Origin of the sequence: Ensifer sp. CCNWLY38 (genome assembly GCF_037120565.1) — a bacterium.
GTDB classification, from domain to species: domain Bacteria; phylum Pseudomonadota; class Alphaproteobacteria; order Rhizobiales; family Rhizobiaceae; genus Ensifer; species Ensifer adhaerens_H.
In genome coordinates this window covers 559,988-616,719 of the sequence record NZ_JBBBBO010000001.1, presented here as the reverse complement: position 1 = coordinate 616,719, position 56,732 = coordinate 559,988, and the positions used below count along the sequence as shown (strand labels likewise).

The 56,732-nt window shown below is 62.5% G+C and carries 51 protein-coding genes and 2 tRNA genes (2 of these 53 running past the window's edge); 29 read left to right on the top strand and 24 right to left on the bottom strand.

Annotation, left to right across the window (positions count from 1 at the left end):
- On the top strand, positions 1 to 622 hold the 3' portion of the coding sequence (locus V7S54_RS03060; RefSeq protein ID WP_065372341.1) for a pyridoxal phosphate-dependent aminotransferase. The gene continues 545 nt to the left of window position 1, outside the view; 622 of the gene's 1,167 nt are visible here — the last part of the coding sequence; the start codon falls outside the window, past its left edge; it ends in the stop codon at positions 620 to 622.
- Positions 623 to 650: 28 nt separating this feature from the next.
- On the opposite strand, the gene V7S54_RS03055 is transcribed toward V7S54_RS03060, so the two are convergent.
- The 8 genes from V7S54_RS03055 to V7S54_RS03020 form a co-directional block, all read right to left on the bottom strand.
- Entirely contained in the window at positions 651 to 959 is a 309-nt protein-coding gene (locus V7S54_RS03055) for a chorismate mutase family protein (RefSeq protein WP_065372342.1), read from the bottom strand.
- Between the two features lie 466 nt (positions 960 to 1,425).
- Entirely contained in the window at positions 1,426 to 2,430 is a 1,005-nt protein-coding gene (cydB, locus tag V7S54_RS03050; protein ID WP_065372343.1) for a cytochrome d ubiquinol oxidase subunit II, read from the bottom strand.
- Positions 2,420 to 3,847 carry a cytochrome ubiquinol oxidase subunit I gene (locus V7S54_RS03045; protein WP_141679259.1) on the bottom strand — a complete coding sequence of 476 codons (1,428 nt, stop codon included), beginning with the start codon at positions 3,845 to 3,847 and terminating at the stop codon, positions 2,420 to 2,422. The genes cydB and V7S54_RS03045 overlap by 11 nt, the downstream gene beginning before the upstream one ends.
- Positions 3,848 to 4,166: 319 nt before the next feature.
- Complete coding sequence (locus V7S54_RS03040) at positions 4,167 to 5,336, bottom strand: M20 aminoacylase family protein (RefSeq protein ID WP_065372345.1); 1,170 nt, start codon at positions 5,334 to 5,336, stop codon at positions 4,167 to 4,169.
- A gap of 1 nt (position 5,337) precedes the next feature.
- Positions 5,338 to 6,162, bottom strand: a complete 825-nt coding sequence (locus V7S54_RS03035; protein ID WP_336408042.1) for an ABC transporter permease — start codon at positions 6,160 to 6,162, stop codon at positions 5,338 to 5,340.
- The gene (locus tag V7S54_RS03030; protein WP_065372347.1) at positions 6,159 to 6,884 is read right to left on the bottom strand and encodes an ABC transporter permease; all 726 of its coding nucleotides are present in this window, start codon (positions 6,882 to 6,884) and stop codon (positions 6,159 to 6,161) included. The genes V7S54_RS03035 and V7S54_RS03030 overlap by 4 nt, the downstream gene beginning before the upstream one ends.
- Before the next feature lie 98 nt (positions 6,885 to 6,982).
- A complete protein-coding gene (locus V7S54_RS03025) occupies positions 6,983 to 7,765 on the bottom strand; it encodes a transporter substrate-binding domain-containing protein (RefSeq protein WP_065372348.1) in 783 nt (260 codons plus the stop codon).
- Between the two features lie 36 nt (positions 7,766 to 7,801).
- Positions 7,802 to 8,575, bottom strand: coding sequence for an ABC transporter ATP-binding protein (locus V7S54_RS03020; protein WP_065372349.1), 774 nt, complete (start codon positions 8,573 to 8,575; stop codon positions 7,802 to 7,804).
- Positions 8,576 to 8,848: 273 nt separating this feature from the next.
- Between V7S54_RS03020 and V7S54_RS03015 the strand changes: the two genes are divergently transcribed.
- From V7S54_RS03015 to V7S54_RS02980, 8 genes are all read left to right on the top strand, one after another.
- On the top strand, positions 8,849 to 9,472 hold the full coding sequence (locus tag V7S54_RS03015) for a TetR/AcrR family transcriptional regulator (RefSeq protein ID WP_065372350.1): 624 nt from the start codon (positions 8,849 to 8,851) through the stop codon (positions 9,470 to 9,472).
- 17 nt (positions 9,473 to 9,489) lie between these two features.
- Positions 9,490 to 10,680 carry a pyridoxal phosphate-dependent aminotransferase gene (locus V7S54_RS03010; RefSeq protein ID WP_065372351.1) on the top strand — a complete coding sequence of 397 codons (1,191 nt, stop codon included), beginning with the start codon at positions 9,490 to 9,492 and terminating at the stop codon, positions 10,678 to 10,680.
- Positions 10,677 to 12,284, top strand: a complete 1,608-nt coding sequence (locus V7S54_RS03005; protein ID WP_065372352.1) for a 5-guanidino-2-oxopentanoate decarboxylase — start codon at positions 10,677 to 10,679, stop codon at positions 12,282 to 12,284. The genes V7S54_RS03010 and V7S54_RS03005 overlap by 4 nt, the downstream gene beginning before the upstream one ends.
- Positions 12,285 to 12,466: 182 nt before the next feature.
- On the top strand, positions 12,467 to 12,874 hold the full coding sequence (locus V7S54_RS03000) for a hypothetical protein (RefSeq protein ID WP_065372353.1): 408 nt from the start codon (positions 12,467 to 12,469) through the stop codon (positions 12,872 to 12,874).
- A 110-nt stretch (positions 12,875 to 12,984) separates the two neighbouring features.
- Positions 12,985 to 15,522: a protein translocase subunit SecD gene (gene secD / locus V7S54_RS02995; RefSeq protein WP_065372354.1), complete on the top strand. Its 2,538-nt coding sequence runs from the start codon at positions 12,985 to 12,987 to the stop codon at positions 15,520 to 15,522.
- Positions 15,523 to 16,034: 512 nt separating this feature from the next.
- Positions 16,035 to 16,247 carry a hypothetical protein gene (locus V7S54_RS02990; RefSeq protein WP_065372355.1) on the top strand — a complete coding sequence of 71 codons (213 nt, stop codon included), beginning with the start codon at positions 16,035 to 16,037 and terminating at the stop codon, positions 16,245 to 16,247.
- Between the two features lie 212 nt (positions 16,248 to 16,459).
- Positions 16,460 to 16,915 (top strand): RrF2 family transcriptional regulator, encoded by a 456-nt coding sequence (locus V7S54_RS02985; RefSeq protein ID WP_065372356.1) that lies wholly within the window; start codon positions 16,460 to 16,462, stop codon positions 16,913 to 16,915.
- A gap of 145 nt (positions 16,916 to 17,060) precedes the next feature.
- Positions 17,061 to 18,071 (top strand): KpsF/GutQ family sugar-phosphate isomerase, encoded by a 1,011-nt coding sequence (locus V7S54_RS02980; RefSeq protein ID WP_065372357.1) that lies wholly within the window; start codon positions 17,061 to 17,063, stop codon positions 18,069 to 18,071.
- A gap of 39 nt (positions 18,072 to 18,110) precedes the next feature.
- Here the strand turns inward: V7S54_RS02980 and V7S54_RS02975 are convergent, their stop codons facing one another.
- On the bottom strand, positions 18,111 to 18,635 hold the full coding sequence (locus V7S54_RS02975; protein WP_065372358.1) for an Lrp/AsnC family transcriptional regulator: 525 nt from the start codon (positions 18,633 to 18,635) through the stop codon (positions 18,111 to 18,113).
- Positions 18,636 to 18,683: 48 nt separating this feature from the next.
- On the opposite strand from V7S54_RS02975, the gene V7S54_RS02970 reads away from it, so the two are divergent.
- Complete coding sequence (locus V7S54_RS02970) at positions 18,684 to 19,856, top strand: MFS transporter (protein WP_065372359.1); 1,173 nt, start codon at positions 18,684 to 18,686, stop codon at positions 19,854 to 19,856.
- A gap of 36 nt (positions 19,857 to 19,892) precedes the next feature.
- Here the strand turns inward: V7S54_RS02970 and V7S54_RS02965 are convergent, their stop codons facing one another.
- The 5 genes from V7S54_RS02965 to V7S54_RS02945 all read right to left on the bottom strand — a co-directional run bounded on the left by V7S54_RS02965 (position 19,893) and on the right by V7S54_RS02945 (position 32,830).
- Positions 19,893 to 21,203, bottom strand: coding sequence for a capsule biosynthesis protein (locus V7S54_RS02965; protein WP_065372360.1), 1,311 nt, complete (start codon positions 21,201 to 21,203; stop codon positions 19,893 to 19,895).
- A gap of 28 nt (positions 21,204 to 21,231) precedes the next feature.
- The gene (locus tag V7S54_RS02960) at positions 21,232 to 22,824 is read right to left on the bottom strand and encodes an LTA synthase family protein (protein ID WP_065372361.1); all 1,593 of its coding nucleotides are present in this window, start codon (positions 22,822 to 22,824) and stop codon (positions 21,232 to 21,234) included.
- A gap of 97 nt (positions 22,825 to 22,921) precedes the next feature.
- Positions 22,922 to 23,761: an SDR family oxidoreductase gene (locus V7S54_RS02955; RefSeq protein WP_065372362.1), complete on the bottom strand. Its 840-nt coding sequence runs from the start codon at positions 23,759 to 23,761 to the stop codon at positions 22,922 to 22,924.
- 148 nt (positions 23,762 to 23,909) lie between these two features.
- Positions 23,910 to 25,325 (bottom strand): aminotransferase class I/II-fold pyridoxal phosphate-dependent enzyme, encoded by a 1,416-nt coding sequence (locus V7S54_RS02950; protein ID WP_065372363.1) that lies wholly within the window; start codon positions 25,323 to 25,325, stop codon positions 23,910 to 23,912.
- A complete protein-coding gene (locus V7S54_RS02945) occupies positions 25,322 to 32,830 on the bottom strand; it encodes a type I polyketide synthase (protein WP_065372364.1) in 7,509 nt (2,502 codons plus the stop codon). The genes V7S54_RS02950 and V7S54_RS02945 overlap by 4 nt, the downstream gene beginning before the upstream one ends.
- A 407-nt stretch (positions 32,831 to 33,237) precedes the next feature.
- On the opposite strand from V7S54_RS02945, the gene V7S54_RS02940 reads away from it, so the two are divergent.
- The 3 genes from V7S54_RS02940 (at position 33,238) to pncB (ending at position 36,538) form a co-directional block, all read left to right on the top strand.
- Positions 33,238 to 34,419, top strand: coding sequence for a polysaccharide biosynthesis/export family protein (locus V7S54_RS02940; protein WP_065372365.1), 1,182 nt, complete (start codon positions 33,238 to 33,240; stop codon positions 34,417 to 34,419).
- Positions 34,420 to 34,595: 176 nt separating this feature from the next.
- Positions 34,596 to 35,195, top strand: coding sequence for a bifunctional nicotinamidase/pyrazinamidase (gene pncA / locus V7S54_RS02935; RefSeq protein ID WP_065372366.1), 600 nt, complete (start codon positions 34,596 to 34,598; stop codon positions 35,193 to 35,195).
- Positions 35,196 to 35,233: 38 nt separating this feature from the next.
- Positions 35,234 to 36,538: a nicotinate phosphoribosyltransferase gene (gene pncB, locus V7S54_RS02930; protein ID WP_065372367.1), complete on the top strand. Its 1,305-nt coding sequence runs from the start codon at positions 35,234 to 35,236 to the stop codon at positions 36,536 to 36,538.
- A gap of 343 nt (positions 36,539 to 36,881) precedes the next feature.
- On the opposite strand, the gene V7S54_RS02925 is transcribed toward pncB, so the two are convergent.
- Positions 36,882 to 37,595 (bottom strand): DNA helicase, encoded by a 714-nt coding sequence (locus V7S54_RS02925; protein WP_065372368.1) that lies wholly within the window; start codon positions 37,593 to 37,595, stop codon positions 36,882 to 36,884.
- 326 nt (positions 37,596 to 37,921) lie between these two features.
- Positions 37,922 to 37,996, bottom strand: a tRNA-Thr gene (locus V7S54_RS02920).
- Between the two features lie 157 nt (positions 37,997 to 38,153).
- Between V7S54_RS02920 and V7S54_RS02915 the strand changes: the two genes are divergently transcribed.
- The 10 genes from V7S54_RS02915 (at position 38,154) to V7S54_RS02870 (ending at position 44,705) form a co-directional block, all read left to right on the top strand.
- The gene (locus tag V7S54_RS02915) at positions 38,154 to 38,399 is read left to right on the top strand and encodes a hypothetical protein (protein ID WP_065372369.1); all 246 of its coding nucleotides are present in this window, start codon (positions 38,154 to 38,156) and stop codon (positions 38,397 to 38,399) included.
- Between the two features lie 253 nt (positions 38,400 to 38,652).
- Positions 38,653 to 39,945, top strand: a complete 1,293-nt coding sequence (gene murA, locus V7S54_RS02910) for a UDP-N-acetylglucosamine 1-carboxyvinyltransferase (RefSeq protein ID WP_065372370.1) — start codon at positions 38,653 to 38,655, stop codon at positions 39,943 to 39,945.
- A gap of 105 nt (positions 39,946 to 40,050) precedes the next feature.
- Positions 40,051 to 40,491 carry a DUF2948 family protein gene (locus V7S54_RS02905; RefSeq protein ID WP_065372458.1) on the top strand — a complete coding sequence of 147 codons (441 nt, stop codon included), beginning with the start codon at positions 40,051 to 40,053 and terminating at the stop codon, positions 40,489 to 40,491.
- Between the two features lie 42 nt (positions 40,492 to 40,533).
- A complete protein-coding gene (gene hisD / locus V7S54_RS02900) occupies positions 40,534 to 41,838 on the top strand; it encodes a histidinol dehydrogenase (protein WP_065372371.1) in 1,305 nt (434 codons plus the stop codon).
- On the top strand, positions 41,835 to 42,311 hold the full coding sequence (locus V7S54_RS02895) for a UPF0262 family protein (protein WP_058323567.1): 477 nt from the start codon (positions 41,835 to 41,837) through the stop codon (positions 42,309 to 42,311). Before hisD ends, V7S54_RS02895 begins: the two co-directional genes overlap by 4 nt.
- A 14-nt stretch (positions 42,312 to 42,325) precedes the next feature.
- Complete coding sequence (locus V7S54_RS02890) at positions 42,326 to 42,793, top strand: arsenate-mycothiol transferase ArsC (protein WP_057248171.1); 468 nt, start codon at positions 42,326 to 42,328, stop codon at positions 42,791 to 42,793.
- 271 nt (positions 42,794 to 43,064) lie between these two features.
- On the top strand, positions 43,065 to 43,283 hold the full coding sequence (gene infA / locus V7S54_RS02885; RefSeq protein WP_004435948.1) for a translation initiation factor IF-1: 219 nt from the start codon (positions 43,065 to 43,067) through the stop codon (positions 43,281 to 43,283).
- Positions 43,284 to 43,434: 151 nt separating this feature from the next.
- Positions 43,435 to 44,055: a Maf-like protein gene (locus tag V7S54_RS02880; protein WP_065372373.1), complete on the top strand. Its 621-nt coding sequence runs from the start codon at positions 43,435 to 43,437 to the stop codon at positions 44,053 to 44,055.
- A 5-nt stretch (positions 44,056 to 44,060) separates the two neighbouring features.
- Positions 44,061 to 44,285, top strand: a complete 225-nt coding sequence (yacG, locus tag V7S54_RS02875; RefSeq protein WP_065372374.1) for a DNA gyrase inhibitor YacG — start codon at positions 44,061 to 44,063, stop codon at positions 44,283 to 44,285.
- A 344-nt stretch (positions 44,286 to 44,629) separates the two neighbouring features.
- Positions 44,630 to 44,705 (top strand) — tRNA-Phe (locus V7S54_RS02870).
- An 84-nt stretch (positions 44,706 to 44,789) separates the two neighbouring features.
- Here the strand turns inward: V7S54_RS02870 and V7S54_RS02865 are convergent.
- On the bottom strand, positions 44,790 to 44,927 hold the full coding sequence (locus tag V7S54_RS02865) for a hypothetical protein (RefSeq protein WP_176707509.1): 138 nt from the start codon (positions 44,925 to 44,927) through the stop codon (positions 44,790 to 44,792).
- 14 nt (positions 44,928 to 44,941) lie between these two features.
- On the opposite strand from V7S54_RS02865, the gene V7S54_RS02860 reads away from it, so the two are divergent.
- Both V7S54_RS02860 and V7S54_RS02855 read left to right on the top strand, forming a co-directional pair.
- Positions 44,942 to 45,238, top strand: coding sequence for a flagellin (locus V7S54_RS02860; RefSeq protein WP_065372375.1), 297 nt, complete (start codon positions 44,942 to 44,944; stop codon positions 45,236 to 45,238).
- Between the two features lie 254 nt (positions 45,239 to 45,492).
- Positions 45,493 to 45,714, top strand: coding sequence for a hypothetical protein (locus V7S54_RS02855; protein WP_065372376.1), 222 nt, complete (start codon positions 45,493 to 45,495; stop codon positions 45,712 to 45,714).
- A gap of 118 nt (positions 45,715 to 45,832) precedes the next feature.
- Here V7S54_RS02855 and V7S54_RS02850 read toward each other — a convergent pair whose 3' ends face one another.
- The 7 genes from V7S54_RS02850 to V7S54_RS02820 all read right to left on the bottom strand — a co-directional run bounded on the left by V7S54_RS02850 (position 45,833) and on the right by V7S54_RS02820 (position 52,799).
- Positions 45,833 to 47,080: a glycosyltransferase family 2 protein gene (locus V7S54_RS02850; RefSeq protein ID WP_065372377.1), complete on the bottom strand. Its 1,248-nt coding sequence runs from the start codon at positions 47,078 to 47,080 to the stop codon at positions 45,833 to 45,835.
- 509 nt (positions 47,081 to 47,589) lie between these two features.
- A complete protein-coding gene (locus tag V7S54_RS02845) occupies positions 47,590 to 47,976 on the bottom strand; it encodes a DUF930 domain-containing protein (protein ID WP_058323564.1) in 387 nt (128 codons plus the stop codon).
- Between the two features lie 119 nt (positions 47,977 to 48,095).
- Entirely contained in the window at positions 48,096 to 48,557 is a 462-nt protein-coding gene (locus V7S54_RS02840; RefSeq protein ID WP_065372378.1) for a YbaK/EbsC family protein, read from the bottom strand.
- A gap of 89 nt (positions 48,558 to 48,646) precedes the next feature.
- Positions 48,647 to 48,835 (bottom strand): hypothetical protein, encoded by a 189-nt coding sequence (locus V7S54_RS02835; protein WP_057248180.1) that lies wholly within the window; start codon positions 48,833 to 48,835, stop codon positions 48,647 to 48,649.
- A gap of 143 nt (positions 48,836 to 48,978) precedes the next feature.
- The gene (locus V7S54_RS02830) at positions 48,979 to 49,233 is read right to left on the bottom strand and encodes a GlsB/YeaQ/YmgE family stress response membrane protein (RefSeq protein WP_057248181.1); all 255 of its coding nucleotides are present in this window, start codon (positions 49,231 to 49,233) and stop codon (positions 48,979 to 48,981) included.
- Between the two features lie 156 nt (positions 49,234 to 49,389).
- Entirely contained in the window at positions 49,390 to 50,685 is a 1,296-nt protein-coding gene (gene rhaI / locus V7S54_RS02825) for an L-rhamnose catabolism isomerase (RefSeq protein WP_065372379.1), read from the bottom strand.
- 14 nt (positions 50,686 to 50,699) lie between these two features.
- Entirely contained in the window at positions 50,700 to 52,799 is a 2,100-nt protein-coding gene (locus V7S54_RS02820) for a bifunctional rhamnulose-1-phosphate aldolase/short-chain dehydrogenase (RefSeq protein WP_065372380.1), read from the bottom strand.
- 202 nt (positions 52,800 to 53,001) lie between these two features.
- On the opposite strand from V7S54_RS02820, the gene V7S54_RS02815 reads away from it, so the two are divergent.
- The 4 genes from V7S54_RS02815 to V7S54_RS02800 all read left to right on the top strand — a co-directional run.
- Positions 53,002 to 53,814, top strand: a complete 813-nt coding sequence (locus tag V7S54_RS02815) for a DeoR/GlpR family DNA-binding transcription regulator (RefSeq protein WP_065372381.1) — start codon at positions 53,002 to 53,004, stop codon at positions 53,812 to 53,814.
- A gap of 115 nt (positions 53,815 to 53,929) precedes the next feature.
- Entirely contained in the window at positions 53,930 to 54,919 is a 990-nt protein-coding gene (rhaS, locus tag V7S54_RS02810) for a rhamnose ABC transporter substrate-binding protein (RefSeq protein ID WP_057248265.1), read from the top strand.
- A gap of 280 nt (positions 54,920 to 55,199) precedes the next feature.
- Positions 55,200 to 56,696, top strand: coding sequence for a sugar ABC transporter ATP-binding protein (locus V7S54_RS02805; protein ID WP_065372382.1), 1,497 nt, complete (start codon positions 55,200 to 55,202; stop codon positions 56,694 to 56,696).
- Positions 56,693 to 56,732 carry the 5' end (the start) of an ABC transporter permease gene (locus V7S54_RS02800; protein ID WP_065372383.1) on the top strand. Its footprint extends 941 nt past the window's final position, so only the first 40 of its 981 coding nucleotides appear in the window; the start codon lies at positions 56,693 to 56,695; its stop codon lies off the right edge, out of view. Before V7S54_RS02805 ends, V7S54_RS02800 begins: the two co-directional genes overlap by 4 nt.

Sequence of the window (56,732 nt, the reverse complement as noted above, 5' to 3'; positions counted from 1 at the left end):
CAAGGAAGAACTGGCCGCGATCCTGGCGCTGGCGCGCAAGCATGGCCTCTGGATCATCGCTGACGAGATCTACGCGCTCTATTACTATGCCGGCGCCCGCGCACCGTCCTTCCTCGATGTCATGGAAGAGGGCGACCGTATCCTTTTCGTCAACTCCTTCTCGAAGAACTGGTCGATGACCGGGTGGCGGGTGGGCTGGATCGTTGCTCCGCCGGAGATGGGGCAGGTGTTGGAGAACCTGGTGCAATATTCGACGTCAGGCGTCGCCCAGTTCATGCAGCGCGGTGCCGTCGTGGCGCTCGACGAGGGCGATGCCTTCCTGGACGCGAATGTCGCAAAGGCGACCAGCAACCGTGACGTCTTCTGCGACGCGCTGATTGCTACCAACCGGGTGGAAACGCTGAAGCCGGATGGAGCGCTCTATGCGTTCCTGAAAATCGACGGCGTCACGGATTCGCGCGCGGCCGCGATCGACATCGTCGACAAGACGGGCGTCGGCCTGGCGCCCGGTACTGCCTTCGGTGACGGCGGTTCGCTTTTCATGCGCGCCTGTTTCCTGCGTGATCCGGCCCAGGTGAAGGAAGCCGCGGATCGCTTGCAGCGCTATATCCTTGGGCGCTGACGCCGGGATCGGGTGATCGAGGAGGCGACTACTCGTCGTCGGTCTCGCCCAGAACCTTCTGCTCGTGGGCAATTGCGTGGCCAATCAGCCGCGCCCAGATGTCCTCGTAGAAGTCAGGGTCGAGGTTGAAGTTCGCGGCGTTCTTGCGGGCGTTCTCACGCACTTCCATCACCCGCGCCGGAATATCGGCCTTCAGCTTCAGCGGCCGTTTGATCTCGGCCGCCCGGTCGATATAGCCCCAGCGTTCGGCAAACAGCGTCATCAGCGCCTGGTCGAGCCGGTCGATTTCGGCACGCACATCGGCCATGGTGGTGCATTGCGCGGGGGTCTTTTGCATCTGTCTCGTCCGATTGCCTGGTGCATGGCCGTCACGGCCAAGCGCAGTCCAGGTGTTCGAGCGTCCCTCGGCTCTCAGCAAGCGGAGCGCTCTTGCGGCGCACTGCTAACAAACGATGAGCTCAATGAGAAGGGGCAACAGGGTCGCAGCAGGCGACCGGTGACGGTGGTCACCTCAGCAGGCGATCGCTGGGCAGGGGAGGAGGGTGCGGTCCTGTCTCCGTCTGCGGCGATCGCCTGCTGACGTGTTGAGGGAAGTTAGCCGGCCAAGCTTGAGCGAGGCTTTTTAGAGCGGGATGAGGAAAAGTGTATGCGGTTTTCCGCCCGCATCTCGCTCGAACTTATGAGAATCGATCACGTTCCGATCATCAGCTTGATCGCGAGGCCGACGATCGTCACGGCTGCCACCCCGGCGCACCACAGGCCGACGAACCAGAGAAGCTTGCGGCCAGTTCCGGTTTCATCAGTCAATGGTAGCCCTCCTCCGGATCGACCTTGCCGCGGAACACCCAATAGGAATAGCCGGTATAGGCGAGGATGATCGGCACCAGCACCAGCGCGCCGGCGAGCAGGAAGGACAGGCTCTCCTCAGGCGCCGCCGCATCCCAGATGGTCAGCGATGGCGGCACCATATAGGGATAGAAGCTGATGCCGATGCCGGCATAGCCGAGCACGAACAGGCCGAGCGCCGCAAGAAACGGCCGACTGTCGTGCCGGTTGCGAATGCCTGTGATCAGCGCATAGAGGCAACCGAGAACGAGGGCCGGCACGATGACGCTGAAGATCGCCGTCGGAAAGCCGAACCAGCGTTCCAGATATTGCGGTTCCAGGAACGGCGTCCACAGGCTGACGATGCCCATGGCGGCGACGGTGCCGAACGAGCACTTGAGCGCCAGGTTGCGAGCGCGGTCGGCGAGGTCGCCATGGGTCTTCATGACCAGCCAGGTGGAGCCGAGCAGGGCATAACCGACGACAACAGCGATGCCGGTCATGATCGAGAACGGCGTCAGCCAGTCCCACCAGCCGCCGACATAGGCGCGATTCTCGACGGGGATGCCCTGGACGAGCGCGCCGAGCGTGATGCCTTGCGCGAAGGCGGCGAGCATCGAACCGCCCGAGAAAGCCCAGTTCCAGAGATATTCGGCGCGCCTGGTGCGCCAGCGATATTCGAAGGCGACGCCGCGGAAGATGAGGCCGATGACCATGGCGATAACAGGGGCGTAGAGCGCCGGCAGGATCGTCGCATAGGCGAGCGGAAACACCGCCATCAGGCCGCCGCCGCCGAGCACCAGCCAGGTTTCGTTGCCGTCCCAGACCGGCGCGACGGAATTCATCATCACGTCGCGGTCGTGTTTCTCCGGGAAGAACGGGAAGAGGATGCCGACGCCGAGGTCGAAGCCGTCGAGAATGACATAGGCGAGCACCGCAAAGGCGATGATGGCGGCCCAGATGAACGGCAGATCAAACTCCATGATGACCTCCATGGGTGCTGGCATGCGTGCTGTGGATGGCGGGGCCGGGCATGATGCCGGAACTTCGCAGCGGCCCCTCGTCGAGATCCGGCATCGGATCGCGCGGCAATCGCGCCATCAGCCTCAGGATGTAGAAGGTACCGGCGCCGAAGACGAAGAAGTAGACGATGATGAAGGCGATCAGCGAGGCGGCGACGGCAGGGGCCGCGATCGGCGCCACCGAGTTCGCCGTCAGCAGGTGGCCGTAGACCGTATAGGGCTGGCGGCCGACTTCGGTGGTGACCCAGCCGGCGAGCACGGCGACGAAGCCCGCCGGCCCCATCACGACCGCGGCGCGGTGCAGCCAGACATTGCTGTCGAGCGTGCCGCGGTAACGACACCAGAGCGACCAGAGACCGATGCTGAGCATGGCGAACCCAAGGCCAACCATCACCCGGAACGACCAGAACACGATGCCGACCGGCGGATGCAGCTCCTCCGGGATCGTATCGAGACCGGCGAGCGGCGCGTTGAGGTCGTGCTTCAGGATCAGGCTGGAGAGCTTTGGAACCTCGATCGCATAGTCGACGCGCTTTTCGGGCGAGTTCGGGATGCCGAAGAGGATGAGCGGCGCTCCGTCCGGATGGCTCTGGTAGTGGCCCTCCATCGCCATCACCTTCGCCGGCTGGTGCTCCAGCGTGTTGAGGCCGTGCATGTCGCCGGCAAAGATCTGGATGGGCGCGACGATCGCCGCCATCCACATCGCCATCGAGAACATTTTTCGCGCGCGGCGCGGCGCCGTCTTGCGGATGAGGTGCCAGGCGCCGCAGGCGCCGACGACGAAGGCGGTCGTGAGGTAGGCGGCAAGCACCATATGGGTGAGGCGATAGGGGAAGGACGGGTTGAAGACGATCGCCCACCAGTCGACCGGGACGAACTGGCCCGCCTCGTTCATGGCGAAACCGGCCGGCGTCTGCATCCAGGAGTTCGCCGAGAGGATCCAGGTGGCGGAGATCAGCGTGCCGATGGCGACCATGACAGTGGCCAAGAAATGCAGTTTTGGCCCGACGCGGTTGAGCCCGAAGAGCATGACGCCGAGGAAGCCAGCTTCGAGGAAGAAGGCGGTCAGCACCTCGTATCCCATCAGCGGCCCGATGATCGGTCCGGCCTTGTCGGAAAAGACGCTCCAGTTGGTGCCGAACTGGTAGGACATGACGATGCCGGAGACGACGCCCATGCCGAAGGCGACCGCGAAGATCGTTTTCCAGAAGTGGAAGAGTTCGAGGTAGACCTCGTCCTTCTTTAGGAGCCACAACCCTTCCAGTACCGCGAGGTAGCTCGCAAGCCCGATGGAAAAAGCAGGGAAGATGATGTGGAAGGAGACGGTGAAGGCAAACTGGAAGCGAGCGAGCAGGGTCGCATCGAAACTCTCAAACACGGGCGCAATCCTTTCAGACATACGGCAACGCGCGTCATTCGGAACGCGAAGTCGTAGCGCTTTGGCTGCTGCATAATCGTCCTTCGATCGGGGTCCGGTCTGAGGACGTTTCTTGGCCTTTGACCGAGGCAAATCCTTGGGTTGCTCCGGCTTTTCAGCATGTGGTGGAATCTGAGCCAAATTTGCCAAACGTCAATGACAGCGCGTCCGCCACGTTGTCACACTGCGGCAATGTTGCGCTGCGGCATATGGGAGCGGAGCTTCGCAAAGGGCAAAGGCGAAGCGTTCGGCCGATTATTCGATCGGCCGACAGCGAAGTTCAGCGCATCGGGAGATAGGCTTCGGCAAGTTCAGTCCAGAAGGCGGCGCCGATCGGCAGCAGGTCGTCGTTGAAGTTGTAGCCGGGGTGATGCAGCGGCTTGTCGTCGTCGCTGACCTTCGAGCCGAGGAAGAAATAGGTCCCCGGCTTTTCCTTGAGCATATAGGCGAAATCCTCGCTGCCCATGAAGGGACGGGCGAGATCGACGACCTTGTCGGCACCGGCAAAGCGGACTGCGAGATCGCGCACGAAGTCGGTCTCGGCTTTGTGGTTGATCGTCGCATCGTAGCTGCGCTGGTAGTCGACCGTCGCGCGCATGCCGAAACTCGTGGCCTGTGCTTCGGCGATCATGCGGATACGCCGTTCGAGCTCGTCGCGGACAGCGGGCTCGAAGGAGCGGATGCCGACGACGATTTCGGCGCGCTCCGGAATGATGTTGCTGGCCGAGCCTGCATAGAAGGCGCCGACGGTGACGACGGTCGGGTCCATCGGGTGGATGTTGCGCGAGACGATCGACTGCAGCGCCATGATGATCGAGGCGCCGCAGACGATCGGGTCTGCTGTTTCCTGCGGTTCCGCGCCATGCCCGCCGCGGCCGTGCACGGTGATGCGCGCCTCGTCGACGGCGGCCATGATCGGGCCTTCCCGGAGGGCAAACTGGCCGAAGGGCAGGCCCGGTTCGTTGTGAAGTGCGAACACAGCGTCGCAGGGGAACTTCTGAAACAGGCCCTCGTCCATCATGATCTTGGCGCCGCCGAAGTTCTCCTCGGCCGGCTGGAAGATCAGGTGGATGGTGCCGTCGAAATTGCGCCGTTCCGCAAGCGCCCGCGCCGCGCCGAGCAGCATTGTCGTGTGGCCGTCGTGGCCACAGGCATGCATCAGGCCTGCGGTCTTGCTGGCATAGTCGAGGCCGGTTTCTTCCAGGATCGGCAGCGCATCGATATCGGCGCGAATGCCGATCGAGCGGGTGCCGGATCCATTCCGGAGCGTGCCGACCACGCCGGTTTGGGCGAGGCCCGTCGTCACCTCGTAGCCGAGACTTTCGAGATGTTGGGCGATGAAGGCGGACGTGCGCTTCTCCTCCAATCCAAGTTCCGGATGGGCATGCAGATCGTGGCGGATGGCGACGAGTTCCGGCATGGCGTTGGTGATCGAGGAGGAGAGCTTCATGTCAGGCACCGCGGGTTGGGATGCGATTTTCGAAGGTGCGGAAGGCCACCACCAGAATGCCGGTGAGGCACATGTAGATGAGCGCCAGCAGGAGCAGCGGCTCGTAGGTGAGGAAGGTTTCCTGCCTGACCTTGGAGATCACTGCATAGACGTCGACCACCGTTACCGTGGCGACGAGCGGCGTCGATTTCAGCTGCAGCACCGTTTCGCCGTTCAGCGTCGGCAGCGCCCGGTGGATGGCGCGCGGTAGCCAGATGCGGCGAAACATCGTCCAGCGGCTCATGCCATAGGCCTTCGCCGCCTCCAGTTCACCCGGCGGCACGCCCGCGAAAGCGCCGCGCATGACTTCGCCCTCATAGGCGGCAAACGAGATGGTGAGTGCCGCCACGCCATAGGGCCAGGCCTCGCGCAGATAGGGCCAGAGGAAGGACTGGCGGATCGCCGGAAACTGCGGAAACAGCGAGCCGAGCCCGTAATAGAGCAGCCAGAGCTGCAGGAGCAGCGGCGTGCCGCGAATGACGGTGCAGAAGACCTTGGCCGGCAATTTCAGGAACCAGGGCCCAGTCACCTGCACGAGGCCGATCGGCACCGCCAGCAGGAAACCGAGGATCGCGGTGCTGAACAGCATCACGAGGCTGACGAGAATGCCCCAGCCAAGCCGGGGGAGATAACGCGGCAGCCAGTCCCAGCGCATGAAGACGGCGATGGCGACGACGAAGGCGGCGAAGACCAGCATCATCACGATGCGATGCGGTATGAAGAAGCTCCGAGCCGTCGGCAGGTCCTCGGGCGTGAAGGCAACGGCGTGGGTGGTTTCGTTGGTCATCGCTGCACCGCAAAGCCGCGTCGGGCATGGCGTTCGAGCATGCCGATGAAGACGTTGGAGACGAGGGTCAGCGCCAGATAGAGTGCGCCGGCGGCAAGGAAGAACAGCAGGTATGCCTTGGTCGTGCCGGCCGCCTGGCGCGTGACCAGCGTCAGCTCGCTGAAGCCGACGACAGCGAGAAGGGCGGTGTCCTTGGTGGCGATCAGCCAGAGATTGGAAAGACCGGGAATGGCATAGGGCAGCATCGCCGGCAGGGTGATGCGCCGCAAGACCATCGTCGGCGACATGCCATAGGCGCGCGCCGCTTCGATCTGTCCGGCGGGCACCGCCTTGATCGCGCCGCGCAAGACTTCGGTCGAGTAAGCCCCCTGGACGACGCCGATGACGAAGATGCCGGCCATCAGGCCGCTGATGTCGACCGGACCGATCGCAAAGAGCGCCAGCACCTGATTGAGAAGATCGGTGCCGGCGTAATAAAGCAGCAGGATCAGCACCAGTTCCGGCACGGCGCGCACCACCGTGGTGTAGCATTCGAGCAGGTCGCGCAGCACCGGGCCGCCATAGAGCTTGCCGAAGGCGCCGCCGACGCCGAGTGCCAGGCCGAGCGTGAAGCCGCCGACGGCGATCTGGATGGAATTGAAAAAGCCTTGCAGCAACACGCCGCCCCAGCCGGGCGCCGAGAGTGAGAGCAGGCCCCAATTGATGAGGGAATCCGCAGCCATACATCGAGCTCCGATGACGCCGGCCGGCGGTCGCTACACCGTTGCGTGTCCTTCAGACACGCATCGGTGTAGGAGGTCAATCGCCGGCCGATCGCGCCTTACTTGCCGTAGATGTCGAAGTCGAAATACTTCTTCGAGAACGTGTCGTAGGTGCCGTTGTCACGGATCGCCTGGATCGCGGCGTTGACCTTGTCCTTGAGCTCGGTTTCGCCCTTGCGCAGGCCGACGCCCACACCCGGGCCGATCACGGCAACGTCTTCGGCGACGTCGCCCTTGTAGTCGCAGCATTCCTTGCCCTGGTCGGTCGCAAGGAAAGCCTTCAGCGCGATGGCGTCCGCCTGGACGGCATCGAGGCGGCCGGCGGCGAGGTCGTTGTTGGCTTCGTCCTGCGTCTGGTATTCCTTGACCTCAACGCCTGCCGGCGCGAAGTGTTTGGCGGCATAGGCTTGGTGGACCGTCGAGACCTGGACGCCGAGCGCCTTGCCGTTGAGGCCTTCCGGCGTCGGCTTGATGTCGACGCCCTTGGTGCCGATGATGCCGGTCGGGGTGTTGTAGTATTTGTCCGAGAAATCGATCGTCTTCAGGCGTTCGTCGGTGATCGACATCGAGCTGATGATCATGTCGATCTTCTTCGAGGTCAGCGCCGGGATGATGCCGTCCCAGGCCACCGGCGTTAGCACGCATTCGAGCTTCGCCTCGGCACACATCGCATTCATGAACTCGACTTCCCAGCCTTCCCATTTGCCGCTGGCGTCGGGCGCCGTGAACGGCGGATAGGGCTCGGCGGCGACGCCGACCTTAAGCGCTTCGGCCGAAGCGGCGACGCCTCCACTGACGGCGATTGCCGTCGCAACGGCCAGGACTTTCAATGCCTTCTTCATGCTGTTCCCCTTTTTGGTTGTTTAGCATTCCGGAATTCAGTGAATGGAACTGATGAACTTCTTGAGCCTTTCCGACCGCGGCGAACCAAAGATGGCCTCTGGCGGGCCCTGTTCCTCGATCACGCCGTTGTGCAGGAAGACGATGTGATTGGCGACGTCGCGCGCGAACTTCATCTCGTGGGTAACCAGGATCATCGTGCGCTTCTCGCGCGCGAGATCGCCGATGACCGAAAGCACTTCGCCGACGAGTTCAGGATCGAGCGCCGAGGTCGGCTCGTCGAAGAGCATGACCAGCGGTTGGATGGCGAGCGCCCGCGCGATCGCCGCGCGCTGCTGTTGGCCGCCGGAAAGGAAGGCCGGGTAAGCGTCGCGCTTCTCATAGAGGCCGACGCGCTTGAGCAGCGTTTCGGCGGTGGCGATCGCTTCGGCCTTCGGCTTGCCGAGCACGTGGATCGGCGCCTCGATGACGTTTTCGAGGATGGTCATGTGCTGCCAGAGATTGAAGCTTTGGAAGACCATGCCGAGCTGGCTGCGGATGCGCTGGACTTGGCGGCGGTCCTCCGGCACGAGGCCGCCGCGGCCGTCGGATTTCATCCGGATCTTCTCGCCGTGCACGCTGACGCTGCCGGCGGACGGGAGTTCCAGGAGGTTGATACAGCGCAGGAAGGTGGATTTGCCGGAGCCGCTGCCGCCGATGATGGCGATCACATCGCCCTGTTTCGCCGTCAGCGAAACACCTTTCAGCACTTCCAATGGCCCGAAACGCTTGTGCAGGTCAGTGACCGCGATTGCCTGGGCCGCATCCGTCATCGGCACGCCGCTCCAACGGCTCCGCGCGCTTTTTCTGTCAGCATGAGAACAGTTCCCCTGTCGTTTTTCCGCGCGGCATCTTTGGCCTGTCACGGTTTTGTTGATTGGCATGGTTGCACTTGTGCCGCTATTATTCAAGCGTATAATAATACGCATCGTCGATTTTTCGACGCCCGCCCCCAGCCTTGATTTCCCGAAGGAGCCGCCCATGTCCCCGTTCCGGCCGAAGCCATCGTCGACCGTTCCAGGGCACTTGTTCCAGCGGGTCGCCGCATGAACAGGCGCAGCTTTCACCGCGCTCCGGAAGGCGAGCGCCGCCAGGAACTGATCGAAGCGACGCTCGATTGCATCTCCGAATTTGGGCTCAAGGGCGCGACGGTGCGGCAGATCGCGATCCGCGCAGGCGTGACCGCCGGGCTCGTGCGTCACTATTTCGAATCGAAGGATCAGATGGTTGCCGAGGCCTATCGCGCCGTCATCGCATCCTTGACGGACAAGGCGAGCCAGGTGGAGGGCGATCCGGAGACCCGCCTCAGGGAGTTCATCGCGATCAACCTCACCGAACCGGTGGCCGACAGCCGGAGCATCTCGCTGTGGGCCGCCTTCATCAGCCAGGTGCGTGTCGATCCGGCGCTCGCCGAGATCCATCGCGAAGGCTACCTCGCCTTCCGCAACACACTGCAGGAACTGCTCGCCGACTTTCTTGCGGCGAAGGGTAAACCGGCGGACGCAGAAACCTGCCGGGCGTTCGCCATTGCCATCAACGGGCTGGTCGACGGTCTTTGGGTAGAGGGGTGCCTGGCGGGCGACCTCTTTCGCGAGGGCGAACTGATCGCCATCGCCATGTCCTCGGCCGAGGCACTGCTCGGCACATCGATCGGAACTGCAAAACAATGACAACGGGAGAAAACACCATGCGCTACGCGTCCATCACCGAACGTCTTGCCGATCTTGGTTCGGGCAAATGGTCGCTGCATATTCGCGCCCGCCAACTGAAGGCGAGTGGCGCCGACATCATCGAACTGACCATCGGCGAACCGGACCTTCCGCCGGACCGCGCCCTTCTCGATGAATGCCAGCGCGCGATGAATGCCGGGCGCTACCGCTACTCCAACGGCCGCGGCGAGCCGCCGGTCGTGGCTGCGCTCGCGGAAAAATATCGCCGGCGCCGCGCCGACGTCACCGCGGCAAACGTCCTGTGCTTCCCCGGCACCCAGACGGCGCTCTTCTCCGTGATGCTGGCCCTGGTCGAAACCGGCGACGCGGTGCTCGTCGGCGACCCGCTCTATGCGACCTACGAGGGCGTGATCCGCTCCACCGGCGCCCATCCGGTGCTGGTGCCGCTGAAGCCGGAATTCGGTTTCCACATGCAGGCCGAAGATCTCGAAAAGGCGATCACACCGGAGAGCCGGGTGCTGCTGCTCAACACGCCGCACAATCCGACCGGGGCAGTGCTGACCGCGGCCGAGATCGCCGCGATCGGCGAGGTCGCGCGCCGTCACGATCTCTGGATCGTCTGCGACGAGGTCTACGAGGAACTTGTCTTCGACGCCGTCTTCGCCTCACCCTTCGACAATCCGGATCTCGCCGAACGCACCGTCGTCGTCTCGTCGATCTCCAAGTCCCACGCCGCACCTGGGTTCCGCAGCGGTTGGGCAGTCGGCCCGGTCGAGTTTGCCAACCGGCTGCTGCCGGTTTCGGAAACGATGCTCTTCGGCACCCAGCCTTTCATCGCCGACATGACCGCCTATGCCCTGACCCATGACATCGATACCGCGCGGCGGATGCGCGAGTCCTATCAGTCCCGTGCAGCACAGATCGTAGCCGGTCTTGCCGAGGCACCCGGCATCGAGGTGTTCGCGCCGGAAGCCGGCATGTTCATTGTGATCGACGTTTCCGGAACCGGGCTTGACGGCGACGCGTTTGCCTGGGCGCTGCTCGAAGAGGAGGGGGTTGCCGTCATGCCTGGATCATCCTTTGGCGATCAGGCGCAGAACTATCTGCGCGTCAGCCTGACCGTGCCTGATCGGGACATCGACGAGGCCTGCCGTCGCATCGCTGCGCTCGCCGAGCGGTCCAGCCTGCGTAAGGAGCGCTGCGCATGACGACGGAAAAAACAGTTGGAGAAGTGCTCGTCGATCTGCTCGAGGCCAATGGCGTCGAGGTGGTTTTCGGCATTCCCGGGGTGCACACGGTCGAGCTTTATCGCGGGCTGGCGGCATCGAAGATCCGCCATGTGACCCCGCGCCATGAACAGGGTGCGGGCTTCATGGCCGATGGTTATGCCCGGGTCAGCGGCAAGCCGGGTGTCGCCCTCGTCATCACCGGTCCGGGGCTTACAAACACCATCACGGCGATGGCGCAGGCCCGGCAGGATTCCATCCCGATGCTGGTGATATCCGGTGTCAATCGCCGCGATTCGCTCGGCCATGGTCGCGGGCTGCTGCATGAGCTTCCGGATCAGCACGGCATGATGAAAACGCTGGCGCTCTATTCGCATACGCTGCTCAATCCGGAAGACCTGCCTTTCGTCGTCGACCGCGCCTTTTCGGTGCTCGTCTCCGGCCGGCCGGGGCCGGTGCACATCGAGATCCCGACCGACGTGATGGCGGCGAAGATCGCGCCGCAGGCGGTGCGCCCGGCGACGGCGACGCGCCCGCGCTCCGACAGCGAGACGCTGCAGCGTGCAGCGATCCTCTGCGCCGACGCCTCGCGGCCAGTCATCATCTGCGGCGGCGGCGCGTTGACGGCGGAAGCCGAAGTGACGGCGCTTGCCGAGAAGATCGGCGCGCCTGTCGTCACCACGGTCAACGCCCGCGGCATGCTCGCCGGCAACCCCTTGCGCGTTCCCGCGAGCCCCAGCCTGAAGGCGGTGCGGTCGCTCCTCAAGGAAGCGGACCTTGTCCTGGCGCTCGGCACCGAAATGGGTCAGACGGACTACGACATGTATGCCGATGGCGGATTCCCGGCCTTGCGCAATCTCATCCGCACCGACATTGACTCAGCACAACTCGCGCGCGGGCCGCATGCAGCCCTTTCCATTCTCTCCGGTGCCAAGGCGGCCACGGCGGGCATCCTCGCCTTCCTGCCCGGCCACACCGCGAAGGATGGCGTCGGACGCGCCGAAACCGCGAGACGGGCAGCGCTGAAGGAGCTGACACCGAAGATCCGGGCCGAAATCGGCATCATCGACGCGGTCTACAGGACGTTGCCGGACTGCACCGTTGTCGGTGACTCGACCCAGGCCGTCTATGCCGGCAACCTCTATTGCGATGCGCCGCGCCAGCGCAGCTGGTTCAATTCCGCGACCGGCTACGGCTCGCTCGGCTACGCCCCGCCGGCGGCCGTGGGCGCTGCGGTTGCCGATCCGTCGCGTCCGGTCGTGTGCCTTGTCGGCGACGGCGGCTTCCAGTTCTCGTTGGCCGAGATCGGGTCCGCGGTGGATGCGGAGGCGAAAGTGATCTTCCTCGTCTGGAACAATGACGGCTACCAGGAGATCGAGTCCTACATGGTCGACGCCGGCGTTACCCCCGAAGGGGTCAAGCCCTCGGCGCCGGACTTCCTGATGGCGGCCAAGGCCTATGGAGTTGAGGGGCAGCGGCTCACCTCGATAGCCGATCTGGCACAAGCGCTTGCCGCAGCAGCAGAGCGCAAGGGACCGTCGCTCATCGAGATCCATGAGCGGCGAACGGCGGGTCTCTCGGCCTGACCGCGCCTCAGCCGCGCAACGGGCCGGATTTGACTTTTCCGGCCCGCAATGGTGTTAAGGGCGCCCATGCTCGAATCCGGCCACGTTCTTTCGTTAAGGTCGGAATTCGGGCTGAGTTTCGTCTCGCTGGCGCTGGAGCGCCGCGCGTCTTGTAGGCGCCAAGGAAAGGGACCGCGTCCTCGATGGACCGCTTGGGTGGTGGCAGCAAGAACATGCAGGCCGGCCGGCTTCTCGCCGTGCTGTGGCTGTTCTGTGCCTCCTTCGCAATGCAGGTCATCTCGGTTGGGCAGAGCATTCCGTCCCGCTCGTCCTCCGGCGCCCAGGCCGGCAATGTCACCGATACCGGCTCGACCGATCGCCCTGTGGCCCGGCAGATCTCGCGAGCGACACCGCTTTCGGACCTTCGGTTCACGGCCGAGCGCAAGGACGCGAAGTCCGCGACCGACGATGGTTTACCGGCGCTGCTGCCGGTATCCGCGGAGCTGGAATTTCCCCAATCGTCGGACGGTCGGTTCCTGCGCCGTGTCGCAGAGCAGATCGGCGGGGCTTCGAGCCATGGCCCCCATATTCGCGCACCCCCGCGCGCCTGAACATCAAGCATATTCTGGCTTGCTGCGGCTTGGACCGCTACGCCGCCTTTGATGAAACAAAGTCCTGACGACGCGCCCCGCGCCCGAGCAGGCTCTTCTGGAACCACAACATGCGTACATCGAAATGGGCGATTCTCGTCTATGCCGTCGTGATCATCTTCGGATGTATCGCGGCGCTTCCCAACGTGCTGACGCCAACGCAGCGTGAACAATTCGGCCGCTGGCTGCCGGTCAAGCCGGTGACGCTCGGCCTCGACCTCAAGGGCGGCTCGCACCTCGTTCTCGAAGTCGATGCCGCCGGCCTGCGCAAGGCTCGCCTCGAAACCCTGCTCGACGATACGCGCAGGGCACTGCGCGCCGAGCGCGTTCCGGCTTCGTCGGCCCGCATCGCCGGCGACACCGTGACGGTCAAGATCGAAGATCCGGCCGACCGCGAAAAGGTCCTGCCGAAGCTTAAAGAACTGGCCGCCCCTGTCGGCACGCTCGGTTTCGGTGGCTCGGCTTCCGATATCGATGTGACTGAGGATGGTGATACCATCACGGTCGCGATGACTGAGGCCGGCCTCGCCGACCGCACCACCAAGGCGGTCGAGCAGAGCCTGGAAATCATTCGTCAGCGCGTTGACACCGTTGGCGTCGCCGAGCCGCTGATCCAGCGCGTCGGTTCTGACCGCATCCTCGTGCAGCTTCCGGGTCTCGAAGACCCGACGGCGCTGCGCCAGCTTCTCGGCTCGACGGCCCAGATGAGCTTCCACATGGTCGATCAGACCGTGGATCCCAACCAGCCGCCGCCCCGTGGCGTCGACATTCTGCCCGGCGCGCACGACACCAACAAGTATGCGGTCGAAAGCCGTGTTGCGATTTCGGGCGAGCGGCTGGCCGACGCCAAGGCCGGCTTCGATCAGCGCACCAACGAGCCGATCGTTTCCTTCACATTCGACACACTTGGCGCGCGCCAGTTCGCAGAAATCACCCAGGCCGCTGTCGGCCGGCCCTTCGCGATCGTGCTTGACGGCAAGGTTTTGACGGCACCGGTCATCCGCGAGCCGATCATCGGCGGCAACGGCCAGATCAGCGGCAATTTCACCGCACAGGAAGCAACCGTTCTGTCAGCGCTCCTGCGCTCGGGCGCGCTGCCTGCACCGCTGACCGTCATCGAAGAACGCTCCGTCGGCCCGAACCTCGGCTCAGATTCCATCCGCATGGGCATCTATACCGGCCTTGCCGGCTTTGCCCTCGTCGTGACCCTGATGGTCGTTCTCTATGGCGCCTGGGGCATGATCGCCAATGTCGGCCTGGTGCTGCACACGATCCTGACGATCGCGCTTCTTGCCATGCTCGGTTCGACGCTGACGTTGCCCGGCATCGCCGGTATCATTCTCGGCATCGGCATGGCGGTGGACGCCAACATCCTGATCAACGCCCGTATTCGCGAAGAGACGGAAGGCGGCGCCGGCGCGATGAAGGCGCTCGATATCGGCTTCAACAAGGCCTACGCAACCATCATCGACTCCAACGTCACGACGCTTTCGGGCACCGTGCTGCTGTTCGCCTTCGGCTCCGGCCCGGTGAAGGGCTTCGCCGTCACCATGATGCTCGGCATCATCATCTCGATGTTCACGTCGATCACCGTCGTGCGCCTGATGATGCGTGAGGTCGTCGTTCGCCGCAAAATGAAGAAGCTCGAGATCCCGTCGCTTTTCGGCAAGGTTCCGAAGCTTCCGTCCTTCTCCTTCATGAAGGGCCGCTTCGTTGCCATCGGCATGTCAGCGTTCCTGTCGATCAGCTCGGTGGTGCTGTTCTTCACGCCGGGCCTCAACTACGGCATCGACTTCGTCGGCGGTATTCAGGTCGAAACCACCTCGAAGAACACGCTGGACCTTCCGACGCTGCGCCACAACCTCGAAGCACTCAACATCGGCGAAGTGGCGCTGCAGGAATTCGGCCAGGACAAATCGGTCCTGATCCGCGTCCAGCGCCAGCCGGGCGGCGAGCAGGAGCAGACGGCGGCACTGAACCGCATCAAGGATGCCGTCGTCCAGACGATCCCGGATGCAAGCTTCGAGCGCACAGAAGTCGTCGGTCCGACCGTCAGCACCGAGCTTGCCCGTTCGGGCTTCCTCGCCGTCGGTCTCGCGATGGTGGCGATCCTGCTCTACATCTGGTTCCGCTTCGAATGGCACTTCGCCGTCGGCGCGATCGCAGTTCTATTGCTGGACATCACCAAGACGATCGGCTTCTTCGCGCTCACGGGCATCGACTTCAACCTGACGGCCATCGCCGCGCTGCTGACGATGATCGGCTACTCGGTCAACGACAAGGTCGTGGTTTATGACCGCATGCGTGAGAACCTCCGCAAGTATAAGTCGATGCCGTTCTCCGACCTGATCGACATGAGCATCAACCAGGTGATCGCGCGATGCATCTTCACCTCGATGGCGACGGCCCTGTCGCTGGTGCCGATGGCGATCTGGGGTGGCGACGCCGTCAAGAGCTTCGCCTGGCCGATGATTTTCGGTGTGATCGTTGCGACCACGTCCTCGATCTATATCGGCGGCCCGATCCTGCTCTTCCTGAACCGCTGGTGGAAAGATCGCGAAGCGTCCCGTTCGAGCACCACGCCCCAGGCGGGCACGCCGGCGGCGTGATCCGGCGGTCGCGGGATATAAAACGTGAAGGGGCGGCCCGGCGGGCCGCCCCTTTTTTGTCCGAATGTGCTGTCTTTATCCCCCTCGTGCCTTGCAGACTGATTCTTCGCTACCTAGATAGCAAGGGTCTCCGGTTCCGGGGCGGGAGAACGGATTTTGCGTCCGCTTCCCCTAAGATTTGAAGGGTGAGAATTATTTTTCGCATCTTCATCTTTTTAATTGACGGAATTGGTAGATTATTCTAGTTTGCCAATACGTGACGCGGGGAGTCCGCCTCACGGTTGTTCATCAAACGCACCGGCATGCTGATGCCGGGCCAGCCAAAGGAGAGTGACATGTTCGGAAACGTCTCGACCGCCGCCTTCTTCGGCACGCGTCTCCTTTGTCGCGCAACAGAGAAAAAACGTCTCATTCGCAATCTCTGCCGAATGTGACCGTCGAACCCCTCGAACTTTATCTTTTGCCGAAATTGAAAGTCTCCGCGCCTCCGGCGTGGAAGGAGCGTTATTTGAATGAGCAAGCAAGTTATCGAATTTGGCGGCGAAGCCGTCGGCGTGGTCGTCCCGGATGAAGATCGGTTCAAGTTCCTGGCGGTGAAGTATCACGTCTGGGATCTGGACGCGAAGCGCTTCGGCTCGGCCGAGGAAGCTCGTGCCGCGATCCGCCAGCTGCTGGCCCACCAGGCCGTGTCGGCAAACCGGCGGGCTCACAGCGCAGCCGCATGAAACGAGTGAGAAAAGCCGTTTTCGGCTTTTCTCCCGCATCCGCAGGATACTTCTGAAAATCGTCGTTGCTTCCGCTGCAAGCGTGGCCGCGACTTCGGCCAATTCCCTACTATAATTATATGTTGGCAGTACGTTTCTTGTGCTATGCCAAGATATATTTGCATTTGCGCGGATGATTCCCGTATCGGGAGCCGCAGGGAAAGCGTGCCGGAATGCTGACGAAGAAGGGAAAATACGGTCTGAAGGCTTTGGTCGATCTTGCACGGCTGGAGCCGGGAGAGACCGCCTTCATCACCGAAATCGCACAGCGCAACAATATCCCGAAAAAGTTCCTGGACACGATCCTGCTCGAACTGCGCAACGCCGGCATGCTGCGCTCCAAGAAGGGCCCGGGCGGCGGTTATTCGCTGTCGCGGCCCGCTGCCGAAATTCGCATCGGTCATGTGATCCGTACGCTGGATGGGCCGTTGGCGCCGATCCGCTGTGCCAGCCGCACGGCCTATGAGGTCTGCGAGGACTGCAACGATCCCGAGACCTGTCAGGTGCGGGTATCGATGACCACGGTGCGTGACGCCGTCGCCGCGATCCTCGATTCCATGACGCTCGAAGAATTCGCGGCCGACAAGTCGATGCCGCTCGAAACACTGGACGAAAAGCGGGCCGGCTGACGAAAACGCCGCCGATCGCGCCAGTTTTCCCCCAAAGTCTGCTTCCAAGGCTTGGTTTGCCAAGAAAAAGCGCTTATCTGCCGTCAATGGTCTGGCGGGCAGTGTTGCAGCCTGCCGCTTAAGTCTTCGCAGGATCGGGGTCATCATGGGTTTGAGACAAGCATCGGCGCATGAGCGCACCGCGGTTGCGGCATTGGAGTCGATTGGCCGGACGCTGACGACGGCAATGATCGGCATTAAGGCCCTGGCAGAGCACCTTGGTTCCGACGAAGACTTCGCCCGCAACATTGTCGACGCCGTCGAGTTGATTGGCGAAAGCCAGGGGCGTGTCGTGGTTTCCGGTGTCGGCAAGAGCGGCCATATCGGTCGCAAGATCGCTGCGACCCTGGCCTCGACCGGCACCTCTGCCTATTTCGTGCATCCGACAGAGGCGAGCCATGGCGATCTCGGCATGGTCACTTCCCAGGACGTGCTGATCCTGCTCTCCTGGTCGGGAGAGACGGCCGAACTCGCCAACATGCTCACCTATGCCAAGCGCTTCAACGTGCCGATCGTCTCGATCTGTGCCAACCGCGATAGCGTGCTGGCGCGGAACTCCGAAGTGCCGATCGTACTGCCCAAGGTGCAGGAGGCTTGCCCGCACGGCCTCGCGCCGACGACGTCCGCCATGCTGCAGCTCGCCGTCGGCGACGCGCTGGCGATCGCGCTTCTGGAACGGCGCGGCTTTTCGGCCGAAGACTTCAAGACATTCCACCCCGGTGGCAAGCTTGGTGCGCAGTTGCGGCTGGTCCGCGAGCTGGCGCATGAGGGCGCCCAGATGCCGCTGCTCCAGACGGGACGGCCGATGAGCGAGGCCCTCATCGAAATGTCGTCGAAGGGTTTCGGCGTCGTCGGCATCGTCGATGGCACCGGCAAGCTCGTCGGCGTGATCACCGATGGCGACCTGCGCCGCCATATGTCGGGCGATCTGCTCCTGCAACCCGTCGAGGCAGTGATGTCGCGCAATCCGCGGGTGATCCGCGGTGACGTGCTTGCGAGCGGCGCCATGGAGTTCATGCAGCAGCACAAGGTGACGGTGCTGTTCGTCGTCGACGATGGCGGAGCACCGGTCAGCATCCTGCACATTCACGACCTGCTGCGCGCCGGCGTCGTCTGAGGGCTTGGAACAGGAAGCCGTGCGCCTCGCGAAAGCTGTCTAGCCCTTGACGACGGCGGGCCAGTCGCCCGTCGTGCCCGGCTGCACCGGCCGTTCCAGATAGGTTGAGAGCACCACATAGCTCCGCGTCGCCTTGACGCCCGGTGTGTCGTAGAGGCGCGCCAGCAGCCCCTCGAGCGCGTGTGTGCTTTCGGTGCGGACCTTGAGCAGCATGCAGGTATCGCCCGCGACCGAGTGGATCTCCTCCACCTCGGGGCATTCCTCGATGGCAAGCAGCGCCTGTGTCTTGCCCCAGCCGGTCGTATCGACATGGACGAAGGCGAGCAACGTCTTGCCGACGGCCTCGGGATCGATCAGCGCTGCCACGCGACGGATCGCTCCTGATCGCCTCAAACGTTTCACACGCTCATGCGCCGCCGGCGGCGAAAGTCCGACCCGTTCACCGAGTTCGACATAGCTCGTCGTCGCATCCTCGACCAACACACCTAATAGTTTTCTGTCCATCGCGTCGAGATCGCGCTCCGGCGGACGCTTCCGCCGAACGTCATCTGCATTTTTATCCATTCCGATATTTCCTCTTGCCGCTGAATTTCATTCTGCAAACATGAGACAATGACGAACATCAATCAATCCATTTCCAGCGGTTCAGTCGACAGGGCGCGTATCCCGCCCTTTGCCTACGTGCTCACCATCTGCATCGGCGTCATCGGCTCCAACTCGCTCGCGCTCGGGCCGATCGCGCCGGAAGTGGCGCGAAGCCTTGGCGCCGACGTTCCCTCCGTCATGACGGCCTCTGCCGTCTTTGGTCTGGGCACGGCCGTCAGCGCCGTTTTCCTTGGTCGCTTCATCGATCGCCATGGTCCGCGCCGCATGTTGGCCGCGGCTCTCTTGCTTCTGGCTGCCGGGCTCGGAGGCAGTGCGCTCGCGCCATCGCTTGCGTTCCTGGTTGCCGCCCAACTGGTCGTCGGTCTCGCCGCAGGCATTGCGCTTCCCTCGATCTATACGCTGGCCTCGGTCATTGCGCCGGCCGGGCGCGAGAGCGAGACGATCGGCCTGGTGCTGACCGGCTGGACGCTCAGCATGGTGGCGGGCGTGCCGCTATCGGCGGCGATCGCTGATTTTGCCGGTTGGCGCACGGTCTATGTCATTGTCGCCGCCGCCACGTTGATTGCTTGCTCCGCCGTCAAGTTTGCGCCGGTGCAGGAAGGCGCCACCGGCAAGGCGACATCGCCGCTGGCGGCTTTGAGCGTTCCCGGCGTCGCGCCGCTTTTGATCGCCTGCGCCGCCTTCATGGCCGCCTTCTACGGCGTCTATGCCTATATCGGCGAGCACCTGCATGCAGCACTCGGCCTGCCTGTCACCGCCAATGGTCTCATCGCCGTTTCCTATGGATTCGGTTTCGGCGCCGCCGCTTTTCTTGACCGCCTGATCGATCGCTTCGGCGCGGGGCGGTTGTTGCCGCTGATCTTCCTGGCGGTCGCGGGCGTCTACGTTGCCATGGCGGTGGCGAGCGGCTCCTACGCTGCCATGCTGACCGTCGTCTTCCTTTGGGGCCTTGCCAACCATTTCGGGCTGAATGTGCTGATCATGCGGCTCACGGGTCTCGATCCCGCCAAGCGCGGCGCGATCATGGGGCTGAACAGCGGCGTCACCTATATCGCGCTCTTTGTCGGCACAATCGGGTTCGGTGCAGCCTATGCCCGGGCGGCCTTCTTCGTGCTGCCTTTGGCAGCGGCAGGCCTGATGCTCCTGGCCGCCTCCGCAGTCGCGACGGCGCGGCGCTAGTCTAGCCTAGCAGACCCGCGGTTGCGACAGTTGTCGTCATGCGGAGGAGGCGACCCTCGGCCGCTTTTGCGGCTTGCGGCGCGGCGGCGGGTCCACGAAAGCGCCTGGCTGGTTGAGGCTGTTCTCACTCAGCCGCTTGGCGATCGCCTCGGCGCCGGCATCGCTTCCGGCGCGCGAATAGAGATTTCCGCGTACCTGGATCGAGGCGGCGAGCAAGCGGAACATTGCGTTCGCCAAATCCGGTTCCGGTGCTTGCGGCGCACGCCAGAAATCGTCGAGCGGCTGTTGGTCGGTCAGTCCGGCGATATCGAACACGGCCGTGCCGAGCACCTTTACCGGTCGCCCCTGCTTCAATGCATGCAGACCGGCGGTCGAGTTGACAGTGACCATGCCTGCGCTGGACTCTCCAAGCGTATCGAGGTTGCCGCCATCGAGATAGAAGACGCGCCCGCGAAGGTCGAGCGCTGCCGCTCGTTCTTCGATGATCTTGCGCCACGGGATCAGATCATTGTCGAGCGGATGCACCTTGAAGACCAGGCGTGCATCGCGCGCCGCAAAGGTGGCGAAGGAAGCCAGCGTTTCGGCAATCGCATCCTTCTGGCTATGGAAGGGTGAGTGGGCCCTGAGCTGGAAATCGGTTTCGAGCTGCAGCGGATAGACGAAATAGGGTGCGTGCTGCGAAAGCAGTTTGGCAACGGTCGCCTCGGCTTCCGTGTTGCGCCGTTTTTCGGACAGGAGCCGGCGAACCCAGCCCGCATATTCGGCGAGCGGATGAAAGATCGCGTGGCGCTGATAGTGTGGGAAGAGGAACCAAAGAAAGACGTTCGGCAGATTGTACAGCAGGTCATAGCTCGCATCGGCGAGGAACGTCTGGCTGTAGTGCTTGCGCCAGTCCGGTTCCGGGATGCCCGCTGCCGCCGCAAGGATCTGCGCGGGATCGGACGGAAAATGCGAATTCGAGGACATGCCGTTGCGCTCGAGCGTCAACCAGTCCGGCCGAAGATACCCCATCTCGACGATGGCTACTGCGACACCCTTGCGCCGCGCGACCGTGGTGGCTACCTGGTGGTAGGCGCGTTCCTCGCCGAGCAGCAGCATATCGGTGACGCCATGGCGCGCGATGAAGGTCTCGAGATAGGCTGGCCAATCGGCCGCCGCGCCGCGATAATTGGAAGCGCCCTTGCGTCCCCAGAAGATCTGGTCGCCGACGTTCAGATTGATCCTCAGGCACGTGTGCCCTCGGGCTTCCAGCCGATCGGCGATCTTGCGGAAGATCGACGACGAAGGGCCTTGCAGGAACAGGAACACCCGTCGCCTTGGCTGATCGACCGCCCCGGTCGATGTCATCGAAGCGTTTTCCATCCGTCCACCGCCGCTACCGCAGCGTATCCTTTCTAAGGTTGGCGTGGTTGAGCAAGGCCTCGATCAGGTTCCAGGCTTCGACACTACTCGGTTCCACCGGCTTGTGGGAAGACGACTTGGCCTTGGCAAGTGGTACGATCAGGTAGTCGGTTCGTGGGTCCGGGAAGGGGTCGGCAAAGGATTTGAGCAGCGGCGCATGGTCGCCGTAGAAGACGAGCCAGACCGGGCGGTCCAGCTTGTCGAGCCGCGCGCTCAGCGTGTTCAGCGCCGCATCGGATTGTTCGAGAATAGCCAGATAGATATCGACGGGATTGGTTAGATCATCGACGCGACCCGGCTCCCACGGGCCGTGATTGGCCATGGACGCGACGAAAATGAAGCCGTTTTCATCGTCCGGCAGCGTCTCGCACGCGTCGATCACTTTCGCCGCGAGTTTCTCGTCGGAGACGTAGGGGCCGTCTCTCTCGGGCCTGTGGTCGAAGCCGTCGAGCATGGTCAGCTTGGAAAAGCCGAGCTGCGGCATCGCCTTGTGCCGGAGAAAGAAGGTGCGGTCATAGGGATGGATGAAATGCGTGTTCCAACCGGCACGCTTCATCTTTCCCGGCCAGACCACGTCGGCATAGTGCGAAGCCCTGAGATAGGGGTAGCTGGCGTCGACGTGGATGTCGTCAGGCACCAGGCCGCTGATGACCGCGAATTCCGTGCGCAGCGTGTAGCCGCCTTCGAAGACGCTGCTGAGGCGGCCCCATTGCACTGCCTCGCGCCGCAACCGATCCAGCGTCGGCATCTCAAGCGTATCGACGCCGAAGTGCCGCATGTCGATGAAGGATTCCGATTGCCAGACGACGATCAGCGGCGAGCCGTCGTCGCCGATCAGATCATGCACGGCGGCCCGGACGATCTCGGAGAGTTCCGCGACGATCTTTTCACGCCGCACGCCGAGCCAGACGATGAAGCGGAACACGACCGAGCCGAAGGTGCCGAAGCGCACCGTGTTCATCTTGACATCGAGTGTCTTCAACAGCCTTTGCACCAGCGCCGCCGTCGGGCGGTTCACCGGGCCGTAGAACAGCAGAAGCCAGGGTCCATAGGCGATCCCGAGCATCAACAGGATCCAGAACGCCTTGCCGCGATCGGGCAGGATGGCCGGCTCGAAATACATGTAAAGGCCGGACACGCCGAAGACATAGAGGAAGGCGACGGTCCAGAAGACGACGTTCAAAGAACTCGCGTAGAAAATCGTCTTGTACTTGAAGACGTCGACGACGAGCGCGATATCCGAAAAGATCAGCGGTTCGCGGATGAACTTGAACTTGGCGCGGGATATGCCGGTGAAGATGATGAAGAAGCTCATCGTGCCGGCTGCGGCATAAAGCGGCCGCCAGGAGCCGGCGAAGAAACCGGCAAAGACCAGCGCAATGACCGGCAGCCGGGCAATCGCATCGACGACATCCTGCGTCCGCCCGAAGGGTGAGGGATGGGCGCGCCGCTCCCGTTTCGGCAGGGCAAAGCGATCGGTAAAGAAGATCACCGCACAGGAGAGCACGTAACAACAGAGCGTCAGTGTTCTTGGGTAGTCGTGCAGCTGAAAGGGAAGCAACGCCAAGCGGAAACCTTCATGTCTTCATGCCGGCCGACGCCGCTTTATGCGGCACAGCGTCCGCCCGACACTTAGATCTTATCCACGCTAGGTACAAGCGCCGTCAGGTCCGGTGCTCCGACACTCCACGATTATGCGTCGCCGTGTTGTCGCTGCGCGCGATCGCCCTGTCGAACCACCAGTGGATCACGGGGCGAACGGCTGGTCCGAAACGACCGAGCAGGTAGAGTGTCAGCCCGAAAAAGATCTCGAACCGCCCCCGGTCGATGCCTCCGGCAATCCGCTTCGCCACCACGTCCGCCGGCCAGGGCCGGACCACGCCCATGATCTTGTCGGCTTCGGGGGGGCGGGTCGCGAGTTCGCGTTGAAGCTGCGGTGTCTGCGTGTCCGGTGGGAAACACACGGAGACGCCGACGCCGTGTGGGCGTGCTTCGAAGCGGAGGGCCTGGGCAAAGCCGTGAAGCGCGAACTTCGAGGCGCAATAGGCCGAATAGCCATAAATACCGATGAGGCCGGAGCCCGAAGAGATCATCATGATCCGGCCCTGTCCGCGCCGCTTCATGCCGTCATAGACGGCCCGAACCGCATGCACGGTGCCGGAAAAATTGATGTCCATCTGCCGCTGGAACGAGGCGCTGTCGAGCTCCTCGAAACGGCCCGGCTCGACGATACCCGCCGATGTCACCAGAATATCGCAGGGACCGAAAGCCTGTTCGCAGCGCCGGATCGCCGCCACGACGTCGCGTTCCTCAGCGACATCGGCAGCCTCGATCCTGACGTTGCCGGTGCTCGCCCCGTTGGACGAGGCCAGCTTCGCCTGCGCCTGTTCGAGAAGGTCGCGGGAGCGCGCGATCAGCGAGACGCGTGCGCCGCGCGCCGCATAGATCGACGCGACCGCCAGGCCGATCCCGCTCGAGCCACCGGTGATGATCACATGCGTCATGCTGGTCGTCCGTTCTGGAGCAATTCCGGAAAGGCGCGAGGCGGCCTTGTGTCTGGAATTGCGGGAAACAAAGAGATAGAGCGTTTCCGTGGCGAACTGTTTACCGGAAACGCTCCAGCATGCCCGGCCGCAAATGCGGCGCTCGCGCTTATCGCGCCGAGAGCGCTTTCATCATCTGGTCGATGTCGATACCGCCGAGGCCAAAGTTGCGTTCGGTAAGGTCGGCCAGCCGCTCGGCCGTCAGCGTCACCGTCCGGCGGATCTGCTCTTCCGTGTGATCGCTGGTGATGAAGAAGCGCAGGCGCGCAAGTCCTTCGGGCACGGCCGGATGGATGATCGGCAGCGCGTTGACCCCTTCGGCAAGCAGGTCGTTCGAAAGCTGAACCGCACGCAGGGAATCGCCGACGAGAACCGGCACGACGGAAAAGCCGCTGCTGAGGCCCGTGTCCAGGCCCGCTTCCTTGGCAAGCTTCAGGAACAGGGCACCGTTGCGGCGCAATGCCGCCGTCCGCGCCGGTTCGCGTTCCAGCACGTCGAGGCTCGCGGTGGCGGATGCGGCCAGCACCGGCGCAAGGCCGACGCTGTAGACGAAGCCGCCGGCAGATGCCTTGAGCACCTCGACCAGTGCTTCGCTACCGGCGATGTAACCGCCGCAACTCGAGGTCGTCTTCGACAGCGTGCCCATCCAGACATCGATCTCATGCGGATCGACGCCGAAATGCTCGGCAAGCCCCCGGCCGGTCTTGCCGAGGACGCCGAGCGAGTGCGCCTCGTCGACCATCAGCCAGAAGCCGTATTCAGCCCGGAGCTTCAGAAGCGCCGGCAGGTCGGCGACGTCGCCGTCCATCGAGTAGATGCCCTCGACGATGACCATGATGCGGCGATAGTCGCCCGCGACGGTGCGCAGCACGTGTTCGAGATCAGCGACGTCGTTGTGCTTGAACAGCCGCCGGGTCGCGCCCGAGAGCTTGATGCCGGCAAGGGCGCTGTTGTGGATGAACTCGTCGTGGACGACGAGGTCCTTCGGTCCCATCAGGCAGCTGATGGCGGCGACATTGGTCAGGTAGCCGCTGACAAAGCAGACGGCGGCATCGACGCCATAGAAGCTTGCGATCTTCTCTTCGAGCGCCACATGCACCGGGCGCTCGCCGGCAACGAGACGGCTCGCCGACGCCGAAATGCCGAAGGTGCCGATGGTATCGCGCGCCTTAGCCAGCACTTCGGCGTGGCGGTTGAGGCCGAGATAGTCGTAGGAGGCGAAGTTGATCAGCTTGCGGCCGTCGATGACGGTGGTCGCCCCGGCGGCCGTCTGGTGGGCGCGATAGAACGGATTGGCGATGCCGAGTTGCTCGCTCGCGAACTTCTGGGTCATCACCTGCTTGTATTCCGGCAGATCTTCGAAACGGGCCTGCTGCCGGCGCGCTGGCGGCGGCATCTCCCGCTCCGAGCGCGCCATGCGGTTGCGCTCGGAGGATTGATGCGTGTTCCGCATCCGATCCAGCAGATTCTCCTTGAGGCTGCTGGTCATCTTGGATGCACCTGGACCGTTTCCGTTCGTGCTCATTGGCTCTGTGCTTTTTCCTTCGCCGTGCCGACGTGCCGCTGTGCGAGTTCGCTGACGATCTTGTCGTCGGCGGGCTCGGCATCGTCGCTCTGGTCGCGCTTGCTGACTTTCTCATAGAGCTTGCGGGCGACATCGCCAACCGTCGTGTTGTCCGCGACCCCGCTGAGCGGCATGTCGAAGCCGGTGTTCTGCTGGAAGCTCATGCCGAGTTCGACCGCCATCAGGCTGTCGAGGCCGATTTCCTTCAGCACCTTGCTGCGCGTGACCGTGTCCTTCGATACACGCAGGATCGCGGCGATCTCGCCGGCTACGAGGTCGAAGAGAATGTCTTCGGCTTCCTGCGGCGCCTTGCCTTCGATCATCGCGACGAGGTCCATCGTGGCGCCTTCGCCGCCGGTAGCGTGCTGGTCGGCGCTGCGAAGGATGACTTCGAAGAGGGCGTTGCGGGCAACCGGCAGGTTGCGCGCAGCCGACCAGTCGATCTCCGAGATCATCACCGTGGCCGCATCGACGGTGCCCGGATCGAAGGCCAGGTGGCTCTCAACCATGTCGAGCGCCGTCTGTGCCTTCAGTGCCGTCTTACCGATACGCTTGGCGAGCAGGTCGTTCACATCGGTGTTCTGGACCAGGTAACCCTTGTCGGCGATCGCGCCGAAGCCGACGGCAAGACCCGCGAGACCACGGGCGCGCCGGGCACGGGCGAGGCCTTCGAGGTAGCCGTTGGCGGCGACGTAGTTAGCCTGTCCCGGATTGCCGACGAGTGTCGTCGCCGACGAGAACAGGATGAAGTTGTCGAGCTTGTCGTCGTTGGTCAGCTGATCGAGAACGGCGGCACCCTTGGCCTTGGTGTCAATGACCGGGCGGTTGCGCTCGCGATTGAGATTGCTGATCAGCGCGTCGTCGAGCACCATCGCGGCGTGGACGATCGAGCGGAGCGGTGCAATCGCACGCAACTCCTTGAGGAGACGCTCGGTCGCCGTCGGGTCGGTGACGTCACAGGCGTGTACCGTGGCGGAGACGCCAGCCTTCGCCCAGGCCTCGATCATCGCCGTCGTTTCGGCATCCGCCTGACCGCGGCGCGAGCAGAGCGCGATCTTCGTCGCTCCCTTTTCGACGAGCCAGTTGGCAGCAGCCAGACCGAATCCGCCGATGCCGCCGACGACGAGATGCATGCCGTTCGGATCGACCTTCATGCCGCCATGCGGACGCTTGGCAACCCGATGCTTGCCGGCAACCGGCGGCAACACGACGATCTTGCCGATATGGCCCGCATTCTGCATCAGCCGGAACGCGTTGCCGATCTCGTCGAAGTCGAAGGCACGGTAGGGAAGCGGCGTCAGCTTGCCGTCTTCGAACAACGCGCCGATCTCGGTGAAGATCCGCTTGGTGAGCTTCGGCTGATTGACCAGCAACTGGTCGGCGTCGATGCCGAAATAGCTGACATTGCGGCGGAAGGGCCGGAGGCCGATCTTGCTGTCGGCATAGTAGTCGCGTTTGCCGAGTTCGAGGAAGCGACCGAAGGGCTTCACCAGCGCCAGGCTCTGTTCCATGGCTTCGGCAAAGAGCGAATTCAGAACGAGATCGACACCCTCTCCGTCCGTCACGGCGCGAACATCGTTGACGAAGCCGAGCGAGCGCGAATCGAAGACGTGATCGGCACCGAGCATGGACAGGAAGCGGCGCTTCTCGCGCGTGCCCGCCGTGGCGATGACCTTGGCGCCCTTCAGTTTCGCGACCTGCAGCGCGGCAAGGCCGACGCCGCCTGCAGCGCCGTGGATGAGGATCGTTTCGTCCGGCTGGATGCGGCCGAGTTCCACCATGGCGTAATAGGCCGTCAGGAACGCGACAGGCACCGTTGCCGCGGCAACCGGGCTGACGGTCTGCGGCAGCCTGGCGACGCCGGCGCGCGAGACGACGGCGTGGGTCGAGAAGGCGGACGATGCGATCGCCATGACGGCATCACCGACCACGAGATCGTCGACGCCTTCGCCGACGGCAACCACGTGACCGGAAAGCTCCATGCCGATCGTCGCGCCTGCAAACCCATCTTCGAGCGCTTCTTCGGGCAGCAGGCCCATCGCCCACATCACGTCGCGGAAGTTGAGGCCTGTCGCGGCAACCGCGACGACGACTTCACCCGGACCTGCGGCGGGAATGTCGCTCTCTTCCCAGACGATGCTGCCCACTTGGGAGCTGACGCGCTGGCGGATCGTTGCGGCCTTGAAGGTGTCGATCGCCGCATGGGCGTTGTCGACCGGGCCGGGCACGGCGCGGATTTCGGAAAGCGCCGCGTCTTGTCCCTCCAGCAGCCACTCGCGGTTGGCGTTGGCGCTGCCGAGCAGCGGAGATGCTGCCGCGATCTGCTCGATCATGGTCGGCGAACCGTCGATATCGAGCGAGTGCACTTCGAGGAACTCATATTCGTTCTGTAGCACGCGGGCGAAGGCCCAGAGACCCGCATTGACGCCGTCGCTGGCAACCGTTGCGCCAGTTGTCCGGCTCGCGATCGGGGCTCCACCTGGCGCGACGAGCACGAGACGCGGACGATTTTCGCCAGCGGGCTCGGCTCCGCCGATATGCAGACGCAGGGCTTCGGCGAAGGCGCCGAGAGCAAGGATTTGGGTCTGCAGCGAAGCGGAATCGTCTGTTCGGGATGCAGCTGTCGGCGACGCGAGGAAGATTGCCCGCAGCGGCTGTTCGCCAAGGGCCTCGAAACCGCTGAGAAGCGCTGCCTTGTCGGCTGCGATATCGCCGCTGAGATTGACCGGAATAGCCGGTTCCGAAGGCTTGTTGCCCTTGCCGCCCGCGATCTGCAGCAGCAGATAGGGGCCGGTAGCCGGTGCTTCGGCACTTACGGCAGCCGCGGCGGCGCCGCGCGCTTCGAGCAGGATGACATTGCCGCTCGCGCATTCGCGTTCTGCAACATTGACGTCGCGCAGATCGAGATCACCGAAACATTTCTGCCAGTGCGGGACCGCCGCAAGATTGCCGATCGGGAATTCCGCGGTCTGGCTGCGGGCGAACCACCCCTCGGAAAGTCCAAGGGCAAAATCGTTGAAAAGCGATGGTGCGCTGACAGCGGCTATCAATCCGCCGGCATCGCGAAGCGTCGAGCGAAGCGCGGTGCGGACCGCCACGTCGTCCTCGATCAGGCTGTAAAGCCCGTCGGAGGCGCTGACTGCGAGGTCGAAAGACGTGAGCGTTGCAAGCTCACCCTTTTTGAGAATGCGCACATGGGCGTCGTTCTCGAAGGCCAATTCAAGGCCACGCTGGGCGTTGTCGCGCGCTTCGAATACGGTGAGGCTTGCGCCGTGCTTTTCGGCAAGCGTCGCCAGGCGGCGGGTAAAGGCGGACGAAACGCTGCCGAGTTCGACGATGCGCAGGCGCGCGCCTGAAGATGCCGAAGTCAGGATCTTTTCGAGCGCCTCGAGAACGAACGCCATCCGCTCCCGGCTTGCCCCGGAGTGGACGGCTTGATGATCAAGCGTGGCATCGCTGATGAAGGTGGTGCCATGAGCCGCTTCGTCGCCGGCCTGGAGCGCGTCAAGGCGCGCAAGGGCCTCCGCATAGGCATTGTTGATCAAGACGGCTTCGACGGCGCGGTCGGACCGCTCGCCGTAGAGTTCGCGCAGGATCTCCGGGACGCTTGGCAGGTTGAAGTCCTGAGCAATCGTCCAGACGCCATCCTTGTGCTCGCAGAGACCGGCGTCTTCCAGCACGTAGAGGCAGCTCGTCAGGAAACACTGGAAGGCAAAATCGCCGGGCAGGTGGTTGCCCTGAATGGTCGATCGACCCTTGGCGAGTTTGAGCGCAATCTCCTGGCAGGCGCGATAGATGGCTGCGTTGAAGAGCAACGTCGTGTTGTCGACGCCGGCTTCGCTGGCGGCAGGCATGGCGATCTTGATCGGCGCCGGCGCTTTACCCTGCAGACCCGGCAACGTTGCTTCCGATTGCACGGCCTCGTAGTGGAAGGACAGCGCGTCGAGCGTCTTGTGCTTGCGCAGATAGGTACGGCGGAAGCGGCAATCCTCGAAGTGCGCGATCGGTGCGCCCGACTTGTCGAAGAAATGGAATTTCGCCTTGATCGAATTGGCGCTGACGCGCTCGATCTCAATCATTGCGCGCGCGATTGGCTGGCTGCCGTTGACGACTCGCACCGAACCGAAGCGAACGGGGATATAGGGGGCACCGCTCTTGTCGCCGGTGAAACGATCGAAGAGAGCGACGAGCCCGTGGAAGGTTGCGTCGACAGAGATCGGGTTCAGGGCGTAGGTGACGAGCGGATGGCCGGCAGCATCAGGCGTCTTCAACTCGACATCGACCAGCCGATCGCCATAGGCAATGGCTTTGGCCAGCAGCTGGAAGCGCGGGCCGTAGTCGAGACCGAACTGTTTCGCCGTCTCATAAGCACGGCTAGGCGCGACCGTTGCGGTCTTCGCCAAGCCGGCAAGCGACGGATAGGCGCGCTCCTCGGCCGGCAATGGCTTGCGGCAGCGGGCAACCGCATGGACGGCCCAATCGTCTTCCGACAGCCGTTCGCGCGAGCGGATCTCGATGTCGCCGGTCTCCGGCGAAAGCACCGTCGACAGCTCCATGATCTTCGTATCACTGAGTTCCAGCGGGCGAACGATCTCCAGATTGGTGATCTCGACTTCGTCGCTACCATAGAACTGCTGTGCAGCGGCGACGGCGATTTCGATGAAGCCACTGCCCGGCAGGATCGCCTTGCCGTCCACGACGTGTTCGGCGAGGTCGGGGAAGAGATGGGCGTCGACATGGTTCTTCCAGCTGCCGCTGTTCGGGTCGCTGCGCCAGCCGGTCAGGCGGTAAGGCCTGGCGGTCCGGCCGAAGAGGTCGGTCGCGTCGGTCGTTGCTGCGGGGCGCAGCTCGACGGGCTCGAACGGCAGACTGGGAAGGGCGATCGAAGCGTTGCGCTTACCGAAGACGCGGGTCGTGTCGACCACCGCGCCGTGCGCGACGGCACGCGCCATCGCTGCCGAAATCGGGTCCTGGCCGGTTTCGCCGACATCCCGGAGCAGGGTCGGTACGACCATGCCCGGGGCTGCGGCCTGCTTGATCGTCTCCTTGACGTAGGACGACAGGATCGGGCGCGGAGAGATTTCGATGAACAGGCGGCAGCCCATTTCGATCGCGGCTTCGGCGGCCGCCTGGAAACGGACCGGCTCGCGAACGTTTTTCCACCAGTAGTCCGGATCGAGCTGCGTTCCGTCGAGCGCCGCACCCGTGACCGTCGACAGATAGGCGAGCTCGGTGCGGCGCGGTGCGATATCCGGAATGTCGGAGAGGAAGGCGTCCTTCGCCCGATCGATGATCGGGTGGTGGAAGGGATAGTTGATGTCGAGAATCTGGACCGGGATCTTCGCCTTGCGCGCAGCGTCGCGGAAGGCCGAGATCTGGTCGGCCGGCCCCGAGATCGTCACGGAATTGTGGGCGTTGACCGCTGCGACGCAGAGGTCGTCGAGCCCGCGTGCCTCGGCAAAGGCGCGGGCGGCGTCTTCTCCGAGCATGACGGCCGCCATCGTGCCGTGGCCGGCCAGCAGGTCCTGATGCAGCGAGCGCTTCGCAACGATCGAAACGGCGTCGACCAGTGAGAGCGCACCGGCGGCGTAGGCGGCCGCGATTTCACCGACGGAGTGGCCGAAGACTGCGACCGGCTTGATGCCCATGGCAACCAGCGAGTCGGAGAGGGCTGCCTGCACCGCGAAGAGCAATGGTTGGGCGATCTTCGTATCGGCAAGCTTCTTGTCGAGATCAGGATCGGTAAGAAGATCGGTCAATGCGATGTCGGAGTGGAACTTGAACAGCGCGCTGACAGAAGTGAAACACTGGCGGAAATGCAGGTTCTCGCGGAAGGCTTCGACGCCCATGCCGGCCCATTGTGAGCCGTTGCCGGAGAAGACGAAGGCGACCTTGGCGTCGCGGACGACGGCTTCGCCGACTTCACCGATACCGGAGCCTGGCTTTTCCAGATGGTTGGCGATCGCGCGGACGATATCTTCGGGCTGGTCGCTGCGGGCGGCAAAGCGATGGCGCATATGGGTGCGGTTTGCACCCGATGCGGCGATCATCGCGCGCGCTTCACCCTTGGAAGAATGTGCGAAAGCCGTCTTATAGTCGCTGAGAAGCGCCTCCAGGCTCGACGCCGTATGGGCGCTCGCCAGGAAGACATGGCCGGAAGACGATGGGTTCGACGCCCTTTCGTCGGCCGCCGGTTCCGGATCGCTGATGACGACGTGCGCATTGGCGCCGCCGAAGCCGAAGGAGTTGATGCCGGCAAGGCGAGCGCGCTTGCCGCGCAGCAGTTCGATCGGGTTCGCCGTGACGCGCACGTTGAGACCGTCGAAGTCGATGTGTTCGTTCGGCGTGTCGAAGTGCAGCGAAGCCGGCAGGTAGTTGTTTTCGAGCGCCATCACGGCCTTCAGCATGCCGAAGAGGCCGGAAGCGGGCTCCGTGTGGCCGATGTTCGACTTGATCGAACCGATCGGCACCGGTGCCCGGCGCTTGGCGCCGATGACCGTTCCGATCGACCAGACCTCGGCAGGATCGCCGACCTTGGTGCCGGTGCCGTGGCCCTCGACGAAGGCCACCTGGTTGGCGTCGATGCCGTTGCCTTCATAGATCGCCCGCAGAAGATTGGCCTGCGCCTCGCGGGAGGGCAGCGAAATGCCGTTGGTGCGGCCGGCCGAATTCACGCCGGTCGCGACGATGCGCGCGTAGCTGCGGTCCTTTTCGCGCCGCGCGCGGTCCGAGCGGCGCAGGACGAAGACAACGCCGCCCTCGGCGCGCACATAACCGGCGCCGTCATTGTCGTAAGCGCGGCACAGACCCTCGGGCGACAGCATGCGCGCCTGGGCGAAGCCGACGAAGGGAAGGGGATGGGCAAGGATGTTGACGCCACCGACGATCGCGGTGTCGATCTCGCCAGACGTCAGTGCCCGCATCGCCTGGTCGAGCGCGACCAGCGAGGAGGAACAGGCGGTATCGACCGTCATGCTCGGACCGCTGAGGCCAAAGATGTGCGAGATACGGTTGGAAACGATCGACAGCGTGTTGCCGGTCATGAAGTAAGGGCCGGCGGCGGCCGGGTCCTCGACCGTCAGGTTGGCATGATCGAGGCTCGATGCGCCGACATAGACGCCGACATTCTCGCCCTGCAGCGACGTAGCGGAGATATTGGCGTCCTCGAGTGCCCGCCAGGCGAGCTGCAACAGCACGCGCTGCTGCGGATCCATGTACATGGCTTCGCGTTGCGACATGCCGAAGACGGCGGGATCGAAATCATAGAGTTGGTCCAGCACGCCGGCGGCAAAGGAATAGGTCTTGCCCTGCGTGCCCATGACGGGGTGCCAAAAACGCGCGACGTCCCAGCGATCCGACGGAATGCTGGTGACGGTGCACTTGCCTTGACGAAGAAGTTTGAACAACGCCGAAGGCGATTCTGCTCCAGGGGCGAGGCATGCTCGCCCAATAATCTCAACAGCCATGTATGATCGAACGCTCTAAACTGCCGCTAAAGTTGCATCTGCGATTGCGCGTCGGAGGCCGAAATGCAATCGCCAATCGTCATGCTGCCAGGCTATCCCCAGCTATATTCGTCCCGCCTCATTAGTCAGCTTTTAACTTAAAGTCCCTAGCTTTCAACCCCAAAGACTGAAGATATACACGCTGTCAACGCCAGTCCAAGGCGGATAGGGCGATAAACCACGCTCAAGGTAGAGAAGGTATGACCAGAAAGACGCGGCTCCAAATATTTTGCCCGTCTTGGTCTTCGGATGACTTGTTGTGGGACGGCGATTGTGCTTTTCAGGGACCGGCGAATTCCCGGTCGGGAGATGATGCGGTACGGAACTGTGAGTAAAATCATGGCTGTGTCGAATTTGGAGTGTCGTAGTTGAAACGAGTCAGTGCCCTTCTGCTTTGTACCGCCCTCGTGGGATGCCAGGCCGTTCCGGGCGAGGGGCCGCTGGCTGGGGCGATCGTCGAGGATGCCGGTCAATCCGGCGCCGAGATCGGCCGGCAAAATGCCACCGTTTTTGATATTGTCGATGTGGATGGCCGCTCCGCGCGCCTCGTTTCCGACTATGTCTCCTCGACACTCAACCGCCGTTTCGGCATTGGCGGCGGCGTCGGCCGAGTCGTGATCGGCGTCGGCGACCAGCTCAAGGTCTCGATCTTCGAAGCCGGCAGCGACGGTCTGTTCTCGACGGCAGAGTCCAAGCAGACGAGCATCGATCTCGTCGTTCAGCCTGATGGCAAGGCTGCGATCCCCTATGTCGGTCCGGTCAACTTTGCCGGCCTGACGCTGGAGCAGGCGCGCCAGGAGATCCTGGAGGCGCTGAAGCAGAAGGCGGTCGAGCCTGATGTCATCGTCACCAGCATGAGCACCGCCTCGCGCAACGTCACGGTTTCCGGTGCTGTCGGCAAGTCGTCGGTCGTGCCGCTCAGCCTCGTCGACGAGACGATCAATGAGGTCATCGCCAAGGCGGGTGGCCCCGTTGCGCAGCCCTACGAGACCTATGTCACGCTGGTGCGCGGCAAGAAGACCGGAACAGTCCTCCTGAAGTCGATTATCGAAAATCCGTCGGAAAACATCCACGTCAAGCCGGGCGACCAGATCTTCGTATCGCGCGACCCGCGCCGCTTCACGATCCTTGGCGCGGTCAAGGCCAACCAGCGTGTCGAATTCGGCGCCAATGACCTGAACCTGCTCGAGGCCATGGGTCTTGCCGGCGGCGGCTCGGACTACACGCTCGACATGAAGGGCTATTTCATCTTCCGTTACGAAGAGCCGGATGTCGTCATGAGCCTGCTCGGCCAGCAGCGTTTCAACGAAATGCTGCGCAAGGGCATGAAGACCGACAGCACGGGGCGCTACCCGATCGTCTACCGCTTCGACATGAGCAAGCCGGACAGCCTGATCGTCGGCCAGACCTTCCCGATCAAGAACCGCGACGTCATCTATGCTTCGCGCCATCCGTCGGTCGACTTCTCGAAGTTCCTCAACTTCATCGCCCAGCCGGTCGGCATCGCCAATTCCGGGTTTTCGATCGCGGACAACCTCAACGGCAACTAATCACGTTAAACAGCTTTTCTCGGGGGCGTCGACCGCAAGGTCGGCGCCCTTTGCTTATCTATCCTCCTGATTTTCAAAGCAGGCGGAAGCGACTTGTCGCCGCTCAAATTCTGTGATTGATCTTGGACTTAAATCGATTTTGGTGATCGATGGACGTCGGTAGGCAGGAATGAGTTATGGCGGATAAAGCGTTGATCGTCGTGGACGTGCAGAACGATTTCTGCCCGGGCGGAGCGCTTGCGGTTGCAGGCGGTGATGAGATCGTGCCGATGATCAACGGCTTGATTGGCCGCTTCGAGCACGTGGTGCTGACGCAGGACTGGCATCCCGCCGGCCATTCGAGCTTTGCCTCCAGCCATCCCGGCAAGACCCCCTTCGAGATGATCGCCATGCCCTATGGCGGCCAGACGCTCTGGCCGGATCATTGCGTCCAGGGAACAGCCGGTGCCGATTTCCATCCGGCGCTCGAGTGGACGCGGGCCGAACTTCTGATCCGCAAGGGCTGCCGGCCCGAGATCGACAGCTATTCCGCCTTCTTCGAAAACGATCGCCGGACGCCGACGGGCCTCACCGGGTATCTCAGGGACCGCGGCATCAAGAAAGTGACGCTGTGTGGGTTGGCGACTGATTTCTGCGTGGCCTTTTCTGCGCTTGATGCGGTTGCACAGGGATTTTCGACATCCGTCATTCTCGAGGCCTGTCGGGGCATCGACCTCAACGGTTCGCTTCAGGCAATGGTCACGCGCATGCGCGATGCCGGTGTCGAGCTGAACTAGTTCGAGACCCTCGCGCTGAGGAAGGAGAGATTTCACCAATGACGAAGACCGACATCGCCAGGCGTGTCTATAACCATGCCTGGAAGCTCGACCCGATCGTGCGCAGCCTGCTGGACACGGATTTCTACAAGCTTTTGATGCTGCAGATGATCTGGCAGCTCTATCCGGACGTCGATGCGACCTTCTCGCTGATCAACCGCACGAAGACGGTGCGGCTTGCCGACGAGATCGACGAGCAGGAACTGCGCGATCAGCTTGATCATGCGCGTGAACTGCGCTTCTCCAAGAAGGAGATGATCTGGCTCGCCGGTAATACGTTCTACGGTCGCAAGCAGATCTTCTCGCCGGAATTTCTCGCCTGGCTCGCCAAGTTCCGCCTGCCGGACTATGAGTTGAAACGCAGCGACGGTCAGTTCGAATTGACCTTCCGTGGCCGCTGGGCGGAAACCACCATGTGGGAGATCCCGGCGCTCGCGATCATCAACGAATTGCGTTCACGCTCGGCGATGAAGGGCCTCGGCCCCTTTACCCTCGACGTGCTCTATGCTCGTGCGAAGGCGAAGATGTGGTCCAAGGTCGAGCGCCTGCGGCAGTATCCGAACCTCAGGATTTCGGATTTCGGTACGCGGCGCCGACACAGCTTCCTCTGGCAGCGCTGGTGCGTGGAGGCGCTGAAGGAAGGCATCGGAAGTTCCTTCTCGGGTTCCAGCAACGTGCTGCTTGCCATGGATACGGATCTGGAAGCGCTCGGCACCAACGCGCATGAGCTTCCGATGGTGGCCGCGGCGCTTGCCCGCAACGACAAGGAACTGGCTGCCGCCCCCTACAAGGTGCTGCAGGACTGGAACCAGCTCTATGGCGGCAACCTGTTGATCGTGCTGCCGGATGCGTTTGGAACGGCGGCGTTCCTTCGCGATGCGCCCAAGTGGGTCGCGGACTGGACGGGTTTCCGGCCGGACAGTGCGCCGCCGATCGAAGGTGGCGAGAAGATCCTCGCCTGGTGGAAGAAGATGGGCAAGGACCCGCGGGAGAAGCTGCTGATCTTCTCCGACGGCCTCGACGTCGACACGATCATCGAGACCTACCGCCATTTCGAGGGACGCGTGCGCATGAGCTTCGGCTGGGGCACCAACCTTACCAACGATTTTGCCGATTGCGCCCCGACGGAAATCAGCGGCCTCAACCCGATCTCGATCGTCTGCAAGGTCAGCGAAGCCGATGGCCGCCCGGCGGTGAAACTCTCCGACAATCCGCGCAAGGCGACCGGCGATCCGGCGGAGGTCGAGCGCTACCTCAAGTTCTTCGGCTCACAGGACTTCGTCGAGCAGGCGGTCAAGGTTTAGCCGCCAAGCTATTCCAGGAAAAGTGTGGAGCGGCTTTCCACCACTTCAAAAAAAGAAACCGGCAAGCGCCGGTTTCAAAAGGGGATCAAAGATGTTGCGACTGTCCATCATCGCAACGTCAAATCTGGCAGTGGAATCTTAAGGTTGCGTTAAGGCGCCAACCTGCCGTTGCATTTCTTCTCTAAAACACGAACATGTAGAGAAGGATGATGACGATGAGCGGCACGCCCATGAGCCAGAGAATGATGCCTTTCATTGAGAAGCCTCCGCGTTACTGCCTTTGAAACGGTAACGCGACATCGGGGAATACGTTCCCGATATCAGCCAGGCAGGCTGGCGCGCCTCAGGTCATGGCCTGGAATTGAATCTCTCCCTTGCTCACGAACCAGGTCTTGTCGAAAAGTCCGAGATCCAGTGGATTCGGCATCCGGATATCGCCAATGTCGGGAAACGGCTTCGTCGCGGCATCATAGGACCGGTCGATCTGCGAAATGAAAACGAAGATCAGCCCGCGTTCGCGTGCGTATGCTCTCAGCTTGCTGACCTGGTCGCTGACCGCAGGGTTTTCACGCCTCTGGTCGAGAAGTTGCAAATAGTCCACGACCACCAGTGTACTACTTGGCGCCAAGGCCAGCTTCCTGATGATGTAATCGGCGCTGATCGTATCGGAGCAATCGATCTCGAACAGCGTGGCAAAAGGCGCGTAGTCCGCCCCGATTGCCGGAAAACGATCGATCACGTCGTTCACCGTATATTCCAGCGTGAAGAAGAACGCCCGATGGCCTGACCTCATCGCATCCACGGCGAGCTCAAGACTTTTCAGCGTCTTGCCTTGTCCGGGCCGCGCGCCGAGAAGAACAAGATCCCCCGGTCTCAACCGGGTCAACAGCGTGGCGGCCGGGTCGGCTGCGCCATGTCGTGCGGCAAGCAGGCTCCAGTCGGCATAGCCCTCGTCAACGGCGATACGATTGAGCGCCTCATGGAGCGGGATGTTTTGGTCACGGGAAAGCCGCTTTGCTTTGCGCTTCAGATGATAGATCGGCGCAGACAGTTTCATCGGTAACCTCCTGATGCGAGCAGTCTTCGCAGCCCCTCCTTATGCTTGGTGCTCGAACAGTCGGTTCGATGGTGAGAGTGCCCCGTATGAAATCTACTTTCCCAAGCGGAGGGGGGAGGCGTGGGCGCGCCCGAATCGAAGGATAGCGCAGAGGTTGGGCGAGGTGAATGCCTGGCTATGAGCGGAACTGGGGCGAAATCTGAAAGAGCCCGTTGTCGCTGACGGAGCGGTAGGCATCGACAGTGGGCGCGGATCGCAGATGAAAACTGACCGGGCACTGCAATCGGCGTGCGGCAGTAAATACTTGTATTTCTTAGGAGGTAAACTGGTGCTGCTAGAGAGATTTGAACTCTCGGCCTCTCCCTTACCAAGGGAGTGCTCTACCCCTGAGCTATAGCAGCATCTGGCGGCCGGTTCGTGTGTCAGCCGCATCAAGCGAGGGGGCTATTGCCATAGGTGAGCGGGGAGTGCAAGTCGCATTTCGAAGTTTTTCGTGAAGACCTGTGAGAAAGTTCGCCGGCGCTTCCGAAGACCCTGGTTTTGCGCTAATGCAGGACCATGCAAACAAACGACAGCGACGGCAAGAAAACCGAGCCCGTGCCGGAAGAGCAGCGGACCGAGGGCAAGGTGCGCCGGGAGAAGAAGAAGGATACGACCGAGTCGGACCTGAAAAAGGCGCGTCTTGCCAGGAACTTGCGCGATAATCTCCAGCGCCGCAAGCAGCAGGCGCGGGCGCGCCGTTCCGGTGCAGCCGATGAGGTCAGCGGCCTTCCTGCCGCAAAAACGGACGAATCCGAAGATTAGTACGGGGCAGGGGCGGCGTTCGCCGGCTCCTTCCCGTTTGCCGGCGGCTCAGCCGTCTGGCGTCCAATTGCATAAATGCCCTTGGTCGGGTCGATCCAGGGCAGCGACTTAACCGATATGGCGACCTTTCGCGTCCGAATGGGCGCGCGGCGTTCAAGGCACTTCTAATTTCGCGGCGTCTCCACTAAAGAGGCGCCTTCAGACAACATAGAAAATATTTGGAAAGGCGGGCCAAGCCCGTTCGAGAGGCCTCATGGATCGCATCAGGATTGTAGGCGGCAACAAGCTTAACGGCGTCATCCCGATTTCCGGCGCCAAGAACGCGGCCTTGCCGCTGATGATCGCGTCGCTTCTGACCGACGACACGTTGACGCTCGAAAACGTGCCGCACCTGGCCGACGTCGAGCAACTGATCCGTATCCTCGGCAACCACGGCGTCGACATCTCCGTCAACGGCCGCCGCGAGCGCCAGGGCGAGAGCTATGCTCGCACCATCCATTTTACCTGCCGCAACATCGTCGATACGACCGCCCCTTACGAGCTGGTGTCGAAGATGCGCGCAAGCTTCTGGGTGATCGGCCCGCTGCTCGCCCGTGAAGGCAAGGCCCGCGTTTCGCTGCCCGGCGGCTGCGCCATCGGCACGCGCCCGGTCGATCTCTTCATCGAAGGCCTTCAGGCACTCAGCGCCAACATCGAGATCGACGGCGGCTACGTCAACGCGACGGCGCCGGAAGGCGGCCTGGTCGGTGCACGCTACACCTTCCCGAAAGTGTCCGTCGGCGCCACCCACGTGCTGATGATGGCCGCGACGCTTGCAAACGGCACCACGGTGCTGGGCAACGCCGCGCGCGAGCCTGAAGTCGTCGACCTCGCCAACTGCCTCAATGCCATGGGCGCCAAGATCACCGGCCAGGGCACCCCGACGATCACGATTGAAGGCGTACGTTCGCTCTCCGGCGCCCGTCACCGCGTCCTGCCGGACCGGATCGAGACCGGCACCTATGCCATGGCGGTTGCCATGACCGGCGGCGACGTCATTCTCGAAGACACGAACATGGCGCTGCTCGACACGGCGCTCGAAGCCATCCGCCGCACCGGCGCCGAGATCACCGAGACCAATAGCGGCATCCGCGTCGTGCGCAACGGTGCCGGCATCAAGCCGGTCGATATCGTCACCGATCCTTTCCCGGGCTTCCCGACCGACCTGCAGGCGCAGTTCATGGGGCTGATGACCATGGCGAAAGGCACCTCGCACATCACCGAGACGATCTTCGAGAACCGTTTCATGCATGTGCAGGAGCTTGCCCGCCTCGGGGCCAAGATATCGCTCTCCGGCCAGACGGCCAAGATCGAGGGCGTCAGCCGGCTGAAGGGCGCGCCTGTGATGGCGACCGATCTTCGCGCCTCGGTCTCGCTCGTCATCGCTGGCCTTGCGGCCGAAGGCGAAACCATGGTCTCGCGCGTCTATCACCTCGACCGAGGCTTCGAGCGGCTGGAAGAGAAGCTCACCCGTTGCGGCGCTCATGTCGAGCGCGTCAGCGACTGATTTGATCGGTTGCGCCTGATACCGTTGCGGTTTCAGGCGCAACATCCTATGTCCATTTCAATTGTGGCACGGAAAATGTGCGGCGAAACGAAAGGAATGGACGGTATGAATGGTCTGAAGCTGCTGGCGCTCGACGAGGAAGATCTCGCTGTCGTCTCCGCCCACGTCCAGGATGCCGTGTTCAAGGTATCGGGGCTGGAATATGACGCCCGCCGCAAGCAGTTTTCGCTTGTCGTCAACCGCTTCGCCTGGGAGACGGCCGACGGCAAGCGGCGCTCCTTCGAGCGTCGTCGCGCGCTGCTCCTGTTCAAGCGGGTGAATGCGGTCCGCTCGGTCGGCTTTGACCGGCGCGACGATGAAGCGGTTCTTGACCTGCTGACGCTCAAGTTCACGGTGCTCGGCGAGGGGCCGGAAGGCACGGTCGAACTGGTTCTTGCCGGCGACGCCTCGATCGCGCTTGACGTCGAATGCATCGAAACGCAGCTTGCGGATACCGGCGGGGCGTGGGAAACCGCTTTCAAGCCCAAGCATCCCGAAGGCGCTTGAGCCACTCGACCCGAACGACACTGGCATACAAGGACGTCCCCTTTGGCAATCAGGCTCAATTTTCTCGACGGTGACTTCGAACAAAAGTTCGCGTCATTCCTGACGACCAAGCGTGAGGTGTCCGAAGACGTCAATGCGGTGGTCAAGGCGATCATCGACGACGTGCGCGCCCGAGGCGATCAGGCACTCGCCGAATACTCCAAGCGCTTCGATGGCGTCGATTTCTCCGTGACGCCCATGGCCGTCAGCGCGGCCGAGATCGATGCGGCGATCCAGGCGGTCGAGCCGGAGGTGCTGGGCGCGCTCAAGGTCGCTGCCACCCGCATCGAAGCTCACCATGCGCGCCAGCGGCCGAAGGACGATATCTACGAAGACACGATGGGCGTCGGCCTCGGTTCGCGCTGGACGGCGGTCGATGCCGTCGGCCTCTATGTGCCGGGTGGCACGGCGAGCTATCCGAGCTCGGTGCTGATGAATGCGCTTCCGGCAAAGGTGGCGGGCGTTCCCCGCATCGTTATGGTGGTGCCGGCAAGCGGCGGTGAGATCAACCCGGCGGTGCTTGCCGCAGCAAGGCTTGCGGGCGTCGAGGAGATCTACCGCGTCGGCGGCGCGCAGGCCATTGCGGCGCTTGCCTATGGCACCGAGACGATCGCCCCGGTCGCCAAGATCGTCGGCCCGGGCAATGCCTATGTTGCCGCCGCCAAGCGCCAGGTCTTCGGCACCGTCGGCATCGACATGATCGCCGGTCCCTCGGAAGTGCTTGTCATCGCCGACAAGCATAATGATCCGGATTGGATGGCCGCCGATCTCCTAGCCCAGGCCGAGCACGACGTCGGCGCCCAGTCGATCCTGATCACCGACGATCCGGCCTTCGGGCAGGCGGTCGAGGATGCGGTCGAACGGCAATTGAAGACGCTGCCGCGGGCCGAAACGGCCTCGGCGAGCTGGCGCGATTTCGGCGCGGTCATTCTCGTGCCCGATCTCGAAGAGGCCGTGCCGCTCGCCAACCGCATCGCGGCCGAGCACCTGGAACTGGCGCTCGCCAACCCTGATACGATGGTCGAGAAGATCCGCAATGCCGGCGCGATCTTCGTCGGGCGCCACACGCCCGAAGTCATCGGCGATTATGTCGGCGGCTCCAACCACGTTCTGCCGACGGCGCGCTCGGCGCGCTTCTCGTCCGGCCTCGGCGTGCTCGACTATATGAAGCGCACGTCGATCCTTAGGCTCGATCCGGAGCAGTTGCGGATCCTCGGGCCGGCAGCGATCGTGCTGGCAAAGTCCGAGGGGCTGGAGGCCCATGCGCGTTCCGTCGCCATTCGCCTCAATCTCGGGGATGCTGGATGAAGGCGGACCGCAATCTGCGCCTCTGCGATGTCGTTCTGGACGAGACCATCGGCCGCTCGACCCCCGACGTGGAGCATGAGCGCGCGGTTGCTATCTTCGACCTGCTCGAAGAAAACCTGTTCGAACCGGTCGGCCATCCCGGCGGCCCCTATAAGCTCAATCTTTCGCTTATGGACGCGAAGCTGGTCTTTGCGATCTCGACCGACAAGGGCGGCGATGTTGCCACCCACATCCTGTCGCTGACGCCGTTTCGCCGGATCGTGAAGGACTACTTCATGATCTGCGAGAGCTACTACGAGGCGATCCGCTCGGCGACGCCGAGCCAGATCGAGGCGATCGACATGGGGCGCCGCGGCATTCACAACGAGGGCTCGCAGACGCTGATGGACCGCCTGTCCGGCAAGATCCGGCTGGATTTCGACACCGCCCGCCGCCTGTTCACGCTCGTCTGCGTGCTCTATTGGCGCGGGTAGAGGCGCGAACCGGCATGACGGCAACCGAGGCACCGCAGTTGAAAGCGCCCCGCTCGGTCCTCTTCATGTGCGGCATGAATGCCATCCGCTCGCCGATGGCCGAAGCGCTCGCCAAGGCGGCGCTGCCAGCGGGAACCTATGTTGCCTCGGCCGGAGTCCGGCATGGCGAACGCGATCCCTTTGTCGACGTGGTCATGGCCGAGGTGGGCTTGAGCCTCGGCCGCCACCAGCCCCACACGCTGGATGAACTCGAGGACGATTACTTCGACCTCATCGTGACGCTGGCGCCGGAGGCGCATCACAAGGCGCTCGAATTGACTCGCTCGATGGCCGTCGACGTGGTCTATTGGCCGACGCCGGACCCGACGGTGGCAGCCGGCACCCGCGAGCAGATCGTCGACGCGTATCGCGCCGTGCGCGATCACCTGTCGACGCTGATCAATCATCGGTTGGTCGGCTCGCACAGACGAGAGAAAACTTAAGAGCTTCACGGAAATCCCAGTGCGGTTTCCGGCGACAATTCTTTTCCATGTCTTCTTAGATCCCATCCGATTTAAGGCTAAAGACACGCAGCAGTTCAAAGTGCTATAGCGACCTCTGCGCCTCTGATAGGACGCGCGGCGCCGTAGCCGTCACAAAAGCGCAAAAGCCGGTGTTAGACGGTTCACAAATCCTCGTCGATTGTGTAGTTTCCGGCGAATTTTTCGGGATACCTGACGTATCCCTAAACAAAGATAGAAAGAACAGTCCTACATGGCGAAAGAAGAAGTCCTTGAATTTCCGGGCGTGGTCACCGAATTGCTTCCGAATGCGACCTTCCGCGTGAAGCTCGAAAACGAGCATGAGATCATCGCCCACACGGCGGGCCGCATGCGCAAGAACCGCATCCGCGTGCTTGCCGGCGACAAGGTTCTCGTCGAAATGACCCCGTACGACCTTACCAAGGGCCGCATCACCTACCGCTTCAAGTAAGCCGCTCCGGCTCTACGCAATTCCTGGAGCATTTCCGCTTCTTCTTCGAATCGCGAAAACGCTCTAACCTTTGGTTGGATTGCAATTCCAGACGCAAAACCGCTTCACCCGCATTTTTGCTGGAATTGCTCTGGAGTGACGGCTCGTTCCGATGACAGTGGCCAAGAAACTGATACTGGCGTCCGGCTCGCCGCGTCGCGTCGAACTTCTGGCGCAGGCGGGCATCGAGCCCGCGCGCCTGATGCCGATGGATCTCGACGAGACGCCGAAGCGTGCCGAACACCCGCGTTCGCTCGCAAGGCGTCTGTCGGCTGAAAAGGCGCGAGCAGCACTTGCGGCAATCAAGGGCGAGCCCGGCTGGGACGGAAGCTATATCCTGGCGGCCGATACGGTCGTCTGCGTCGGCCGGCGTATCCTGCCGAAGCCGGAACTGGTCAGCGAAGCCTCCAGCGCATTGCACCTGCTCTCCGGCCGCAGCCACCGCGTCTATACTGGCGTGTGCCTGATCACCCCGGACAAGACGCTCAGGCAGAAGGTCGTCGACACCAAGGTGCGCTTCAAGCGCCTGTCCGGTTTCGATATCGAAAGCTATCTCGCCTCGGGCCAATGGCGCGGCAAGGCGGGCGGCTACGGCATCCAGGGCATCGCCGGCAGCTTCGTGGTCAAACTCGTCGGCTCCTACAGCAACGTCGTCGGCCTGCCGCTCTACGAAACCGTCAGCCTGCTTGTCGGCGAAGGCTACGACGTGCACAATCGTTGGCTGGAAGGCTGAAGCCGGTGCCAGACGAGACAAATAACGACGATACGAAGAAGAGCGGTTCGAACGTCGCGCCCCTGCGGGCGCCTCGACCCTGTCCGGAATGCGGACGGCCGTCGCATCGGGAGCACTATCCCTTCTGCTCCGACCGCTGCCGCAACGTCGACCTTAATCGCTGGCTCTCCGGCTCCTATGCCATTCCGGTTGCCGACGACGAAACGAAGGCCGACGACGACGACCGATAAAGTGTACCGACTTTGCCGGACGCGTCGGTCCGGCCATTTCCCTCTATGCATCCTCTTTGCCGTGAACGACGCCTGGAAGATCCTGCGTATCGGCAGATGAATGCGACCATCATTTTCGGCTTCCGAAAGCCGCTTCTTTCGCCGAGCGGACGAGAGATGGGGACGCGATCCCTCTGAAACTCCTTACCTTTTTGGTTTTTTCGACTGTCCACAGGATTTCGGTCAAAAAACTTTCATTTGGCGCTGGACACTGCCGAACAAGATGCTATAACCCCGCTCGCTTCCGGGGCACAAACAAGCGCCCCGAGGGTTCCGAAAGGAACCGCTGCCCGAAACGGCAGGATGCCCGGATAGCTCAGTTGGTAGAGCAGCGGATTGAAAATCCGCGTGTCGGTGGTTCAAATCCGCCTCCGGGCACCATTCATCTCCTTAAATGTTTGGTCTTGAAAAGCTTGAAAACCACGTTCGGCGTTTACTGAGCGTTGCGTCACTCGTTCGCCCTCATTACGTCGTCCACTCCTGCACCAGTATCTCGCGAAAGCGGATCGCTGCCGGGGAGAGCCTGCCGCCGCGGCGTTCGACCAGCCCAATCGTGCGGCTGACAGTGGGCGCGGAAAGCGGCACGGTGGCAATGAGACGCAACTTCCTGGATATCGATGTCGCCGCGAACCCAGTCGCTCGATTCCTACATTCAGTACATTGAAGTCGTGTCGCAGAAGACGATTGACGGAGCAGCCGCGTTGGGCTCGCTGCTGACGCGCATCGACATGCAGGCGACCTTTGCGCAGACGCTGATGGCCACCGTCGAAAAAGGGGTAGGACGTTTGGTGGATGCCGACATGAACGAGACGTCGACGCGCCCGAAGGCATTGCAGACGCAGGAACAGCTTGGCATCCAGGCTTTGCAGATCGCCAACTCCAATACCCAGAACATCCTGCAGCTTTTCCGCTGAATGATCTCGTCGTCGCGAAGCGATGACGAAGATATCGCAGCCGAGACTGTTCCAGCACGTCGCTGATCGGGTATCGATCCTCCCTTTTAGAGAAGGCGCAAATCGACGGCTGTTACCTGCGTTACATGTTCGTCGCAGCTTCTGCATATTCTCACGCCCGGGAGGACCTGAGCGGCGAACGTCTTCGTCGCGTAATCGATGCCACGAAACCACAACAAAAACAGGGTCGTGGCAGGGTCAACCGAGGATCAGAAATGCGTAAGTTTTCCAGGCTCTCTTTGGCAACTCTCGTCGCGGCAACGATCGCTGCGGGTGTGTCCGCTCCTGCGTTCGCAGGCGGCAGCTACTACAAGGGCGTTTCACCAACGGCGGTCAATGAAGGCCACGGGAGCGAGAAGTACAACCCACCCGGAAAGACCGTAAACCGCCCGCCGCCGAGAAATGGTTCCTACTACAAGGGCATCATGCGCAAGTAGGAAATGGACGTGAGAGGACGTCGATCGGCCGGGACGCCGTTGGCTATCGGTCACAGGTCTGCCTCTCAGGCGGTGACATCGTGAAAAACAGGGAAGGGCGCCGTGGCGCCCTTTCGTTCTAGATCAGAACATGACTGAGAATATCGCCTTCGCTGACCACCATGTTCGGCGGATGGCCGTTGCGCAGATAATGCTTGCGGTCGCTATCGGCGGTAATGAACACGGCGGTGCGGGCAACCTCGTCCGCTGTCAATTGTGTCGTTGGCGGCACGACAGCGATTTCGGAGCGCAGGCCGAGCTCGCGCAACAGTTCCTCGATCGCGCCGTGGTCGTCCACGCCGTGAAGAACAAGCCGGTCGATTTCTGCAATCGCGTTTGTATGCCACGTGACAGTCTGAAGGGCGACCATGAGGGGCAGTGCCCCTCTTGCCTGCTGCACGTCGGGATGGTGCTCGAAGCCGGCCAGCATCAGCCGCGTATAGAGCTCATAGGCGCGAACGTAGTCCTTCTTCATCATCCACATGCGCAAGGCAACGCTCATGCGGATCATGGTGAAGTCCCTGATCTGCGCATCGAAATAGGCCCGGCGATCGGCAGTCAGCTTGACGGCACCGCGTTTGGCGCCGCTGTAGAGGAAGTACTCAAGACCACCCCGATACGCATCCCATGCCGTCAGCGTCTCGGCGTGGCCGGCCTGCGGCCGATCACGGACGATCTTGGAGCGTATCACCTGGCGATAGAAAGGCTTCTTCAGGAAGGTGACGGCGCCCAGTTCCAGGAAATGTGCGAGATAGGAGAAGGCCCAATACGCGAAGTGCCGTGGCGCCCAAGCGGAGCGCAGGGCCGAGGTCCGGTAAATGCCGATCTCCGGAAAGACATGTCGGTCGACGAGAAAATCGAAAACCGGCTCGAAGTCCCGTTTCTTGAACTTGGTATCCTTATCGACCGAGAAGAACGGCGCACCGTCCCGTTCGTCGACCTCGTCGTGTGTGTACCAGGGCGCAAAGCACACCGTCACTTCCGGATTGAGATCCAGATAGCGGACTGCCTCGCGCAAGCCATCGTTGATGAGCACGTCGTCATCCGCGAGGTAGAGCGTGTATTCGCCAACCGCGCGGCTGACGGCGCTGATGACGTTGGGAATCGCGCCGAAATTCTCCGACTGGCGGAAATAGCGAATCGGCAACCCCTTGGCGACAAAGCGATCAACGATCTCCCGGGTGCCGTCGGTCGAGGCGTTGTCGGAAATGATGATCTCGTACTTGAAGGAGAACTGGTAGAGTTCGACGAAGTAGCCGAGCGCCTTTTCGAGGAAGGGCGCGCGGTTATAGGTGGGAATGCAGATGCTCAGCTTAACCTGGCTCACTCGCCTCTCCATTGTCAGTCACATGCGACAGCGGGCCTGCGGCAGACCGCCGGTCGCGTCTCGTTTGCTTGCACGCCGGCACGAGAACAGCGGTGGCTGGCGATGCAACGGCAGGGACCGGACGCCTCAGGGCGCAAGGGGCAGCGCGCAGAGGAGGCCGATCCTACGCTCCCTTATTCCGCTTCGATCTTGCGTGAGCCTTGTCTTGAATAAAGGCCGGTCAGGCGGGAGCTGTGCAGAGGGTGAACAGGGGCTCTGTTAGCGAATTGTTAACCATGCTGGCGCAATCTCGATGGTTGTAACAATGGCGCTCGAACCCGGTCTTCATCGAGCCGCATGCCCGAAATCAGACGCATTCGTTCATTCCTAAGGGAGCAGGACAAGGATGTACGAAATGGCAGCTCATATGATGAAGATGCTGATGAGCATCATGGCCGCGCTTTCGCTCGGCTCGCTGCTGTTTCTGATGGCCGTGCTCTAACGACGGGCAAAGGTTCGGGCGGTGCCCGTCAGGGGTAGAGGTAGAACTCGTCCCAGCTCTCGTGCGGCACAAGCTCGCCGATCTTGTATTCGAAAGACAGGACATCCAGGTGCTCCGCGTCGGTGCGGCACTTGAACTTCAGCTTGTACCATTCGCCCTTGCTGCGGAACACGGCGCCCGGCGCCTTCATCTTGTCTTCCTTCACGACCGGCTCGGCGAAGGTGTAGGCGATCACCTTGTCCGGCTTGAAGGTCGACTTGTCGGCGTTGATGCGCTCCATCGCCTCGGTGTCGCACCGCTGTTCGAGCCGGGTCTGCGGGTCGAGCTTTTCGAACTGGCGCACCAGGGACTGATCCATCGCCAGCGCCGGGGAACATGTGGCGGCGAAGATGAGCGGGTACGCGATTGTCTTCATGCTCGACGGGCTCCTGCGATGAAAAAGAACCGGACCCGGCAAATCACTCCGGGACGCGCCTGCGGTTTCAGTTAAGCTTGTGGCCATTCCAAGGCCGGTCACGTTTCCGAAACGTTGAACTACGTTTCCGACACGTCGATCCATTCGGCCCCGGTCAGTTCGACAATGCGGGCGGGGCTGATGTGCACCGCCGCATTGGTGGCACCGGCGGCCGGCACGACGACGTCGTAGGCCTTGAGCGACAAGTCGCAATAGATGCTGTGCGGCTTGGCAAGGCCGAAGGGGCAGACGCCGCCGACCGGGTGCCCCGTCTCGGCCTCCACCTCGTCGAAGCCGAGCATGCGGGCCTTGGTGCCGAAGCGGGCCTTGTACTTCTTGTTGTCGAGGCGGGCGTCGCCGCGCGTGACGATCAGGATCACATCGTCGCCAACCCGAAGCGCCAGTGTCTTGGCGATCTGCGCCGGCTCGACGCCGTGGCCCTCGGCCGCAAGCGCAACCGTGGCGGTGCTTTGTTGAAGCTCGATGACATCGATATCTGGGGCGTGCTGGGAAAAGAAGTCTTTGACGGAAGTCAGGCTCATGGCAAAGGATTCACGTTATTGAAAAGCGATGGCGATCGGCCGCGTTGCGAACAGCCGTCACGGCGTGCGGCTTCGGGCGGGCAAATCTCTCAGTCGTCGTTGGAAGCGTCAAGGTCTTCGGGGCGCCGGCCCTCTTGCCCAGGCGGCAGATAGCCATGGCTGGTGAACCAGTTCTCGAGGATTGTGGCGATCGCCTGATCCCGTGACAGCGTTCCCGGGTGATCGGCGATGAAAGACCTGAGCGCCGTCTCGATCTTGTCGGTGTAAAGCGCGTTCATGCGTGCCTCCGTCTGGCAAGTGCGATGTTCCGTCCGGTGACCCGTCCAGCAAATCACAGTGCTACAGCCCTGTTCGCGCGTCCAGATAGAACGGCCGAGGGCCGTCCCATGCGCGAAGGCGGCTGCCGCCGAATGGTGTGGGCTCAGGCCTGTTTGACGATACGGATCAGCACCAGAAGGATGACGGCGCCGATTGTCGCGTGCAGGATTGCCGAGAGAATACCGCTGCCGAGGCTGATGCCGATCGCCGGGAAGAGGAAGCCGGCGATGAAGGCGCCGATGATGCCGACGACCATATTGCCGATCAGGCCGAAGCCGCCGCCCTTGACGATGAGGCCGGCGAGCCAGCCGGCCACCGCGCCAACGATCAGGAAGACGAGAATGCTTTCAATACCCATGAATGGTCCCCTTTCCATTGGATCTCGATTGGAAAGATAGATCAGGAATCGAAATCAGATAGGGGGCAATTCCATCGCGCAGCGATTTTTTACGATTTGAATGATGGCCGGGGCGCCGGACCCTGAAGGCGAGGGCACGGCACTGCTCGATTGGTATCAGACGATGCCGCCTCCGCCGCCGGCAATTTCAGGGCGTTCGGCGGCGACCTTTGCGCGGTATCCACTTTTCCGATAGGTCGCGACCGGCGCCACCGCTCCACCGCTCTCAAGTCGCGCCATCGCAAGGATCGGCTCGACGTCGGTGCGGAAGGCGGTCTTCAGCGTGTCGCTCGCCATCAGGGCATCGTTGTCGTCCTGATACCCCTCCAGCGCCTTGCGATCGACGATCAGCGCCTGCGCATAGGCCCGGCAGACTTCGGTCGCGCTCGTCATCAGGCTCTCGATCGGGTCGGTGACGTTGTGGCTCTGGTCGAGCATATGCGCCGGCTTGAAGCCCTTGGCGCCGCGCGTTTCCGCATCCACCAGCTCGTTGAACACGAGGAACAGCCGATAGGGGTCGATCACGCCCGTGTCGAGATCGTCATCGCCGTACTTCGAATCGTTGAAGTGGAAACCGCCGAGCTTGCCGAACTGGATGAGGCGGGCGACGATCATCTCGATATTGACGTTTGGCGCATGGTGGCCAAGGTCGACGAGGCAGAAGGCCTTGGGGCCGAGCTCCTGGGCGATGAGATAGTTGCTGCCCCAGTCCTGGACCACGGTCGAATAGAAGGCCGGCTCGAACATCTTGTGTTCGGTAAAGACCCGCCAATCCTCCGGCAGCGCCGCATAGACCGACTTCATCGCATCGAGATAACGCTCGAAGGCGCGGGTGAAGTTGCTCTGGCCGGGGAAGTTGGAGCCGTCGCCCACCCAGACGGTCAGCGCCTTCGAGCCGAGCTGCCGGCCGATCTCGATGCATTCGAGGTTGTGTTCCACCGCTTGGCGGCGCGTCGCGGCATCCGTGTGCGACAGCGAGCCGAATTTGTAGGAGTGCTCTTGGCCCTGAGCGTCGGAGAAGGTGTTGGAGTTCATCGCGTCGAAACCGAGGCCGAGCGACGTGCCTTTCTCTCTCAGTTCGGAGATGTCGCTCACCTTGTCCCAGGGAATGTGCAGCGAGACGGTCGGCGTCGCCCTGGTCAATTGCTGGATGATCGCGCAATCCTCGAGCTTGTCGAAGATGTTGCGTGGCTCCCCCTTAGCGGGGAAACGGGCAAAGCGCGTGCCGCCGGTGCCGACACCCCAGGAGGGGACGGCGACGCCATAGGCGGCGACCTTGCGCTTGATCTGGTCAATGTCGACCCCGCGGCGGTCGAGCCGCTCGCCGAGGCTTTCATAATCCCGGCGCAGTGCAGTGAGACGGCTTTCATTTTCGGCATCCACCGTCGCCTGGCTGATCATCATCTTTGTCATCAGACTCTCCTTGATCAGCGGGTGAAGGACTGGGCGTTGCCCGCGTCGACATTGATGATGTTGCCGGTCGATTTCGCCGACATGTCGGAGGCGAGGAAGTAGATCGCCTCGGCGATATCCTCCGGGAACACACTGAGCTTCAGCATCGAGCGCTCGCGATAATGCGCCTCAAGGTCGTCGACATCCATCTTGTAGGCGGCGGCGCGCTGTTCCTTCCACTCGCCGGTCCAGATCTTCGAGCCGCGCAGCACCGCGTCCGGATTGACAACGTTGACGCGGATCTGTGCCGCAGCACCCTCCAACGCCAGGCAACGGGCGAGGTGGATCTCGGCCGCCTTGGCGGTGCAATAGGCCGAGGCGCCGGGGGAGGCGGCAAGGCCGTTCTTGGAGGCGACGAAGACGACATTGCCGCCGGCCTTCTGCTGGCGGAAGATGCGGAAGGCCTCGCGCGAGACGAGGAAGTAGCCGGTGGTCAGGATCTCGATGTTCTTGTTCCAGAGTGCCAGCGTCGTGTCTTCGATCGTGGCCGAGGAGGCGAGGCCGGCATTGGACACGAGGATGTCGAGGCCGCCAAAGGCCAGCAAGGCGTCGTTAAAGCCGCCTTCGACCGCCGGCTCGCTGGTGACGTTCATGGTGACGGAGCGCACGACATCCTTGCCGTAGCGGGCGGCAAGCTCGTTCGCGGCGGCGGCGAGCGCCGTCTCGTCGATATCGGCAAGCACCACGCAGGCGCCTTCCTGCATCAGCCGGTTGGCCGTCGCCTTGCCGATGCCGCCGGCGCCGCCGGTGACGAGCGCGATGCGGCCGGCCAGGCTCTTCGGCTTCGGCATGCGCTGCAGTTTCGCCTCCTCCAGCAGCCAGTATTCGATGTCGAAGGCTTCCTGTTCCGGCAGGCCGACATAGGTGGAGACACCGGAAGCGCCGCGCATGACGTTGATGGCGTTGACATAGAACTCGCCGGAGATACGGGCCGTCGCCTTGTCCTTGGCGAAGGTGATCATGCCGACGCCGGGCACGAGGTAGACGACAGCATTCGGGTCGCGCATGGCGGGGCTGTCGGCGTGTTTGCAGCGCTCGTAGTAGGCGGCATAGTCGGCGCGATAGGCGGCAATCGCTTCAGGAAGGGCGGAAAGCGTCCTGTCGACGTCCGGAATGGCTGGGTCGAAATCGATCACCAGTGGCCGGATCTTGGTGCGCAGAAAGTGGTCGGGGCAGCTCGTGCCGAGCGCCGCAAGCGGGCTCAGGTCTTTCGAGGTGACGAAATCGAGCACTGCCTGGCTGTCGTCGAAATGGCCGACCTTCTTCTCGTCGGCGCTGATCAGGCCGCGGATGACGGGCATCAGCTTGCGGGCGATATCGGCGCGGGCTGTGGCGTCGAGCACCGGCTTCGCCGCACCGCCGAAGGCCGGCTTGGTGTTTTCCGCTTCGAACCAGGCGATCGCCTTGTTGATGATTTCGATCGTCGTCTCATAGGCTTCTTTTGCCGTGTCCCCCCAGGTGAAGAGGCCGTGGCTTTCGAGCACGACGCCGCGCGCGCCAGGGTTCTCCAGGCAGAACTTTTCCAGCCACAGGCCGAGCTCGTAACCCGGGCGCTTCCACGGCAGCCAGCCGATGTCGTCACCAAAGATCTTGGCCGTCAGTTCGCGGCTGTTCTGCGACGCGGCGATCGCGATGATCGCATCGGGATGCATATGGTCGACGTGCTTCTTCGGCACATAGGCGTGCAGCGGCGTGTCGATGGAGGCAGCGCGCGGATTGAGGTTGAAGGTGCAGTGCGGCAGGTAGCCGACCATTTCGTCTTCGAAAGCGACGCCGCGATAGATCGACTTCAGCGCGTTGAGCTTGTCCATGTAGAGCGTCGCGAAGCCGTCGAGCTTGATCGTGCCGACGTCGCCGCCCGAGCCCTTGACCCAGAGAACCTCGACTGTGCCGCCGCCAAGCGGATCCTTTTCCATCACCTTGGCCGAGGTGTTGCCGCCGCCGTAGTTGGTGATGCGCTTGTCGGAACCGAGCAGGTTGGAGCGATAGAGCAGGCGCTCGGATTCGCTCATGCCGGCAGCCTTCGCTTCGTCCCAAAGGTTTGCAAGTCGTGCGCCCTGCTGCTTGTCGAGCATCTCGAATTCCTCCCGGTCTGATGTCGCGCGGCTTGGCGTCCGCACGGTGATATGGTTGGCATCAGATCACAGGACTTGAGCGTTAAAGTCAATCAAAAACGATCAAGTTCGCGCATATTGCGCTGCACAATGAAAAAATATGATTGATTGTGATTGACAATGGTCGATCGTGATGGAAGCATGAACGCCATCGGAGGAACGTATGCACGAGAAAGAAAGACACCGGATCATTCTGTCGGCGGTTCAGGAAAAACCCGTCGTCACCGTCCAGGAACTGGTCGATTTGACCGACAGTTCCGAGGCGACGATCCGGCGTGATATTGCAGCCCTCCACGTGCAGAAGAAGCTGCGCCGTGTGCGTGGCGGCGCCGAGGCGATCAACCCGCCGCAATTTGTCGGCCTTGCCGGCCGGCCGTTCAAGGTCAATGAGGGCCTGCACGCCCGCGAGAAGCAGGCGATCGCCAAGGAGGCGGTGGCGCTCTGCGAGGATGGCGAACCGATCATCATCAATGGCGGCACCACCACCTTTCAGATGGTGCATTTCCTCAGCAATCGCCGCATGCAGGTGTTCACCAATTCTTTCCCGATCGCCGAGCATCTTTTGAAGCATTCGAAGAACACAGTGATGCTGTCGGGCGGCACGATCTACCGCGAGCAGAACATCATTCTCAGCCCCTTCGACAACGACGTGACGCGCAATTTCTATGCGCGCCGCATGTTCATGGGGGCTCAAGGTCTGGGGCCGCTCGGCCTGATGGAAGCGGATCCGCTTTTGATCCAGGCGGAACAGAAACTCATCGACCAGGCGGACGAACTCGTCGTGCTGGTCGACTCGTCGAAATTTCACAAGCGCTCCAGCCTGATCCTGTGCGGATTGAAGCGGATCGCCACGGTGATCACGGATTCGGGCATCGAGGACAGGCATGCCGCGATGCTTGAAAATGCCGGGGTGCGGCTGGTCGTTGCCAGTAGCAGGGCCGGTACGGATGCGGAAAACATGTCCTCGTCTGCCTGACGCGGGTGAGGGAGGGGAAGGTGGCGGTCACGGCCGAAACGGCCGGGTCGTTGCCGAACGGAGGAATTTGCGCCGGATGCGATTTTCGCGGACCGGACAATGGGAGGAAATGAACATGAAGATCCTGAAGTCACTGATGGTCACGGCCGCCGTTTCGCTGGCGCTGATGGCCAATGCCGCGCATGCGGAAAACAAGAAGATCGCGCTCGTGGTCAAGGCGCTCGGCATCGGCTTCTTCGAAGCCGCCAACAAGGGCGCCCAGGAAGCCGCCAAGGAACTCGGCGATGTCGAGGTGATCTACACCGGCCCGACCTCGACCACCGCCGAAGGCCAGATCGAGGTGATCAACTCGCTGATCGCGCAGAAGGTCGACGCGATCGCCGTTTCGGCAAACGACACCGACGCTCTGGTTCCGGCGCTGAAGAAGGCGATGGACCGTGGCATCAAGGTCATCTCCTGGGATTCGGGTGTGGCCAAGGATGGCCGGTTGATGCACCTCAACCCGTCGTCCAACCCGCTGATCGGCAACATGATCATCAAGCTTGCCGCCGACAACCTGCCTGAAGGCGGCGACGTCGCCGTGCTTTCAGCTTCGGCGACCGCGACCAACCAGAACACCTGGATCGCCGAGATGAAGAAGGTCCAGGGCAACTACAAGGGCATCAATGTCGTCACCACCGTCTATGGCGACGACCTTGCCGACAAGTCCTATCGCGAAACGCAAGGGCTCATTCAGTCCTATCCGAACCTGAAGGCGATCATCGCCCCGACCTCGGTTGGCATCGTTGCGGCCGCCCAGGCCGTCACTGACGCCGGCAAGATCGGCCAGATCAACGTGACTGGCTTGGGCCTTCCCTCGGAAATGGCTGGCCACGTCAAGTCGGGCGCCTCCAAGTCCTTCGCGATCTGGAACCCGATCGACCTCGGCTACTCCGCAACGATGATCGCCTATGATCTGATCGGCGGTGCCGAAGCGAAACCCGGCGCGGAACTGAAGATGGGCCGCATGGGCGCGGTCAAGCTCGACGACAACAACGAAGGCGCGATGGCCGATCCGTTCGTCTACGACGCAAAGAACGTCGAGGAATTCGCCAAGATCTTCTGATCGGGCGAACGACCAAACCGGCGTTGCCCCTCATCCGCACGGTGAGGGAACCCTCATCCGCCTGCCGGCACCTTCTCCCCGCAGGCGGGGAGAAGGGACAAGCGGTAACCGTTCGCTCCTCTTCCACGTCAAGGAGGGAGGAGAGCGGCGTCCTCGTTCCCTCTCCCCGCGCGCGGGGAGAGGGTTAGGGTGAGGGGCATTTGCAGACTGCGGTGCCCTCGATGTCAGGCACATAGATCAGGCGGAACGGAACTTGCTCCAGGATACGCTCACATCGCGGATGAAGCCCGCCATTGCGCTTGAGGGGATCTCGAAATCCTTTCCCGGCGTGAAGGCGCTCTCCGACGTTTCGCTGTCGCTCTATCCGGGATCGGTGACCGCGCTGATCGGCGAAAACGGCGCCGGAAAATCGACGCTGGTGAAGATCCTGACCGGCATCTATCAGCCGGATGGCGGCACCATCCGCGTTGCGGAGCAGGAGGTCCATTTCCCGACGGCGCTCTCGGCAGCCCGCGCGGGCGTCACGGCGATCCACCAGGAAACGGTGCTCTTCGACGAGCTTTCGGTCGCCGAAAACATCTTCCTCGGCCATGCGCCGCGCAATCGCTTCGGCCTGATCGACTGGAAGAAGCTCAATGCCGATGCGCGTGCCCTGCTGGCGCGCGCCGGTGCCGATCTCGATCCGACGATCCGCCTGCGCGACCTCGGCATTGCCAAGAAACACCTCGTCGCGATCGCCCGCGCCCTTTCCGTCGATGCCCAGGTGGTCATCATGGACGAGCCGACCGCGGCGCTGTCGCACAAGGAGATCCACGAGCTCTATGCGCTGGTCGAACGGTTGAAGGCTGACGGCAAGGCGATCCTCTTCATCAGCCACAAGTTCGACGAGATCTTCCGCATTGCCGATCGCTACACCGTCTTCCGCGATGGAACGATGGTGGATGAGGGCCTGATTGCCGATGTCAGCCAGGACGAACTGGTGCGCCTCATGGTCGGCCGCGCCGTCGGTTCGGTCTACCCGAAGAAGGAAGTGGCGATCGGCGCGCCGGTGCTCACCGTTTCGGGCTACCGCCACCCGACCGAATTCGAGGACATCAATTTCGAGCTTCGCCGCGGCGAGATCCTCGGCTTCTATGGTCTCGTCGGCGCTGGCCGATCGGAATTCATGCAGTCGCTGATCGGCGTCACACGGCCTTCCGCCGGTGCGGTCCGGCTCGATGGCGAGGTGCTGGTGATCCGCAGCCCCTCCGAGGCGATCCGCAGCGGCATCGTCTACGTTCCGGAGGAACGCGGCCGCCAGGGCGCGATCATTGGATTGCCGATCTTTCAAAACGTCACCTTGCCGTCGCTGTCGCGCACCTCGCGCTCGGGCTTCCTGAAACTCGCCAACGAATTCGCGCTCGCCCGCGAGTATACCGCGCGCCTCGATCTGCGCGCTGCCTCGCTCGATCAGGACGTCGGTACGCTCTCGGGCGGCAACCAGCAGAAGGTCGTCATCGCCAAATGGCTGGCGACGAAGCCAAAGGTCATCATCCTCGACGAGCCGACCAAGGGCATCGACATCGGCTCGAAGGCTGCCGTGCACGCCTTCATGAGCGAGCTTGCGGCTCAAGGCCTCAGCGTCATCATGGTCTCATCGGAAATCCCCGAGATCATGGGCATGTCCGACCGCGTCATCGTCATGCGCGAGGGTCGGATCGCCGGGCGCTTCGAGCGTGCCGAACTGACGGCGGAAAAGCTGGTGCGCGCCGCCGCCGGTATTCAGGAGGCCGCATGATGGCGAAGTTTCTCAAGAACCGTGAGCTTCTGCTCG

What these genes read in the sequence shown, in the direction of transcription:
- infA (WP_004435948.1), top strand. Translation starts at nt 43,065, where the DNA reads ATGGCGAAAGAAGAAGTCCTTGAATTTCCGGGCGTGGTCACCGAATTG.
- V7S54_RS02860 (WP_065372375.1), top strand. Translation starts at nt 44,942, where the DNA reads ATGTCGCCGCGAACCCAGTCGCTCGATTCCTACATTCAGTACATTGAA.
- V7S54_RS03035 (WP_336408042.1), bottom strand. Translation starts at nt 6,162, where the DNA reads ATGACCAACGAAACCACCCACGCCGTTGCCTTCACGCCCGAGGACCTG.
- V7S54_RS02905 (WP_065372458.1), top strand. Translation starts at nt 40,051, where the DNA reads ATGAATGGTCTGAAGCTGCTGGCGCTCGACGAGGAAGATCTCGCTGTC.
- pncA (WP_065372366.1), top strand. Translation starts at nt 34,596, where the DNA reads ATGGCGGATAAAGCGTTGATCGTCGTGGACGTGCAGAACGATTTCTGC.
- V7S54_RS02815 (WP_065372381.1), top strand. Translation starts at nt 53,002, where the DNA reads ATGCACGAGAAAGAAAGACACCGGATCATTCTGTCGGCGGTTCAGGAA.
- V7S54_RS02830 (WP_057248181.1), bottom strand. Translation starts at nt 49,233, where the DNA reads ATGGGTATTGAAAGCATTCTCGTCTTCCTGATCGTTGGCGCGGTGGCC.
- V7S54_RS02945 (WP_065372364.1), bottom strand. Translation starts at nt 32,830, where the DNA reads ATGGCTGTTGAGATTATTGGGCGAGCATGCCTCGCCCCTGGAGCAGAA.
- V7S54_RS02835 (WP_057248180.1), bottom strand. Translation starts at nt 48,835, where the DNA reads ATGAACGCGCTTTACACCGACAAGATCGAGACGGCGCTCAGGTCTTTC.
- V7S54_RS03025 (WP_065372348.1), bottom strand. Translation starts at nt 7,765, where the DNA reads ATGAAGAAGGCATTGAAAGTCCTGGCCGTTGCGACGGCAATCGCCGTC.
- pncB (WP_065372367.1), top strand. Translation starts at nt 35,234, where the DNA reads ATGACGAAGACCGACATCGCCAGGCGTGTCTATAACCATGCCTGGAAG.
- V7S54_RS02985 (WP_065372356.1), top strand. Translation starts at nt 16,460, where the DNA reads ATGCTGACGAAGAAGGGAAAATACGGTCTGAAGGCTTTGGTCGATCTT.
- V7S54_RS02880 (WP_065372373.1), top strand. Translation starts at nt 43,435, where the DNA reads ATGACAGTGGCCAAGAAACTGATACTGGCGTCCGGCTCGCCGCGTCGC.
- V7S54_RS03000 (WP_065372353.1), top strand. Translation starts at nt 12,467, where the DNA reads ATGGACCGCTTGGGTGGTGGCAGCAAGAACATGCAGGCCGGCCGGCTT.
- V7S54_RS02840 (WP_065372378.1), bottom strand. Translation starts at nt 48,557, where the DNA reads ATGAGCCTGACTTCCGTCAAAGACTTCTTTTCCCAGCACGCCCCAGAT.
- cydB (WP_065372343.1), bottom strand. Translation starts at nt 2,430, where the DNA reads ATGGAGTTTGATCTGCCGTTCATCTGGGCCGCCATCATCGCCTTTGCG.
- rhaI (WP_065372379.1), bottom strand. Translation starts at nt 50,685, where the DNA reads ATGACAAAGATGATGATCAGCCAGGCGACGGTGGATGCCGAAAATGAA.
- V7S54_RS03015 (WP_065372350.1), top strand. Translation starts at nt 8,849, where the DNA reads ATGAACAGGCGCAGCTTTCACCGCGCTCCGGAAGGCGAGCGCCGCCAG.
- murA (WP_065372370.1), top strand. Translation starts at nt 38,653, where the DNA reads ATGGATCGCATCAGGATTGTAGGCGGCAACAAGCTTAACGGCGTCATC.
- V7S54_RS02820 (WP_065372380.1), bottom strand. Translation starts at nt 52,799, where the DNA reads ATGCTCGACAAGCAGCAGGGCGCACGACTTGCAAACCTTTGGGACGAA.
- V7S54_RS02965 (WP_065372360.1), bottom strand. Translation starts at nt 21,203, where the DNA reads ATGACATCGACCGGGGCGGTCGATCAGCCAAGGCGACGGGTGTTCCTG.
- V7S54_RS02925 (WP_065372368.1), bottom strand. Translation starts at nt 37,595, where the DNA reads ATGAAACTGTCTGCGCCGATCTATCATCTGAAGCGCAAAGCAAAGCGG.
- V7S54_RS02950 (WP_065372363.1), bottom strand. Translation starts at nt 25,325, where the DNA reads ATGAGCACGAACGGAAACGGTCCAGGTGCATCCAAGATGACCAGCAGC.
- V7S54_RS02970 (WP_065372359.1), top strand. Translation starts at nt 18,684, where the DNA reads ATGACGAACATCAATCAATCCATTTCCAGCGGTTCAGTCGACAGGGCG.
- V7S54_RS02805 (WP_065372382.1), top strand. Translation starts at nt 55,200, where the DNA reads ATGAAGCCCGCCATTGCGCTTGAGGGGATCTCGAAATCCTTTCCCGGC.
- V7S54_RS02980 (WP_065372357.1), top strand. Translation starts at nt 17,061, where the DNA reads ATGGGTTTGAGACAAGCATCGGCGCATGAGCGCACCGCGGTTGCGGCA.
- V7S54_RS03030 (WP_065372347.1), bottom strand. Translation starts at nt 6,884, where the DNA reads ATGGCTGCGGATTCCCTCATCAATTGGGGCCTGCTCTCACTCTCGGCG.
- V7S54_RS03005 (WP_065372352.1), top strand. Translation starts at nt 10,677, where the DNA reads ATGACGACGGAAAAAACAGTTGGAGAAGTGCTCGTCGATCTGCTCGAG.
- V7S54_RS02915 (WP_065372369.1), top strand. Translation starts at nt 38,154, where the DNA reads ATGCAAACAAACGACAGCGACGGCAAGAAAACCGAGCCCGTGCCGGAA.
- V7S54_RS02990 (WP_065372355.1), top strand. Translation starts at nt 16,035, where the DNA reads ATGAGCAAGCAAGTTATCGAATTTGGCGGCGAAGCCGTCGGCGTGGTC.
- V7S54_RS02845 (WP_058323564.1), bottom strand. Translation starts at nt 47,976, where the DNA reads ATGAAGACAATCGCGTACCCGCTCATCTTCGCCGCCACATGTTCCCCG.
- V7S54_RS03010 (WP_065372351.1), top strand. Translation starts at nt 9,490, where the DNA reads ATGCGCTACGCGTCCATCACCGAACGTCTTGCCGATCTTGGTTCGGGC.
- V7S54_RS02955 (WP_065372362.1), bottom strand. Translation starts at nt 23,761, where the DNA reads ATGACGCATGTGATCATCACCGGTGGCTCGAGCGGGATCGGCCTGGCG.
- secD (WP_065372354.1), top strand. Translation starts at nt 12,985, where the DNA reads ATGCGTACATCGAAATGGGCGATTCTCGTCTATGCCGTCGTGATCATC.
- V7S54_RS02855 (WP_065372376.1), top strand. Translation starts at nt 45,493, where the DNA reads ATGCGTAAGTTTTCCAGGCTCTCTTTGGCAACTCTCGTCGCGGCAACG.
- V7S54_RS02975 (WP_065372358.1), bottom strand. Translation starts at nt 18,635, where the DNA reads ATGGATAAAAATGCAGATGACGTTCGGCGGAAGCGTCCGCCGGAGCGC.
- V7S54_RS03040 (WP_065372345.1), bottom strand. Translation starts at nt 5,336, where the DNA reads ATGAAGCTCTCCTCCTCGATCACCAACGCCATGCCGGAACTCGTCGCC.
- V7S54_RS03020 (WP_065372349.1), bottom strand. Translation starts at nt 8,575, where the DNA reads ATGACGGATGCGGCCCAGGCAATCGCGGTCACTGACCTGCACAAGCGT.
- rhaS (WP_057248265.1), top strand. Translation starts at nt 53,930, where the DNA reads ATGAAGATCCTGAAGTCACTGATGGTCACGGCCGCCGTTTCGCTGGCG.
- V7S54_RS03055 (WP_065372342.1), bottom strand. Translation starts at nt 959, where the DNA reads ATGCAAAAGACCCCCGCGCAATGCACCACCATGGCCGATGTGCGTGCC.
- V7S54_RS02890 (WP_057248171.1), top strand. Translation starts at nt 42,326, where the DNA reads ATGACGGCAACCGAGGCACCGCAGTTGAAAGCGCCCCGCTCGGTCCTC.
- V7S54_RS02895 (WP_058323567.1), top strand. Translation starts at nt 41,835, where the DNA reads ATGAAGGCGGACCGCAATCTGCGCCTCTGCGATGTCGTTCTGGACGAG.